The organism is Paenibacillus doosanensis (assembly GCF_025060755.1).
GTDB lineage: Bacteria > Bacillota > Bacilli > Paenibacillales > NBRC-103111 > Paenibacillus_S > Paenibacillus_S doosanensis.
Genome location: NZ_JANYUY010000007.1, coordinates 1 through 57,671 on the forward strand (window position 1 = coordinate 1; position 57,671 = coordinate 57,671).

Genomic DNA, 57,671 nt, shown 5'->3' on the forward strand with positions numbered 1-57,671 from the left:
AGGGGGGAGTTATCCCCATGTGGATATTGGTTTCAAAATTTCGCTGGTCCCACTCCCACTTATTCACAGTTGTTGATCCGCTCCTGGATGATCGCCACCGCATTCTTATGCGCTTTCGAAATTCAGGTTTATTATAAATTTCCCCGCATCAAAGAGCAGCGGTCTTTGTACCTGCTTTCCTAGAATGGTGAAATGAGAAATTCGGCTCCGTTTCCGGGTCGGCTCCGTCTTTACTGCACCAGCTGTGCGTGGCGAAACAGCGAAGGGTCCTTCGGCGTCGTTCCGACTCCCGAGCCCCACTGCAAGAACCCGTCGCGGGAATCGCCCGTGGACCCCCGATCGTCGTCATTCACCAGGAACGACATTCCGACGGTTTGCGCCGGCGGTCCGTCAAACCCGAGCGACTCCCACGGCACAGAGATGACATAGCGGATGACGCCGCCGCTTTGAACGATGCTCGCTTGCGCGCCGGGAGTCGGTCCCGCCTGCTGGCCGGCCGGCGCTGCGAAGGTGTATACCGCCGGTCCGCTGTCGAGAAGCGCCGCGCCGAATTCGACGCGCTCGCCTCCGGCCTGCCCCGGCGCCCGGTCGTAGATGCTGAACTGGATGGAATCGGTCTGCCACATGGTACCCGGCACGCGCGCTCCGAAATGTTTGTCGTCTGTGATCGTGGCGTCAATCACAAGCGCATCATTGTTGTAGTTCATATACAGCTGCCCGCTTAGATCGCTGTCACCGCTGCGCGTCCCCAGCATCGATACCCAGCTCGCTTGCGTTGCCAGGTCGATTGCAGGCAAGGTGCGGTGGTCTATGGGCTCGATGGGAGCGTAGGAAATCGTTCCGGACAAGGCATCCGAACCGCCGACGCTGTCGACGGCCACGCTATAGCTTAAGGAATCGAACAACGGGATGCCGGAGAGCGGGACGCGCATCGACGCGGTTTCACTTGCAGGGACATACACCGCAGACGATACGGTCCCTGATGCCGGCCCGACCTGATAGGTCACTTGAGTTACCGCGAGAGTGCTGCTCCGATTGTTCTTCAGCGCGATGTCGAGAAAGTAGCTGCGGGACGCCGCATCCGATGTAATCGTCGGCTGGACGCTGATCTCGAACGGCTTGACGACCGTTGTCGCCGCCCTCAAGCCGGCAATAAGACTCGGATTGTGCGTATGCTTGTTTTTGCCCCCTTTTCCCGGCTGCGCTTTCATCACGTCTACGGCTACGGTCCGCTGACCGAGGAGCGCGCTTGCAGGAACGCTGACGTCGGCGCTCGTTACTTTGCCCGGAGAGGTGCGCAGCTTAACCGGCTGCGCCCCGTGCGCCATGATGGTCAGTTCATTGGGAAGATCCGTCCTGCGATTCGACCGGTCTGCAGTTACCGTAACTTGGACCGTATCTCCTTGGATCGACTGGCTGCCAACTTTCATTGTGATCGCGGACTGCGTCGCCCCCAAGCGGTTTATGCCGCCTGTGACGTAGATCGGACTGCCGGTGAGCGTAAGAACGACCTGGCCGTCTGTCGGATTGACCGTCTTCGTTGAGCCGTACTCATTCGTGATGCTCAAAGGCTGGGTCGTGTGCAAAGCAACGGTCTCGTAGCCGGTGGACCACATCACCCGAGTCGTCGAGCCTTCTCCCGTGAACGGGTACGAGTAGGCGGTAGCGGAACCGAGGTCGTCGCGCGCGCCAAGCGTCTTTCCGGTCACCGTGCGAATGAGCACGGCGTTGGCGATAGCGCCCGGTTTCGGGGCTACACCGGCTACGCCGGCAACCGGCTGCCTGAACAGCCCAAAATGATGCTCCCTATTATTGGGGTCCGTACCGTCATCCATGGCGGAGTACCAGTTGAAAACGTCCACGCCCGCCGCCTTTGCCAGCACTTGAGCGCGCACCAGATTATCCGCTTGCTGGAGCTCGGTGGAGCCTGGGGTATACGTCGGCCAACCGTTCTCCGTAATCCACACGGGGACATTCCGGCTCCCGGCCGCCTGCTTCACCTGCTGCACCAGCGCAGGAAGCTTCGAGACCAGCAGTGTGTGCTCGGGCGGGGTGTTTGCCCCCTCCAGAGCGTAGCCGTAGACATTCGTCGCGAACGTATCGATGTAGTTGATGCCGCCGGCCGCGAAAAAGGCATTATTCCAGTTATCGTCAATCGTGGAGGTAATCGGGCCCATGACGTTCGCGTCCGGGTTTCCTTCGTGAATCGGTCCGTACACCGCCTGAAGCATCTGCACATAGCAGGCTGCAGTAGTGCCGCATGCGCCGTTGTTGAAGCCGGTGCCGTTAAACTCGTTGTAGATGTTGAAGTCGCCGACCTTGCCCATATAGTGTGCGGCGGCAGCTTTCCCGAACTGGCCGAATGCGGCCAGACCTGCCGCAGAGCTCGGCGTTTTCCCGTTGTCGTAATTGGCGTTGTTGTAGGCCAGAACACCCTGCGGAGTCATGCCGAGGCCAAGAGCCTGCTGTGACTTGGCTTCAAAGTCATACCCGGCCCAGTTGTACACGCCCGGCTGCTTTTCAATGAGCGACCAATTCACATCGCTTCGAACGTGTCCGTAGCCGATGGTCGCCAAAGCGTTCATCAGCCCGTCTTCAATAGATTTGTAGTGACCGAAATGGGTGCTGATCCCGAAGAAGGAGCCGGGATTCAACGCGTCCGCCGGCGCCTTGGTCACAATGCCGAACGTTGTGGTGTGCGTTACCGTTTGGCCGTCAATCACGCTTGAGAACGTGAGGTTGTAGAATCCCGGCCCCAGGTCCTGCACGGATAGCGGAGCATGTCCGCCGGCGCCTGTGGGGATCGATCCCGTGCGAAGACTAACGCCCTGATCATCTGCAATGTCGTATGAAATCGAGTCGCCCACCGTACCGAAATCAAGGCTTGCCGAATCGGTTGTGAAGAGCAGGCTCGGGTTCATCACCGACAATGCCGGTGTCGTTGCAAAGGTCACTTGGACTCGTGCGAAGCAGATTTCTGGCATGACCCCGTTAACGCTGTGAACGCGCAGACGGAAATCCGCGCCGTTCGTGCCGTTGGCGAACTTGATTCCGCTCAGTTCAAAGATCTGGCTTTTCCAAGTTTGACTGCCGCTCGTGGGCATCCACGGGGTAGCCTGATAGGCGTTGCTCTGGCCGTCGTACTCGATAGCCATGGTCGTCGCCGCTGCGTCAAAGTAATCGACGGCCACAATCGCATACGTCGCGCCCGCAGGCTTCGCGGAGCTTGCGACATCGACATAGATATAGGGATTCAGCGGATTTTGCGACGTCGCCCAGCACGCCGTGCCGCTTTGGGTCATCGCGGCATGCGCCGGATCTTTGTCCGCGTCGCCGGGCCAAGCCTTGCTGACCCCGTTGTACGCGGGGGGCGAACCTAGAACCGCGTCGGCCTGCGGCTGAGCAGCGGCGGCTTGGGGCGCCGTCTCTCCAAGAATGCTGACGGCCACAAGCAAAACAAGCATCAAACGGATCATCCACTTTTTCACGAACATCAATTTCACTCCTTTATCTTGGCCCAGAGGTTGATCGCAGGCGATTGTAAGCGTTTACTTTTTTCGATTTAGACGTCACCTCGACGTATACTAAAAAAGTAACGGAACAGGCGGCCTGACCGGCCGCCCGGATACGGAAACGATAGCTCGCTCAGCTTGCTGCCCTTCAAGATTCTTTCATTTCTGCCGCCCACGCAGCGTTTGCAGGCATCGGGGTCCGCTCCACCTCCCCTTCGATAAATTGTCCCCGCAGCTGGAGAATGAACCGGATGTGGGCGGGGTTAACCTCCCGGACATCCTCGAGCCCCTGGAACACGCAGAGCGCGGCGGCCGTTCCCGCCGCTTCCCCGATGGCGCTGACCGAAGCCATGATCCGGTAGGAGCTGTGGGCTTCGTGAGTGCCGCTGATGCAGCGCGAGCTGAGCAATAGATTGGCGCAGCCCTTGGGAATCAGCGAACGGTACGGGATATGGTAATAGCCCGGCTCGGGAATGCTTTCCAGCCTGGTTGCGCCTCCATCCGGACTATGAATGTCCAAGGCATAGGCGCATGCCGCCACCATATCGTCAAAGCGCCTGCTCTGCAGGCAGTCCTCTGCGGTCAATACATATTCTCCGACAATGCGCCGCCCCTCCCGGATACCCAGCTTGGGGGCAATGTAATCCAGCTTCGCATGATGGAAAGCGGGATGCTGCCGGATCGTCTCAAACAACTCCTGCGCCTGCCGAATGCCCTCCTCCTTGCCTCTGGCAACGGTTTCCGGCCGGGTCGGGTCTACATCCAGCACCGAAGTGGAGTTGAACAGCAGCGCTTTTCCGTCCGGATAAGGAAAACAAGTGATGCTTTGCCGGGGGTTGCCGGTGCGCCCCGCCGCTTTCATGTCGAGATAATAAGGCAGCAGCTCCTTGCGCAGCGAATGAATGGCCTGCCATTGCCGAATATCCGGCTCCTTCAGCAGGGAGCAGTCGATCCCGCTGACCTTGAAGGTGGCGGTGGCGGACTGCAGCTTACCGTCGCCTTCTCTGCCCAGTTGATACTCCATTCCCGCCAGCGCGGAAAGGTTGCCGTCAGCCGTGGCGTCGAGGTATACTTTGGCGGTAACCGCAGCCGTGCGGCTGCCCTCGATATGCAGACGGACAATGCGTCCGTCCTGCCGGTCCGCTTGCGTCACCTGACAGTTCGTCCATAACGTAAGGGTCGGTTCGGAGGCCAACAGCCTCTCGTACGCAGCCTTCAGCTCCTGCTCGTCGTAAGTGGGAACCAGCTTCTCATTGTAATGCGTATATGCGGCCGGAAATAACTCCCGGTGAATGCCGCTCGTAATCGGTCTGCCCTGCGAATCCCGGAAGGTGCATATCAGCGATACGCTGGAAAATACGCCTGTTCCCCCCACTTCCCCGGCTTGCTCAAGCAGCAGCACTTTCATCTGCAATCGAGCCGCAGCCAGCGCCGCGCTTATTCCTCCGACGCCCGCTCCCGCGACAATAATATCAAAATCAAAAGACTCGCTCATGACGCACCTCGTTTTCTTGACATAACCGCATTATTTCTTGGCCTGCTTCGCATACAGCTCCGTATAATCCTTGATCATCTGATCCCCGCCTTGAGCGCGCCACTTCTCCACTTCTTTGTTGAAGCCGGCTTCATCAAGGGTTCCCATAATGAATTTGACGCGGGCGTCGGCAATGATCTTGTTCAGCTCCGTTCCCTTCTCCACAGCAGTCTGGGAGATCAAAGGCTCGGCCGGGTTGGATACTGCAATGGGCTCATTGTCCTTCATCATGATGCGGAATTTATTGTCCGCTTCTCCCTTGCCCTTCCAAACCATCAGCGCGCCGTCATAAGTAGGCAGCTGCTTGAGCGGAGATACCTCGTTCGCATACGCCGTCTGGTCGGAGATGACCGGTTCTCCGTCCGCTCCTTTGGTATAATGGACGCCCTCGATCCCCCATGTCCACGTATACATCATTTGATCGTCGACGATTTTGTCGAAGAAACCGAGAAGCTGCTTCAGCTCCGCCTCCGACTTGACGGTCGCTTTCGGGAACACGAACATGCCGTTGTATCCCGTGGTTGCAAACACCCGCTCTCCCTTAGGTCCTTGAATTCTGCTGACAATATCGATCTTGGCGGCCGGATTCGCTTTCTTCAGCTCGTTTCCTCCGGTGATCACGAAGTCCAGGGTCGTAAACAGCATGCCGGCCTTGCCTTGATAAAATTGCTCCTGCTGCTTGCTGCCTTTGGTTGCCGCAAAATCCTGGTTAATCAGCTTTTCGTCGTAGAGCTTCTTATAAAATTTCATGGCGTCCATATTTTCTTTGGTCATGAACATGGGAACGGCTTTGCCGTCCTGAATATCCCATTGGTTGGGCGCCCCGAAGAACGAAGCGATCGTCTGGAAGCCGGTCAGCCCCATGGAGCCGGCGTTTCCGGAATCCTCGGCCTCTACGAGCCCGAACGTATCGTTTTTGCCGTTTTTGTCCGGATCGTTTAAGGCGAACGCTTGGATGACCTTGTAGAGATCGTCGATCGTCTTCGGCTGCTGCAAGCCCAGATTATCCAGCCAATCCTGGCGGAAGGCGATGCCCTGGCGGGCCAGCGCTCTGGCGCGGTATAGCCCGTACACCTTGCCGTCCACGGAAATATTGTTCAGCACCTGTTCATTGGCGTTGTACTTGCTCAGATTCGGAAACTCCTTGAGATAAGGCCCGATCTCCCAGAACATGCCCGACCGCTCCGCATTGATAATGGATGACGATTTGGTATCCCCGATCATCAGTACCTGAGGCAGGTCATTGGAGGCGATGGAGACGTTAACCTTGTCATTGTAAGCGGACGCCGGAACCCAAGTGGTATTGATCTTGGTATTCGTGTATTCCTCGATCTTCTTGACAATCGGATTGTCGGCCTTGGGAGGCTCGGTCGACGTATACTGGTTCATCATCGTGAATGTTAACGGCCCGCCGGCCGCCGCATTCGCGTTCTTCTCTTCCTGGTTGCCTCCATTACCGCCGCACGCCGACAAACCGGCGGCCGTCACGATAGCCGCGATACCCGTTAATGCCATTTTGCGATTGAACTGTTTCATGTCTTCTTCCCCCTAGTCATACTTAAAAATATTGTATCAAAAGATGAACGATAGGTTCATCCTTTAACCGAACCGAGCAGCACTCCCTTGGCGAAGTGCTTTTGCAAAAACGGGTACACCGACAAAATCGGGATCGTGGAAAACACGATAACCGCCATGTTAATAATCTTGGACGGCGGCGGAGGCGCCTCGTTCATATCGGACAGCCCCTTCTCCGACAAGATGACGATCTGTCTTAACAGAACCTGGATCGGCCATTTTTTCGAATCGTTGATGTACAAAATAGCGCTCAGGAACGTGTTCCAATGAGTTACCGCATAGAACAGCGCGAAGGTCGCGAGAGCGGGCAGCGATAGCGGGATGACAATCCGGAATAAAATTCCAAGGTCGTTGCAGCCGTCGATCTTGGCCGATTCCTCCAACCCGTCAGGCAGCTGCTGGAAGAAGTTTTTGATGATAATCATATTAAAAGCACTGATTGCGCCGGGAATGATAAGCGCCCAGTAGGTATTGGTAAGATGCAATGATTTGACGATCAAGAAGGTCGGCACGATCCCTGCGTTGAACACCATCGTGAAAATAACCATAAGCATGACGGGCCGGCGTCCGTACAAATCTTTGCGCGCCAGCGGATACGCCATTAGCACCGTCAGCAGCAGGTTCACAAGCGTCCCTATTACCGTCACCCCGATGGTAACGGCCAGACTGCGAAGCAGTATGGTCGTAGAGAAGATGTAGCGGTAGCCCTCAAGCGAGAATTTCGTCGGAAATACGAGGAAGCTTTTGGCCAGCACCTCCTGCTCCGTCGCGAAGGAAATCAGTATAATATATAGAAACGGGATGAGCATCACAGCCGCTACCAACAGCAGGATGGCTGCGTTCGCCCAGTCGAACAGACGGGTACCCCAGCTTCGGTTTTGTTGATGCATCGATTAGTACACCCCTTCCTCGCCGATTTTTTTGGCAAACCAATTGGAGCCGATGACCAGTACAAATCCGACGACCGACTTGAAAAGACCGACGGCAGTGCTGAAACTGAACTGTCCTTGCGTAATCCCCGCCGTATATACATAAGTGTCGAACACTTCCCCGACCTCGCGGTTAATCGGGTTCAGCATCAGGAAGATTTGCTCGAAGCCCGTATCCAGAAACGTGCCGAGCCGGAGAATAAACAGAATAATAATGGTAGAACGGATGGCCGGAAGCGTCACATGCCATAGCTGGCGCAGCCTTCCCGCACCGTCCATTTTGGCGGCTTCGTAAAGCTGAGGGTCGACTCCGGCCAAGGCGGCGAGAAATATAATGGTTCCCCATCCCGTTTCCTTCCAAATCACTTCCAATGTGATCATAGTTCTAAACCAGTCCGCGCTGGCGAGAAAATTGATCTTGTTCCCGCCCATCGCCATGAAGGCTTCGTTGACCAGTCCTCCGTCGATCGTAAAGAACGTGTAGGCGATGCCGACCACCACGACCCAAGAGACAAAATGCGGGACGTAGATGACGGTTTGTACGGCCCGTTTGAATTTCTCCCGGCGCACTTCATTAATCATCAGAGAGAGCAGGATCGGTGCGGGAAAAAAGAAGATGATATTGTATCCGGCCAGCACCAGCGTATTCCTTAGAAGCATCCAGAATGCCGGATCATGGAACAGCCGCTCGAAGTGCTTCATGCCGACCCACTTGCTTCCAAAAAAACCCAAGTAAGGCTGATAATCCTTGAAGGCCATAAGAAGTCCCCACATAGGGGCATATTTGAACAACAGGAAGTAAAGCACCCCGGGGGCCAGCATCCCGTACAGCCATTTGTTCCTCCGTATCTGGCCCCAGAAATAAAGTTTCTTCGGCTTAGCGGCAGACATATCCAGCGCAAGATTCCCTTTGATTTGATTCATCTTCGACTCCACCTTCGTGTTTCGTGTCTTTTTTGTGCGTATCTTCACGATAAGCGGCCGGCAAGCCGGCGTCTATAATCGAAGGATAATCATCAGGAAGGGAGTTTGCCGCTGCGGGGGCTATAATCATCATCACGTTCGGAATAATCATGTTCACATCAACATGAAGAAGACCCCCGACGACAGGCTGGGAAACCTATCGCGGGGGTCTTCGGACTACAACGTTTATATTTTATGATGGCCGTGCAATTCCCTGTATTGTCCGGGCGTCATATTCTCCATCTTGCGAAAAAAACGGATGAAATTTTGGGGATTGGTGTAGGTTAACCGTTCCGCGATTTCCGCGATCTTCATATCCGTCTCGACCAGCCATTGCTTCGCCGTCTGCAAACGGTAGTTTTGCAGGTACTCGCTGAAGCTGATCCCTTTTTCCTTGCTGAAAAGCGGCCCCAAATAGTTAGGATGGTAATTCAATTGCTTCGCGCATGCCTCCAGGGTAAGCTCGGTGTCGAAGCGCCGGTGGATCAAATCCGCTAGCTGATCCGATATTTTCTTGGCGTGAGACTTGCTCTGCTGCTCCAGCCTGCGCATGATCGGGGCAATGACCGTATCGCTGAACCAGAGGCGAATTTCCTCTTGGGATGTAAGATCGAGCAGTCTGTCAAAAAGCTGCTTTTCCTGATCGGGCGGCAATTCCGTCTCCGTATCCTTCTTGGTGTCGGCTGTTGTCTCGGACTGTCCGAGCTCAGTCAGCATCGTGTACAGCCTGACCAATGCCATCCGGTATTGGCGCCAGTCGGCTTGTTCTTGAAAAATAAGTCCGATGCAGCGTTCCAGCAGCTCTTCAGCCCTTGTCCGCTCCGCCAGCTTAACCGCATCGTACAGCTCTTTGGCCGCACGGTGCGGGAACACGCTGGTTACTACGTCCTCGGGCTGGACATCGTCGATAAACAGAACGGATTCCGGGCCGTAACGAACCCGGTAGCGAAGCGCCTCCAGCGCCTGCTCGGCGGAGACGGAAATATCGATGAGCCGCTTCTCCGGACGGCTGATGCCGATGCTAATTTGCAGCTTCAGATAATGCAGCACCGTTCTCCGGATCAGCTCCGCCATGGCAAACAACCGGTTTTTGTACTCCTCGTCCGTAGTTCCGGCGCCTCCGACGACCGTAATCTGGGATTGTTCCAGCAGCACGGGGTCCAGCCGTTCCTCGGCGGGAATCAGCTCGCCGGCGATATTGGCGATGGCGAAGAGCAGCAGATCACGGTCATTTTCATTATACTGGGACTTCTCCAGAGAATCGATCTGAATGGCGAGCACGGCATGCCACTCCCAATCGGCGTGATATCCGTACTCTTTCCATCTGGCCGGCAGCTGAGACTCTTTCTCCTCGCCGCGAATCAGCTTCATGACAAAAAACTGCTTCAGTTCCCGCACTTGTCCCGTAAGTTGAGCCACGAGACGGGATTCCGTCTGCAGCATCGATTGCAGCCGATTGCCGATCATGGCGAATTCATCGGTGCGGGCTTCTTCCGGCGGCTCTCCGAATCTGTCGGCCATCGTCGCAACCAAATTCCGAACCGGCCGATAGAACGTACGGGAGCCCAACAGCGCCAGCCCGCCGGTTACCAGAACCGTAAGCAGGCATACAAACAGAGTGACCCAGCCTATTGAGCGGGAATCCTGTGTAATATCCTTTATGGATACGGCAGATACATAAATCCAGCCATTATAGCTTGATCTGCGCATGATAACGCTTGTGTTATCCCCGTCAAGCTCTACGTTGAATTGCCCTTCCGTTTCGCTTCGCCTTTGCACCTCGGCGGCCAGCTGCTCCAAGCCGGATGGCTGAACAATGGGATCGCTTCGGGACAACAGACGATAATCTTGATCCATGACCATGATGCTGCCGATCCGGTTGTCGGCCGCCAGAAGTCTCGCCAGCTGCGATTCGGCGATGGTCACGATGGCCAGTCCGTCGGCTTTCAGCGAATTCAGCGGAATTTTCTTCACAAGATGAATGCTTGGCGAACTCTCGTCCTCATCCGTTACCCACAGAGAAAATGAAGGCAGCTTCTCATATCGGAGAAGCCGATCCGGATTCTTGATGTCGTCGAATGTAAAAATATTGTTGTTGTCGACGCCCCATTGACCTTTCAAATTCAGTATCGTCATATTGTTGATCGTCAGCTCGAAGGTTTGGCTGCGCACCATGTTCTGGTACATTTCATTATAAATCTGATAATGGGCTGCCGAGTAAGGAAGCGACATCGCATTCACGACAAGGGGCGAGCCAATATACTGTGTAACCGAATGATCGATCGTCTTAAGAATTTGCTCCACGCGAAGCTGGGTCTGCTGAAGCGTCGCCATGCTGCTATGGTTGACCTTGTCCTGAACGATCGAGGAGGCTTTATAATAGGAGATGATTCCGACGACGATAGCCGGAATAGAACCGATGAGCAGACTGTACATCAAGAGACGTGTGAAATATTTGCTGGAACGAATTTTCATAGGATCTCCCTCGCAAGCCGTTGTGCCTAATGTTTCTCCTAATTATAGAGACGAGACCGAAGGAAGTCCATAATCAGGGCATAATCATTAGAACGGATTGTCGGGCGAAGGCAGCGCCGAGGTTATGAAGAACGATTCGGCATCGTTCGTGATGCAGTTTGACCGGGGATCGTACAATCGCTTATCCGTTCAGGTATGCTTCCGCCCCCCACGAGAAAAGCTGCTTCCCGTCAGAACGACCAGACAGGAAGCAGCTTCTTCATCTTAGTATCTATTTCAATTGCAAGGCTCTCAGCACAATTGCCGCCGCCTCGGCGCGGGTCGTGTTCACTTTAGGCCTTACGGTACCTTCTTCGTATCCGTTAATCAATCCTTTGACTGCTGCGGCGGCAAGCGCCGCACGAGCCCACTCGGATACCTCCGCCTCGTCCGCGAAGCTGATGTCGTTGGCGCTCAGTTCGATGTGCGCGACGCGAACTACGATCGCCGCCGCTTGTTCGCGGGTAATCAAGTCGTCCGGACCGAAGGCCTCGTCCTCGTACCCGTCGACGATACCGATCGCCGCTGCCGTTGCAATCGCCTCCTGCGCCCAATGTCCCCGAGTGTCGGCGAAGCTTTTGCCGTTTTGCTGCTGCAGTCCGAAGGCTTTGACGATAACCGTCACGAATTCGGCTCTTGTGATACGGTTATCCGGTTTAAACGTGCCGTCCGGATAGCCGTTGATCGCGCCAAGCCGCACCAAATCTTTGACACTTGCTTCGCTCCAGTGCCCCTTCATATCGGAGAAATTCACTCCGCTAGTCTGAGGCGTTTCGGTCGTGCCGGTTTTTTCGATGCCCAGCACGGCGAATTTAGTAAAATGCGCGACAGAGCCGGATACTTCTGCGCCGGCCGTGTTCACACGCTGATCATCCAACGGTATCCATTCGCGTGTCTGCTCGTTCAGCCAGTACAGCCCAATCGTATATTGGTTCGCATCCACCTTCGCGTTGTCGTAAGGAAGCGTAATGACAATAGGCTTGACGAAGTCGCCGTCCCGATCCTTCGTAATCTCATAGACGTCGCTTAGCAGAACCCATGCCTGATTTGTCGGCAAGCCCGCGGTATCGCTTACTTGGTTAACGGTTATTTGCATGGAGCTGTCCGAAGCCGCCGCAGGAACTTCGATCCGAACTCCGTTCAAGGTCAGCGTTCCTCCGTCGACACCCGAGACCGTTCCGGTATTGACCGATGCGCTGCCGCCGCCTCCGCCGCCGTTCCGGCGGTTCGAAGGGGTAACCGGCGCGTAAACGACAAATTGGGTGAAATGCTTCGTCCATATGACCAGATCGCCGCCTACCGTCATAACCGCATCTCCGCCGTCCGCAATTTCCCGGTTAGCCGCCTCTTGAGTATCCTCCGTCACCGTGCCCGTAATCGGTACGACCGCGCCGTCCTTGATGAAGCCGGCCAAATTCCCTCCCTGATTCGGGATGAGCAAGCGTACGGCCTGATCGAAAATTAGCGATTCGTCCGGCGCGCCGACTTCAATAACGGCGTTCACAATAGCGTTACTGACGATAACGCCGCTGCTGCTCCGTATCTCCGGAAGCCGGATCGTGCCGTCCCAGCCGGCGGAAGCCGATACTTTCGTCCCGGCCGGGAACACCGCCGTCACATTGCCCAGCGTAGTCGCCGCCTGGACTTCGATGAGCGGAAGCATCGCTTCCTTCCGGTCTCCTTCGGTTACAGGAGTAACGGCAATCCTGGCGTTTGCAGCGCCTGCTGGGACGCTGATCGATACAGGATCGCTCGCGATTTGCACCGGCGTATCGCCGCTTGCCGTGATGGCAGCCGCTCTGACCGCGTTTACGGTATACGTCTTGCTCACGCCGTCTTTTGCCGCAACCGCAATTTCGATGACGTTGCCGCCTACATTAAGCGGGATGGCGGCGCTCGCTTGTCCGCTCGCTGCCGGAAGGCCGTTCACCGTCAATTCGGCTGCAGAGTCGTATACGTTAGCCGTGACGGCAAGACTCGATACGCCGTTGCCGACTTGAGCCGTATACGCAGTAATATCCGGCGAAAAAGCGGGACTCATCGTTCCGTTCGACAGCGTCAATCCGCTCAGTTCAGCGCTGCCGGTTTCTGCTGCCGCTCCCCGGGTCACATTTACGGTATACGTACGGACGGAGCCATCCTGCGCCGTTATAGTGAACGGAATGGCATTGGTTCCGACGGACAGACTGAACGATTGCACAGTTCCGCTGGCATACGGGCTGCCCTTGGCCGTGAGCGTCGCTTTGCTGTCCGTAGCCGTCGCTTTCATCTCGATGGACGTTATCGTGTGATCGACGGCTACCTCATACTGGGTCACTCCGGCTGCGAAGGGCGGGGACAACGCGCCCGCATTGACGGACAATGCGTCCAGCGTCGATACGTCGATCAGCTTACCGGCCAGCATGTCGCTGTGGACCAGCGCAAAATCGGCCGCAACCTGATGCGAATAGTCTTCGGCGGCGTTTAAGATGAAGGCTTCCAAATCTCCCCAGACCGGAACGATCTGCGCCGCAAATCGATCCTCGAACTTGTAGTTCAATTGTGCGGATATGCCGTTCAAACGGGCATGCGCATAAGCGTAAGCTTTTGCCGCATCCGTTACGTATTGCTCCAGATCGGCTTTATTGGAGAAAGTTTTGTCGGTGTAATCTCCTTTAAATGGCGATACTTCCCGCACCAGGTAGGAGCAGCCGGAGCCCTTCAATACGCCCAGGTAGGCGTCGGTATCCGGCGACATTTTGAGATAAGCGTCTTTGGACAAGTACGCATCCCGCAGCTGCTCCTTGACATCGAGCAAAATGTCGTCCGTGCCGGCCGCGCTCGCTCCTTCGATCAGAACGTTATAGCGTGTCGCGCCTACGCTGCCGATGCCCTGATGGATGCGCCGTGCGATGTCTTTAATCGTGAAATAAGAGTTGAACTGCTCATCGTCCAGATTCGGGAAGTTCCTTCTAAGCTCGGCCTTGTAGGCTTCCCAAGCGGCTGTAACCTCTGCGATCTCAGCCTCGGATGCCGGTTCATACTTGTCCTCGTTGCCGACGATTTTAATCTTTCCGTTCGCCGCCCGCTTGCCCAGCAGCTTTTGCAGCGCTTCGTCGTAGGAGCCGGTAGATACCTTGTCCATCACTTTTTGCGTATAAGTGGTTACATTGCTTCTCGTCAGCTTGTCCGCTTTGCGGGCGGCATCGCTGCGGATGTCGAGCAGAGTGTTTTTGTACGTTTCCAGGAAGGTCTGGGACACATCGCGAAAATCGGCGTCTTGAAGGCTGGAAATGCCTGTGCTGTCCTTATCGGATTTCACGACGTAAACACTCGTTACAAAACGCAGCAAATCGTTATAAAAGCTTCCGATACCGGCGGAATCGGGATCGTTCAGATCGAATACCATAGCGCCTTTGTTATCGTTAAAAGTTCCCACGTTTTGAATGTGGGCGTCGCCTTGCGTATAAGTTAAAATTTCCTTCCAGCCGGGGATGACCGTGCCTGGAGAAGGGATGACACCGGAATTCAGGTCCGAGCGGAATAAAGCGTTCGTGCCGCGGAAAAACGTAAACGCGTTCGCTCCCATCACGTCGCTTCCATATTTATAGGCTTTGATCGCCGGATCGTTAAAGAACGTGTTGTCCGCTATAATATTTTGCTTCACAGCGTTTTTGCGCGCCTCGTCGGAACGGACAGGCTGGCTGTAACGAAGCAGCGAGATTCCCGTAATCGGATCGGAATCCTGCCAGCCTTCGCCCTGCACAGCCGAACCGTTCAAGGTTACGCTGAGCTGCATCGTGTTCATCACGGGCGAATTCGCTATGCCGGCAACGGAGAAAAGGATCATGCTGTCTTTGCTCCGCCCCTCGGCCTTGATCGTCCAATCGCCTGCGGGCAACCCGTTCACGCTGTAATAAGTAGAGCTGATGACGCTGTCCCAAGGCACGCCCGCGGACAGCTGAATTTGGAACTGAGCGTTCAATTCCTTCGCCCCGCTCATGCGGATTGCCGACGATGCCGGTTCCGGCGCGCCGACGATCTTGTTGGCGGGCGTGTATTTGGCCAACGTAATCGTATATGGCCCCTGGTCGGCGATGACGGCAGCGGTCGGACGGTTCGTCTGATTCCATGCGCCGGGAAAAATGCTGACCGCAAGGTCGGTGTCCGCAGCGACATTGCCGGAGCCGTCTCCGGTTACTGTGAGCTTGATCTCGTCGCCGTTGGCACTGGCCGCCGCTGTCAGACCGGCAGGAAGCCCTACTACGGCGAAATCGCCGGCATCCCACGCGCCCTGCTTGACGATGCCGTTGACGGCCTTCAGCGTGATCGCATTATAGTCGGGGTCCACATCGGAGCTTGAGCTCATCCGCACGGTCTGGCTGCTTTCCGCAATCGCATAAGCCGCCGTACTGTCCGAATTGCGCGGTTTTGCGCTGTTGACCTTCTCGAAATCTCGTCCGTTGTTTCTTGTATCCCAGTTGTTGCCGCGGTTCGGATAGGCTGCAGCCGGTCTGCTTGTCGCAGGATTCAACGGATCGAAGACGTAGCGTTGAATCGTATTTTTTTTGCCGGCTTCGGGAGCCGGTGTGCCGCAATAGGCGTCGACGGCACCGTACCCGACGAAATCGACGACGCTGCTTGCCAGCGGATCAGCCATCGGGTCTGCGGCCGTCAATGCGCTGGACTGGTTCGATAGGACCAGCTTGCCGAGGTTGTTGTCCAGCTTGAAGGCGGGTTGTTCGGCGTCCGAAGACGGCAGGTTCTTGTTTGCGCCGACCGTTCCGTTGCTGCCGAGCCCGATCAAATAATAGCCGTAGGCGGGAATATCCGCCGTTTTAGTACCTAAATCGACTTTTTTCCAATTGCTCTTGCCGTTATCGGCAAATTGAACGGACCAGCCCGAGAGCGGGATGTCCTGGGCGGTCGGGTTAAATAATTCGACAAAATCCTGCGCGTACAGACTATCCGTATCGTTCGCTTTTCCCCCGTAAAACTGGCTGATAACCACGTTCTCCGCCAGATTGCCGATCTTGACTGTACAGGCGGACGATGCTGCCGCATAGCTCGTCCCTGCGACCGTCCACAGCGACTGAACCGCTACTGCCGCCGCAAGGATGGAGGCCATCCAGCGTTGATTTAATGTTCTCAAATCGTTCGTACTCCTCTCTCATCTCCAAATCTTAAGCTATTCTATCATCTGAATGTAAAATGAGAGGGGCAGAGAGATTAAGCCAATGTAAAAAATTCAATGAGAACAACGTTTATCGACGTCCTTGCAGCAGCCACAAAAGCGGCTCCCGGATCGCCATATTGCGCCGAATTTCCGTGTCCTGCGGGTCCTTCTCGAGGCAAACCCACAGATCGACGCATTCATTCCGCTTCAAGGCCAATCCCGCAAACAGCAGTGAAGACATGCCCACAGGCCAACCATCGAAGGCTTCTACATCGGGCGGGTAAGGCCAGCTTTCCTTATTAACCAGGTACGGGAACAGAAATCGAAGCCCCTGCTCAATGCTGCGGCCATCCGGAAGGCGGTAGGTCCATAAGTTGTCCTCAGGCGTCGAAAGCACATGGCATAGCGTCACCAGATTATCCAATTGAAAGATCGAATACGCGTACGGCTTGGTGCGGGCCAGCTCCCGCGGGAAGCTTCCGTCCACATCCATTTGATCGGGCAGCAGCTTTTCTTTGTACCTTTTTCTGCAAAAATCCATCATGGCGTCGTTTCCGGTAAAATGGGCGAATACGGCAGCTTGAACAAACCAGCAAACGCTGTGGTTGTTACACTCGTTCATCTCTTCGAGCCCGTTCGCATGCGTGCTCATCCAACGCAGATAATCGGCGAACCATAGCTTCAAGCCTGCCGCGACTTCCTCGCACATATGCGGAGAAGACAGCAGCGCCTGAACCGCGATCGGAACATCAATCAAATGCAGCGTATCAATGATGCCGATTCCCCTGCCTTCACAAACGCCTGGAATCGCTTGCGCGTATAGGAGATGAGGGTTCATTCGAGTCTCCTCGTCCAGAAAAAAACGCTTCAAGAATAGCACGGCCTTATCGGCGAACTCCTCCTGCCCCGTAACGGCGTAAGCGCTGGCGAGCCGGGCGACATGGGTTCTCATCTGCCGCAGCAGGATGCGGTGGCTGTGGAAATTGTCCGGATTACTTTCGCCATCTCTGCGGATGTAGGGCAATCCGTCCGGAGTTCCCGGATTCGGCCACCAATAGTCGCCATTCGAATAATAGTCGTGCATATTACCGGGACTCATCATAGCAACCGCGTCGGTAATATGGACCGGTTCAGCCTCCAAGGACATCTTCGCTTTTCGTATCATGAGATCCGGGTTAAACAAACGCTCCAGGCGATCCCGGCCGACGGATGTCATAAATGGCAATAGAAACAGCTCCTCTTTATAAAAATACCACTGTACAGCGTCGTTCGGCACCATACAGCGGTATTTATATCGGTTTATTATTTACTGATAAGGCTTCTCGCGTTGAAATCAGGGATGACTACGCGCTTGACGGTGCCGTCCTTCTCCGCGGTGTCAAGTCCTTCGTTGTAGCGCTTGTTCATATCATCGATCGCTTTATCGAGCGGAAGCACGCCGAGAATGTACTCCGCAACGACGCTTTGCCATGCTTTTCCTTCCACCTTATGAACCGGATACACCGGCCAAATCGCGTCGTCCTTCGGCGCAAAATCCTTGAAGTTTTTCAACGACGGCTCTTTCGCTTGCGAGATTACGGAAGGGATAAGGGCAACTCCTTTGCCTTGCTCGAAGTACGGAACGAGCACATCGTCGCTATAAATGAACTGCATGAATTCCCATGCTTCTTTCTTATGTTCGCTGGTCGAAGAGATATACAGCCAATTGCCGGCCGCGTTAATATAGTTAGCTCCTTTCGGTGCTTGGCCGTCATTGGTCGGCACTTGCGCTACGCCCCAGTTGATTTTGGTCGGAAACTGGGAGTCATACACGCTAGGTTCGGCGGATAGAGACATGTACATCCCGATCTTGCCGGCGGCAAATTGATTTCGGAGCGGGTCGATGTCGAGCGATTCGTAACCCGGCAGCATACTGTTATTGTCGACGATTTTCTTGATCGTTTCCACATACGGCTTCAGTGTGGAGAAATCGTATTTACCGGTTTTCCAATCATAGATGTCCTTGCCGTCCAGACGCATCATCGGCATGATGCTTCGCTCGTAAGCGGCCACCGGATTTTTCATATTGAGCGCGAAGCCGTATACACCCTCCGCTTTGCCGGCTTCGGTAATTTTTTGCGCATAGGCGACAAGCTCGTCAAGCGATTTCGGCGGTTCGGTAAGTCCCGCCTTGGCGAACAAATCCTTGTTGTAGATCAAACGGAAGGTCGAGCCGTAGTTAGGCAGACTGTAAAGCTTGCCGTCGAATGAGTTGATGCCGTCCAGCTTAAGAAGATTTTCGCCGAATCTCGTCTTCAGCTCCGGTGTGATATAGCTGTCAAGCGGCTCGATAGCCTTCATTTTAACCAAATCGTTGATCGCGAGCTTGCTCTTGGCGTTCATGATGTCCGGCGCTTCTCCGGCCAGAATGGCTGTTTGTAACGCCTGCTCGTAGTTATCGGTCATCACTTGATATTCGACTTCGACATTGCTTTTATTCGTTTCGTTGAACTGCTTGATTTTCTCCTGCATCAGATCGGTGTCGTGACGGGCGTTTGTCCAAAACTTCAGTTTCATCTTTTGTCCGGAGGCGGTGGCATTACCTTTGCCGTTGTCAGTCGGTTCTGTCGTTGCACAGCCCGCCGCAATCAGCGAAAGCGCCAGAAGTCCGGCTACAGCTGCTTGTTTTTTGCTCTTCATCGTTTGCTGCATCTCCTTATTCTAATTCGGTTTCGTTATCTATAGCTGATTATAAATTTCATAGCTTCAGAGCGGTAGAGCGGTAAATTTCCGGAGAGGGGGGATTTTTTTGCGATCCTTGCCCCTCTTGTTACCCTTTTACCGAACCGCTTGTAATTCCGCCGATAAAGGACTTGTTGGTCATGAAATAGACGACCAGAATAGGCAGTATCGACAGCATGGAGCCGGCGAGCATCAGGTGCCATTCCGCAGCGGCGTTCGTTGAGTACTTCAAGGAAATGACCCCCACCGTCAGCGGCCTCAGGCTTGGGTTCGTCATTGTAAAAATAAGCGGCAAAATGTATTGATTCCATGCATCGCGGAACGTAAACAGACCGACTACGCCGAGTCCCGGCCCAAGCAGCGGCAAAATGACCCGCCAATATATTCCGAAAAATCCGCATCCGTCGATGGTGGCTGCTTCGTCCAGATCCTTCGGAACCGCTTTAACGAAACGTTCCAATAGGAAAATATAGAACGACAAGTGAGTGCCGATAAAAATCAAAATGATGCTCCACAGCGATTTATGCATATGAACCGTCTTCATCATATCGTACAGAGGGCGATATGTAATCGCGCCGATCGTAATAAACATCGTCGCAGCAAGCACGAACATGATCGTTCCTCGTCCAGGGAAATTCCTTCTTGCCAGCGCATAAGCGCCCATAGAGCAGATGATCAGGTTCATCACCGTCGATATGACGGAAATGAATAAGCTGTTCCACGTATACAGCGCAAAATTCGCTTTTTTCCAAGCTTCGATGTAATTAGGCCACTGCCAAGCTTTGGGTATCATGTTTGTGCTGCCGAGCAGCTCGGAGTTGGTTTTGAGCGAGCCGAATAAAGTAAACAAAACCGGATAAAGAATGGAAAATACGATTACGAGCAAAAACAGCCAAACGATCACCCAACCGATCATCGAAGCGAGGCGAACGGAGGATTTGGCCCCCATGCCGCCGGCCGGATTGACTCTTGAAGAAATGCTGTTCATAGTTGGCTGACCTCCTTAATGCGACTCGCTGGATTTGCGCGAGATAAACAAATATAGTCCGGTAATGATTCCGACAATCAAGGCCGATACGAAGCCGGCCGCAGCCCCGTAGCCGTATTGCTGCACAACCGCTTCTCCTTCGGATACCGGGAAGAACAGCTTATAGATGTATAAATACATCACTTCCGTTTTTCCAACAGGTCCTCCGGCGGTCAATACCATGATGCCTTCATAGCTCTTGAGTGTATTTACGATCGCCAACATGATGATGATCTGCATCACGGGTCCGAGCATCGGAATCGTGACGTGGATGAACTGCTGAGTTTTGTTGGCGCCGTCGAGCGAAGCGGCTTCGTACAGATCGTTCGGAATGCCCTGCAGTCCGGCGAGGAAAAGCACCATGTAATTGCCGAGCGCTCCCCAGATCGCCACGATAATCGCCGTCGCCATCGAGTATTTAATGCCGAGCCATTCGATGGGGGATTGGATAATGCCGAATTGAATAAGAACGTTGTTTATAATGCCGTTGTACGAGTTGAACATCAGGTAAAATACGAGCGAAATGACCGCCGCACTAATAATCGTCGGCATGAACAGAATCGCGCGGATTGTGTTTTTACCGAAAAGCCGGCTCTGGTTCAAAATAAACGCCAGAATCAGCGCCAGCGGCAGCGTCACAATTAGCTTGCCGAACGTAAACACCCCGGTGTTCCTTACGGACTGCCAAAATTCGGCGTCCCGGGTAAACAGGCGGACGAAGTTGTCCATCCCGATAAACCTCGCGTCGGAAAAGCCGTCGTAATCGTAAAACATATATTTGAACGCCCAGCCCATCGGGTAAATCGTAAAGAGAGCAAGCAATATAACGCATGGAAGCACCATAAGATACGGACCGGAATACTCTCTCCATTTTTTTTTGAGTAACATTGACGGTTAATCTCCTTTCTCCTGTTGTGTTTGCTAAACCAAGTATACGGGCGCTCGGCCGATTCCACTAGGGAGGCAATTTTCATCAGGAGGGGGGAGATTTTACGCTGCCGTCATTCGTCGAGAGTTACCGTTCCAAGCAGATGATCCCGGTATCCGGATGGCGTCATTCCGGTTTTTTTCTTGAATATTTCACGAAAATATCGTCGGTCGTGATACCTGAGTCGTTCCGCCACTTCATAGATGGGGATATGCGGATCGGCGAGCCATTGCTTCGCTTGCGCCAGCTTTCTGTCTGTAATAAATTCCACGAAGGTGATCCCGGTTTCTTTTTTAAACAAGCTGCTCAGGTAGTTGGGGCTTACACCGACATGATCGGCTACAGCGGGCAGCGTAATCGTTTGCAGCAGGTGCTCCTCGACGTACTGCTTAACCTGCTCGGTGATGTTTTTCGTTCCATTCTGAATCCACAATTTCACCTGCTGCGCAGAGGCCATACAGAGCTCGAAGACCCGGCTGCGCAGATCCGCCAAGCTTGTGTCCTCGAACGTTCCAGGCCACGTTCTGCTGAAATCGTCGGACAGTCCGCCCTCGATATCCATTTCCAACATCTGACGGTACAATACCGCAGCCAGTTGAATGCAGGAAAGACGGGTTTCCTGCGGAGTGCATTCGCTGCTGTGCAGGCTCGTGAAAAAAACATCCACAGCTTGCGGAATAAGTTCCGTTTGTCCTCTTCGGACGACGCTCATCAACTCGTTCTCCGCGTGCATCGGGTATTCGCGCCCCCGGAGACGGTAGCGTGACAGATCTTCGTAGTGAATAACCTGATTCATGTCGAAGAACGACATATGCTCGATGGCTTCGCACGCCTGCCGGTAAGCATCCGGCAGATCCTTCAGCTCCGGACAAAGGGAGCTTTGCCCCACAGTGACGGTAATTTTGGAGTTTTGTTCAATGGATGTTCTGCAGTATTCGGCAAATTGCAGCAATTGTAGCTTTACTTCCTTCTCTGATTTGCCCGGATCGTAATTGACGAGCAAGGTGTGCCGTCCCCATTCGGAATAAAACGCGACGCCGTTCCCCCACGAGACCAGGCAATCACGGATGATATTTTCGACGATAAACCGCGTCAGCTCCACTTCCTGAACGGGCTGTTGGGAAATCTCGGCGAACCGGTCGATCGAAAAAACAAGCAGCCCGAAGTGCGCCGGCTTCACGGGTATTTCCGCGAAATTCCACTTGTCCTGCAGCCGCAAAGGCTGATGATCCCGGAATAGAACCATTTCCGTCAAATATTGCTGCCGCATGGCCGGGAGGCTCACTTGCACTTTCCGCTGAAACTGCTTGCGCTGCTCTTCCATCTCAAGCTGCTTGCGAATGGCGGAAAGCTCCTTTTCGATGATCGTCGTCAGCTCTTTAATATCGACCGGTTTCAGCACATATTCGGATGCGCCGAGTGAAATCGCCTGCTTGGCGTAATCGAATTCGTCATAGCCGCTCAACACGATAAACCGGATCTGTCGCTGCTCCGTTTGCAGCCGGCTCATGAGCTCGATGCCGTTCATATTCGGCATCTTGATGTCGGTGATCACCAGATCGGCTGGAAAGGAAGCATACTTGTCCAAAGCCTCCACCCCGTCCAAGGCGATCTCCACTCGGTCGACGCCTAGCTCCCCCCAGGGCACGTGCTTACGAATCCCCAGTACCACGCTCTCTTTATCATCCACCAGCATTACATTCATCGTTGATCACTCCTTGACGCAAAAAATTTGAATTTCCATGACTGTACCTGCTCCCAGGCTGCTTTTGGCGCGCAGACAAGCCCGGTCTCCGAAAAAATACAACAGCCGTTCCTTAATGTTAGCGATCGCATACCCTCCGCTTTGAACGGAGACAGAGTCATCGGCATGCTGAACTGATTCATTAAAATCTTTGATACGCTCAGGCGGAATGCCACAGCCGTTATCTTTGACCTGCAAAATGACCGTGCCCGACTCCATGACCCTGCAGGACACATGGATATGGAAGTCTTTATATTCGTTGGCCTTAAATGCATGCAGGACGCAATTTTCGACGAGCGGCTGCATGATGATTTTGGGCACCAGAACGTGTTGAGCGCGCGGGTCCGCTTCGATGTCATAAGTGAACTGCCTCTTGTACTGGTGATTCACCAGCTTCAAATAATGCTCCACATGCTCCATTTCACTGGCGATGGTCGTTTCCTCTTTGCCCTTGTTGAGGCTGAGTCGAAAAAAACGCGATAAAGACAATATGATCTCAGGAGCTGCAGGGTCCTCGAACTCAAGCGACTTCCAATACAGCTCATCCAGCGTATTGTATAGAAAATGCGGATTGATCTGCGCCTGAAGCGCTCGCATCTCCGCTTGGCGCTTGGCCTTCCCTTCCTCGAGAATTTGCCTCAGCAGGCCTTGAATACGCTCCAGCATCTCGTCAAACCGGTTACCGAGCTCGCCGATATCGTCCCGGTAAGCGGAAGAGAAGCGCACGTTGAGATCACCCAGCTTGACCTTATTCATCAGCATCATCAGCTTACGCAACCGATTGGTTACCCATTTGGCAATCCAATTGTTTACAAGGAACGAAACGATCAATAAAAAAACGGTCATCAAAATCGTGAAATACTTGATGAACTCGACCTTCCTGAGCAGAGTATCCTTCGGCTGGACGACGACAGCCCGCCACTGCGTAAACGGGATTTCCGAATGGTTGACTAGGACCGTTTCCTTGTTGATATCCATTTCAAAATGGGACGGCGCATCCTTCAAACGGGCGAGCGCTGAATTTTGAATAAATTCCGCCACAGCCGAAGATTCCTCGGACATCAGCAGAGGCTTGCCGAGCTCGTCCAAAATGAGTGAAAAGCCTTGCGGAACAAGGTGAATGCTCTTCAAATTATTGACGAATTTTTCCGTCGATAGCGTCATCACCAGGTAGCTATCTTGATCCAGGTAACTCATATCCGCCGCCGGCCTTGTGAGCAGGCTGATGACATCCCCTTGACCGCCGAATAACGGATCACTTTGGCTGTGCACCCACACGTTTTTCGGTGAGTTGACGATTGCGGCATAATAAGGCGTCTCGCTAAAGGGGATATTTTTCTTCTCAAAGGGCCCTTCGAAAAAATCTCCCCTCGGCGTATTCATATAGATCGCCTTAATCGAAGTCGAGTTGGTCCGCATTTGTGAAAACAACGAGAACATCGTATTGAAAACCTTCGTATAAGGTTCATTCGTTTTATTCAGGCTCCAGCTCATCGCCAGCTTCATCGCTTCGCTGGAATTGATCAGGTACATCCGGTCGCTGACATTCTTCATTTCATTGCCCATGTAGCCACTCAGTTGATTTACCGTTTGGTCGGCCGCGTTATAGGCGTAGTCCTGCAATATTCGGGAAGCTTCATTATAAGAGAATGCTCCCGTTAGCGGAACCGCCAAACAGACGACGATTGATGTAGTAAGGAATACTTTACGCTGCAAGCTGTAATTTTGAAATGTGGTTAAAATCCGCCGAATCAATCCCATTCGTGTCTCCCTTGGTTGAATTTTTCTTTGCCCCTTTCATTATAAGGTAAGTAATATACAGAATGAAGTCTGCAATAATGTAATGTTTTCACATGCCGTGCTCGCTGCTGTCGTTGTGCAGATTTTGACGAGCTTGTACCGGCACCGGCTGCAGATCGCTACGCTACGCCTGCCGGCTCCTTATCGGCTGCCGCAGAGTAGCGGAGATCGCCTCCGCCGCCGGCTATGCCGATCTGAAATTTTTCCATCGGCTGTTCAAGAAAAAAAGCGGGGGCACCCCCGGCAATTCCGGTCGCAATCGCAATCTGGCTAACCGAAAGTGTCATCGCAAGAAAACGGCCCCAGTCCCATGGAATACAGGACCGAAGCCGTCTAATGCTTTTACTTATTTATTTCTACCGTTTCCTTAACGCGGGCTGCCGTTCCACACAGCCTATCGCCGCGGGGATTACACGTTTATCAAAGCTGGTTCTTGACCATCATCTGATGAATTAACTCCCGATTGCGGCTGTTGAAAATATCATTATGCGAAGATACGGTTCCGCTCTGATGCGCTTCAGGCTGCAAATACAGCTTAGCCTGGTTTACCGCATTCGCCGCATCTTGAAATGCCCCTGCAATCAAGTGCAGCTTCTTATCGTATTTCAGAATATCACCCGCCGCATAAATGCCCGGCACGGAGGAGCCGCTGGGGTCCTGACCGTCAATATAATGCCCGTCGATCAGCTTAAGATCTACTTTGCTGTTCTCCAATAAGGAGCGGTCTCGTTCGTAACCATGATTGATAATCACTTCGTCAATCGCCAGTTCGTCTACCTCGCCCGTTAGATGATTGGTCAGCTCGACTTTTTCAATCTTCTCGTGATTGGGATGGGCCATCAGCTTCGTTATCGTAGTGTGGAAGAAACATTTCACAGAGCTGTTCAGCAGCTGCTTCACTTGGGCTTCATGTCCGGACAAAACGTCTTTTCGATACGTCAAATACACTTGACGGGCGATGGGCTCAAGCTCGTTCGCCCAATCCACCGCCGAATTTCCTCCGCCGGAGATGATCACCGTTTTATCCTTGAACCGCATAAGCGATTTGACGACATAATGGAGGTTCGACACCTCGAACTTCTCGGCGCCTTCCAGGTCAATTCTTTGAGGCTCCAGAATGCCTCCGCCGATCGCTACGATGACCGTTTTGGTATAATGCTCTTCTCCCGATGCGGCCCGCAGCTTGAATAAGCCGGAATCATCGCGCTCAATCGATTCCACTTTCTGATTCAATACGACGGTCGGATGAAACGTTAATCCTTGTTCCACCATCTGTTCGATTAATTTTTCGCCAAGGATGGGGGTAAGGCCGCCAACGTCCCAAATCATTTTTTCCGGATATACATGAACTTTGCCGCCCAGTACCGGCTGATACTCGATCAGCTTGGTTTTCATTTCCCGTAAACCGCTGTAAAACGCTGCAAACAAACCGGCCGGTCCTCCGCCGATGATCGTAACGTCGTATAATTCCTCGTGCTTCATGATCTGGATCTCTCCTTTGCTGCGCACCATGGTTTCGTATCCTTATTGAGATAATACATTGTTAACAATCGTCTTGACCCCGAGTTCGATTCCCAGCGGTCCTCCTGCTGCAATCGAGCTGTCCAAAGGATACATATGCTTGTTCTTGACGGCATGAAGCGAATTCCATACAGAATCGCTCTCCAAGTTTTTCAAATATCCCTTTAATTTCTGGGAAGATCCTCCCAGATCGGCGACAAACATGTAATCGGGATTCATGGTCGCCAGTCCTTCCAGAGAAATCTGTTCTCCTTTTTTGGACATATCGACATATTGGCTCGGAGGATTCAAGCCAAGCCCGCTGTCCTTATTGAACACGAATTGAGTGGTAAAGGCCCAATATTGCTTATCTCCCAGCATCGTTACGCCAAACGTTTTGTCGTTGTATGCTGTGAGCCGCTCTCTCGATTGCGCAACGAAAGCTTCAATCCGCGCGATTTCATCTTCTGCCTTCTGTTCTTTGCCGAAAATTTTTCCGTATTCCCGCAGCGCGCCCTGCCAGTTGTTTTCGTTGCTGTCGACGGTAATGACCGGGGCGATTTGATCCAGCTTGCCGCCGTAGCTCTCATACCGGTTTGAGACCGCGATAATCAAATCCGGGTCAACCGCCAGCAATTTCTCTATATTGGGGCTGGCTATCGAACCGAGATCCTCAATCGCATTGTTTTTGTACGGGGCCAAAGATTCCCACTCGCTGAGCACATTGATGTCCGTAGCGGCTACAGGGGATTCGCCAAGTAAAAACAGATGCTCGAAATTACGGAAAAACAAGAGGGCGACCTTCTCGGGTTTCTTCTCTAGCACGACCTCGCGGCCAAGCGCATCCACATAAGTTCTCGGCCATTTAGCCGCTTCCTGCCCGCTGGTTCCGGACTTGTCAGTCTCCGATGCAGGCGCTGCCGTATTCGGTGATCCGGCTGTGCCGGAATTGGACGTCCCGGCACAGCCGGCTAATATACTTACCAAAAATACAATGGAGACCAACAGTCCCATAAATCGTTTCATGCTAACTCCTCCGATGACAACTTTGTTTTGCCTTGTTAATGGCCAGTTTAGCAAAACCGATTTTAGATGTGAATGGAGCCATCCTGAAATCCATATGGATTATTCCTGAAATGACTCCTGAACTCACCGGGGGAGACGCCGAACTGCTTTTTAAACAAACGGCTGAAATATAAGGCGTCGGCATAACCGACGCTGTTGGCCACCTCGCCGATCGGCGCGTCGGTAGCCAGCAGGCCATCCTTGGCTTGGTTCAGACGATAGGCCATCAAGTAATTGCCCGGTCCCATACCCGCGTACTTCTTAAACACATAAAACAGCCTGTTTTCATTGATATCGTTTTGTTCCGCTAATGCTCGCACGGTCAGCGCGTCCATATAATGCTCATGGATATAATTCGAGATTTGCTCAAATAGCGCTTGTTCACCGTCGCTGCTTTGGTTGCGGACGCAAACGAATATCTCCTCCAGTACGCAGCGGAATATCGTCTCCGTCTGAAATGCCGTAACGCCTCCCGGCTGGCGGGACAATCGCCACAGAAGCTTAAGCAGCTCCGTCAGGCGGGGGCTTTGGCCCGGTGCAAGCTGGAAATGCGATTTGAGCAGAGAAAAGCCTGTCGGCTCGGGAGCGCAGATGCGATAGTGTACAAGCAGGTACTCCCAGCGGGTATTGCCGATCACCTTTCTATCCAATTTCATATTCGCTCCGCCATGAACCACAACTCCCGGCGCTAATATATAAGGCGTACCGCCAAACACAAATTCCGCCTTCCCTCTTAATGGAAATACAAAACCGGGAAAAGCTTCGGTATAGCCGTCGCCGCGCCTTCCCGGATCATGCCCGTACAGGCTGACTTGCTCTACCCGAAACGAGGTATGAGCAAAATGCTCGGCGAGCTTGTTAATGTCGATTTTCATTGTACACCGCTCCCACTTGCTCCTTAATGAGTAATCGCGTCGATAAATCACACACTTTAATCATACTCTTATCGATATTGATAATCAATATCAATTGATTCAAACAAAAAACCGGCCCCAACGTAAAGGACCGATTTTAAAGGATGTATGATTTTATAGCGGGTTAAAGAACTAAGATGTACTCGAAGCCCGTCAAGCTGTGCTTAGACTATCTTTTTAGCCGCCTCTATGAAGATATTCCGCTATCCGCCCTTGCCGAGTTTACCGGATACAAACCCGAATCGAGCAAGCCATTTGCGCAATACGCGCATGAGCTTCTTATACTTACGCTTTGATAGGCGCTGCCGTATTCATGTCGGCGCCTGCAGAGGCAGATGCTGGTTCAGACACTTCGGAAGAAGACTGCTCCTTCGCTTTCTTCTTTTCTCTCAACAAAAAGACAAGAGGAATGCAAATAAATGCCGGAATCGCCGAAATGTAGAACGTATCCGCAATGCCGCGAACCAGAGCTTCCTTCTGCATAATGCCGGCCAAATAGCCGATCGCCGTACTGCTGCTCGTCGCGGAATCGACGCCGCCCTGCGCCAGAACCCCGGATAAAGCCGAGATGAAGGAGGCCGCAGTATCCGAATAGCTGGGCACATTTTCCGTTATGCGATAATAATGAAGATATTGCCGCGAATTCATGAGGGTGGTCAAGATAGCGATCCCCATCGAGCTCATCACTTGGCGGGTTACGTTAGAGAGCGGCGACGCATCATTGATCAGTTCTTTGGGCACACTGCTCATCCCAACCGTCGAGATTGGCATCATGCATAGCCCGATACCGAAGCCGCGAATCGTCAGGATGACATTGATCCACAGATGCGACGTATCCGCCGTGAGCATGCCAAGCTCATACGTCGTTACGCCGAGGATAAGCAGCCCGACAACGCCCAGCGGGAGAACGCCGATTTTCTCCTGAAGCTTCCCGCTGATCGGCATCATCAGTGCCATGACTACCGACTGCGGAAGCAGTAAAATACCGGAATCCAGTGCTGTCATGGATTGCACGTTCTGCAAATAGATCGGCATCATGAACGTGCCGCCCATCATGGCCATCGTGATTAGCCCCGCAGTTAACGTACTTGCGCTAAACCGAAGGTTTTTGAACACCTTCAAATTAAGAAGCGGCGCCTCCGCGGTTAATTCCGCCCACAGCAGCAGCGCAAAGCTTACCGCCGAGATGAAAAACAGCGTGACGATATACAGCGAAGTCCAGCCTTCCGTCTGCCCTTTACTCAGGGCGAGCAGCAGCGATCCGAAAAAAATAACGGACATAACGGCCCCGAGTGTATCAAACTTCAGGTTGGTCTGTTTCACGCCGTCTTTTAAAAAGAAATAACTGGCTGCGGCTGCAACGATGCCAACCGGCACATTCAGAAAGAACAGCGTTCTCCAGCTGTAATACTGGATTAAGAAGCCGCCGAGCGTAGGACCTAGTGCCGGCGCCACCATCGCCGCTACCCCCCAAATCCCCATCGCCAGACCGATTTGCTGGCGCGGTACAATCGTATAGATAACAGCCATTCCGATAGGCATTATGAAGCCGCCCGTTAACCCTTGAAAAATGCGAAACGCAATCAGGCTTGAATCATTCCACGCGAGGCCGCACAATAAGGAGCCTACCGTAAAGCCGATTACGGAAAGAAGGAGCACCTGCTTGCTGCCGAATCGGGCGGACAAAAAGCCGCTTGCGGGAATAACGACCGCGGACGCCAGCATGAAGCCGGTGACAACCCATTGAATCGTTGTTGTCGGCACTCCGAATACGGTAGACAGCTTGGGAAGCGCAACGTTCACCAAGCTGCTGCTTAATACCGATACGAAGGTAGCCAAAATGATAGCAATCAGAGGCAGCCAAAAATTGGACTCCTCCTTATGTTCGAGCGGAGGAACCGCTGCTGTAGATTGAGACTGGTCAGCCATGTGAAACGCCCCCTATTCTATCGTCACCTTACTGCCGTCCAATAACTGCTCCGATGGATTAAGGACGATTTGTACACTGCCTTTCAAATTCGGATTGTCCATCACATAGACCCAGTCCGCGCTTTTGTCCGTTGTCGCGACTTCAATCAGTTTCGCCGTACCGTCCTGGATTGTGAAAACAAAGGTTTTATTATCTTTTTGAATCAGTGCGCTTTTCGGTACTTCCAGCCCGTTCTGGGCATAATCTTTCAGGTATACCTCTGCAAGCATCCCCGCCAGCAGTAAGCCGTCCGGATTGCCGATCGTCACTTTGACCGGGAACGTCGTGCTGTTCTCGTTGGAAACCGGACTTACGAAAGAAATTTTTCCCGCGAACGTTTTGTCCGGCAAATGGAGAACTCTCACTTCAACATCAGAGCCAGCCTTCATCTTGCCGATTTGCGCCTCCGGCACGCTAAGCTCTACTTGAACCGGGTCCATCTTCACGATGGTTAACAGCATCGTTCCAGCCTGCGCCATCTCGCCCGGCTGGATGTTCCGTTGTGACACGATGCCGTCGATCGGTGAGATGACGGATGCATCGGCAAGAACATGGTTAGACAACTCCAAACTCGCTGCAAGCCGTTCCACATCGGCCTGCAGCGCTTCGATCGTATTGGCGGTGGCTCCGCTCTTGGCCAGATCCAGCTTGGACCGTGCCGCAGCTACCTGGGCTTCCGCCGCCTTCTGCTGGGCCGAACTCTGATCGTAGGCCGCCTTGGCTTTCTCATATTCGTATGTGCCTTTATCCATATCCTCTTTGGTTACGGTAGACGTACTATCATACTTATTTCTCAGACGGTTGTATGTCTTCTGCGCCAGGTCCACGCCGGATTTGGCCTGCTCTACGGCAGCGTTCACCTGGTTTAAGGAGGCTTCGGCGCTTTGAACCGCGCTCTCGAGGCCTGCAATCTCCTGACTGCGGGCGCCGGCCTGAGTGTCAGCGAGCTTCGCCTTGGAAGCGACCAGCCCCGCTTCGGCCTGCTTCGCCTGCGAGATCAGATCGTCGGTTTCCAATTGGATCAGCAGATCCCCCTTCTTCACGACAGCCCCTTCGTCCACTTTTACCTCAGCGACTTTGCCGCTCGTTTTAGCTACGATCTTATTCTCCTGATCCGGAATAATTTTACCGCTCAGACCGTAATCGACGCTTTGTCCCAGCTTGACTGCTTGAACCGAAATAACTTGCGCTGCGCCTGCCGTGTTGTCGGCTACTCCGCATCCGGGCAAAGCAAAAACAACGGCTAATGAAAGGATCGCCCGGAGCCATGCCGTCTGTTTTTTTCTCATGGTTATGTCCCCTCCCCTTAGCCTTTCAAACGAATTTTGATCGTAGTATTCATGCCCGGAATGATCGCGAGTCCTGCTTGGTCATCGATGGAAATTTTGATCGGTATGCGCTGCGTTACCTTGGTGAAATTGCCGCTTGAACCGGAAGCCGGAGCTAACGAAACGGCTGAGGCCGTCGCTTCGCCGATCTCCATTAATTTGCCGTGCAGCGTGTTCCCCGGGAAGGTGTCGACCGTAAAATCGACCGTTTGGCCAAGCTTGAGGCGATTGAGATCTCCTTCTTCAATGTTAGCGGAAACGTATAGCTTCGTTTTGTCGACAATCATGGCCACTGTCGTGCCGGGTGAAACCACCTCACCCGTTTTGGCCATCGTCTTGATCACCGTTCCGTCAATAGGCGAACGAAGCGCGGCCTGATCCAACCCCCGGCAGCAACAATCACCGCAACCGCTAGGATAGTATACAAAGCTTGCTTCCTCTTCATGATTTCTCCTCATCCTTCTTCTCTAATAAGTTCCGAATGATTCCGGTGTTTCACAATTATTTCGCATACGAAATATAAATGCGCAAACGCACTCTGAAGAAACGTCAGGTTCACCTCGCTGTTCAAACCAAGTTGATTGCAAATTTAATTTACATACTGTTGTATAATGAACATCACTTAAAATAGATTACAGGAGGAAGAACCGAATTGACAAGCAACACATAACGGCATTATGTAAAATAATAGACACACTCTTTTGATTCGTAGCCTACTTTCAAAAAATACTACATTTTTTTGTAAAATTGTATTTTTACACAAATATCATACGGGGAATTAACGTCATCCCAGCAATAAAGAGCGAGGTTCCGGGTAGATCCCGACGAACGTTCGCTCTTTTTTTTAAGGGATTATTCAAGAATCGCGGTCTCCCGGGCACGAATATTGCGCCTAAGCGCATTGGCGACCTCCCGGGAAATTTGATTGCGCTCGTACAGCAATTGGACTTCGTTGCGTTCCGCCTGAATGGCGATCCACTGCAAATCTCGTTTCGTTTGCTCATTTCCGCGAGAAGCCTGATAGGGTGCCGATAATTGCTCCCGGATAAATCGGTAATGGTGGATCACATCCGCCGCTTCGCTCTCGGGAGAGGCGGAACCGATGCTTTCAAAGGTTTCAATGACGGCGTCGCACGTTCGAAGTTTGATGTTTCGCAGTTCCTCCCAATCAGATGCCGATATAAGGAATTTTTTTTCCGGATATATAGCCGACGATGCTCTTAATCAGCCGCCGCAGAACGATGAGCCAAGGCTGAACCCGCCCAGATTCGATCTGTTCGATTTCGCTCAGGTTCCATAAGGACAAACTAGCATGCCGTTCACTTATAACACCGCTATCGAGCAGCTGGCGTATGACATCGCGCTCGATTTCTATAGCTTTGATTCTCAACCCTGTCTTACGGCACTTGCGCTTATCGAATTGTGCATGCCGAATCCAACGATGATATTGAGTGATGACCAGCGCGGCCTCCCCTTCATTTTCTTCCGTTGTCGCATGACGGACCGCTAGTATGGCGGAACGCATCATTCTAAGCTGGCCTTCATGCTCCTGCTTGGCCATATCCTCCTCGCCGTCCTCCGTTTTATTTCTGGCCAACAGCGGCAGAAAGATGCTTGCCGACAGCAGAGACAGCACGATGACGCAGGCAGCCAGAAATATGGTCAGGCTTCGTTCGGGGAAAGGATCGCCGCTCGCGATGGTTAACGGAATCGTCATAGCGCCAGCAAGCGTCACTGCTCCGCGAACGCCCGACAGCGAGGTCATCGTTAATAATTTGAGAGAAACTTTCGTTTGATTCGGATTTTTCATGCGTGAATAAGCGAAGACCCATACGAAACGAAGCAATATGAGCAGAATATAGATCGCCACAGCGTATCCGATGACTACGAAATTATTAAAGTCCGCGCTTTCGAAAACAACGCTAAATACGTCGGGGAGCTGTACGCCGAGCACGATAAACACGAGACCGTTCAACAAATAAGCGATAATCGACCAAGTATGATCGGCCGACTCATCAGGACGGGATTTGATTTTGTGGGAATGATCCCGTTCGATCGCATGCACGACACCGCCGGCAACGGCCGCAAGAATACCGGATAAGCCGAGCTCTTCGGCTATTAAAAAGAGTGTGAACGGAGTCAGAATATGAATCAGCGTATGCAAGGTCTCGTTCTCGAGACCCGAACGGCGGAGCAGCGAACGTATTCCGGTTATAACGACAGCTGTGACGGCCCCGGCGAGAAGACCGCCGATGAAAATGACCAAGAAGCTCATTGTGGCGTTCGCTAATGAAAAAATGCCCGTGACGGCAGCAGCAATGGCGAATTTGAATGCGACAAGGCCCGAGGCATCGTTCATCAAGCCTTCGCCTTCCAACAAATGCAGTAAGCTTTTGGGCAAACGGATTCGTCCGGCCAACGCACCGACAGCCACTGCATCCGTCGGAGATAAAATCGCAGCAAGCCCGAACGCTACCGGAAGCGGCATTGATGGAATCATCCAATGAATGCAATAGCCAACGACAAATACGGTGGCAAATACGAGACCGACCGCAAGTAAAAAAATTGGCGTGCGAAGGCGCCACAACTCGCCTCTGGGTGTATGCTTTCCGTCGTTATATAGAAGGGGCGCGATAAATAACACGAAGAAAAGTTCAGGCTCCAAATAAAAGTTGAAATGCGGAGAAACCAACGTTATTGCGCTTCCCAGGGCAATTTGAATCAGCGGAACCGGAATGGACGGAAACAGATGATTTATCACATTCGATATCCCGATCAAGGCAAGGAAAATGAGTATTGTAACAAATAATTCCAATTGCAGAATCTCCTCCACGTTGCTTAGATGATTTGACGGACGGCGCACTTAATGGAATGGTTGTTCGCGCGCCTTCTTCATTGTTTCCATCCATCGCGGCATTCAAACCGGTCTGGCTTAAAGCGGCCATTCTCTTCAAAGAGCAATCCTTCGGATTATACCGACTGATCGTGACTTAATCCACACATTGTTGTATAATTAACAGCATATAAATTTGATTATAGGGAAGACAGCCACATTTACAAGCGACACATCACGAAAAAATGTAAATTAGAATACAGAATAAGTCGTTTCTGTAGTTTATCTTTCAGAAATACTACGGTCGGGAAATCATTTGAAGTTTTTAATCCTATGAAGAAAGGACAGAACGGATGGAGAAGACGCCTCCTCGTACAGACCCTCGTGTACTTCGTACACGCCAACTGCTTAGAGATGCCTTTATTGAATTACTCCATGAAATGGATATCGAGAAAATATCGGTCAATCGCCTCACCGAACGAGCTACTATCAACCGCGTTACCTTTTATCTGCATTATAGGGATATTCCCGATATGCTTGAAAAGATGGCGGATGAAATGATTTCGGAAATTAGAGGGGTTTTGCAAAAAACACCGGCAAGCTCTAATTCTCCGGAAGAAGAGCTGTCGGTGCTGGTTCATCTGCTTGAGCATATTGCAGAGCATGCCCAATTTTATAAAGCCGTTCTTGCATTGAAACGCATTCCGATCTTTACAGACCGTCTGTTAAAGCTGCTGGCGGAGTTAGTTAGCGCAAGAATAGTAGAACTCATAAAAGAAGGCTCCCGTTCGACGGATGGTATTCAACAAGATATTGCCATCTGGTACGGATCTTCCGCCTTAATTGGCACGATCGTTTCATGGCTGCGCAATGACATGCCGTATACACCGCTCTATCTTGCCAAACAGTTTTATTTATTGCGGACGTTACCGAGATAAGAGGCAGGAAGACAAAGCCGGCGTCTGGGCAGAGCAAAACTCGCCCATGCGGAATGCTCAGCTTTCATGATGCGGTCTTTTCCATATTCTGCACTATCGTTTGCTCCAATGGATTAAGGCAATATCATGAATCATGCCGTTTTTTCGCTGCGTCGGAAAGGTCGCATAGGTATGCGCAATATTCAACTCATGCAAAATCTCGGATAACACTTCCGCTCGTTCCCGTTCCGTAACATGCTCATCCTTTTTCACTCGAAGCGGTCCTGCAAATGGCCTGCCGACAGACTGTATTAAAAATACATGACGTCTTGCGGTTTCGTTTATTTTCAGCAAGCTTGCTTTCATATCGCGAATACGGTAAAAAGCGTTGGCCCCAAATACGATATCCGTCTTAAGCTCAGGAGCATCCTCCCATTTCGTAATGATCGCTTTAGGAATAGGCCCGTCTTCGCTCGGCCAGCTGCCGCATAGCTCTGTATACATCGCCTGCGATGGTTCAATAAGTGTAATCTCATCGACATAAGGGGCAAGCAATTGGGTAAAGCCTCCCGTTCCAGGACCGATCTCAAGCAGATGATCCGAAGGCGAGATCAAGCTGTAGACGGTATTCATTAGAGCCTGGGCGTAAGGGGCTAACGGATTTCGGCTATCATATGCCGATGCATAAGTAGACCAGTACTTTTCTTCCTCTGCATCAACGGCTACGCGAGAGTCTTCCTCTGCCGCTTGCTCCCAGGCTTGAATCCAATACTCGGAAGGCATCAACGAGAATATTTTACCTTGGTTTGGCATGGGCTGTTCTCTCCTTTATGTTCATGGGTTCACACTGAGTCGCTGCACGATGAGCAGCAGCCATATACATCAAATTTATACTGCAGCGGTCTAAAATGATCCGGAAGTTGTTCCGTCAGCTTCGACGGATCGAAATGCATGGAGATGATTTTCTCGCAATGCACGCATATCAGATGATAATGTTCTTACTGGGCATGGATGCAGCTCATCTTGAACTTGACGCAGTCGTCGTAAACGAATTGTTCAATCAACCCCAGCTCCCTAAATAATCGGATATTTCTATAGACGGTATCGTAACTGATACCCGGATAGATTTTGGACAAATCGTTGTGGACATCCATTGCCGAGACAAAACCGGGTGCTTCCAGAAAAACGAGCAATGTCTGTTTACGCTGCTTGGTAATACGAGCCCCATACGCCGACAATCGTTGTATCATCGCATGTAGTCTGTCCAGGTCGGCAGCTTGCAAAGATCTCCGCGCTTTCCCCTTAGCAGGTTTCGGCATAAATACACCTCCTTGCCGTTCACAAGGCAAGTATCAAATCAAATACATCTTATAGTAATCATTACGATTTGTAAATAGTAATGATTACTTTTAGTCGTTATTTGACAGCTTGGCTCGCAATAGCTATACTTTATATTAGTAATAATTACAATTAAGGGGTGAGATTAATGACTGACACCGATATTCGCGTACCCGTCACCGTATTGACCGGATTCCTCGGCGCAGGTAAAACCACTCTGCTCAATCATGTGCTTACCGCTGAACATGGCCAAAAAATCGCCGTCATCGTCAATGAATTTGGCGAGGTCGGCATCGACAACCAGCTTGTCGTCGGAGCAGACGAAGAGATTTTTGAAATGAACAACGGTTGCATTTGCTGCACGGTACGCGGGGATTTGATTCGCATTTTGGGTGAGCTTATGGTTGCCAAACGCGGCAGCGGCGATCGCAAAGCGGAATTCGACCGCGTTCTGATCGAAACAACGGGACTTGCCGATCCCGCACCCGTCGCCCAGACCTTTTTTGTCGATGAAGAAATGGCCGATTTTTACCGTCTGGATGCCATCGTCACGGTCGTTGACGCTCGCCATGCCGGCCAGCATCTGGATGAAGGCCACGAAGCTCAGGAGCAAGTCGCTTTCGCCGACGTTATGCTGCTCAACAAGGTGGATCTCGTTTCGGAAGAGGAACTGAAGAGGCTGGAAAGCCGTCTTAGAGTTATGAATCCGACAGCCAAAATATACCAGACCGAGCGCTCGAACATTGACATCGATAAAGTGCTCGGCATCGGCGCCTTTGATTTACATAAAAAGCTTGAACTTGAGCCGGGCTTCCTCGAAGAAGAAGACCATGAACATGACGATGATGTAACGTCTATCGTATTGAAGGAAGAGCAACCGCTTGATCTTGGTAAGCTGGAAAAGTTTTTGAGCGTATGGCTCTCGGAGCATGGCGTCGATACGTTCCGGTATAAAGGAGTGTTAAACATTAAAGGAGTAAAACAGCGGGTCGTTTTCCAAGGCATACATATGCTGTTCGACTCCACCGTGGATCGGGAATGGAAGCAGGGAGAAGCAAAGCGCAGCGAATTCGTAGTCATCGGGCGCAGCCTGGATGAAGCCTGGTTTAAAGAGCAGTTTGCCGCCTGCGCCGCCCAATGAAAGCCTGTGTAAACTGAACAAATCCCCCAAAAGTGACGTGATGCTCCGAAGCTTATTCCGTCCGCATCCAGCCTAAGCTGGATCGGCGTCTAACCATTCCTCTGGGATCGTTCTATGGGTAGACTTTCCTTTCGGGGGAGCCCACGGATATCCACAGGATATGGCTGCGCTTCATTTCCTAAACAATTAAAAATCGGCTTCTCGCCAAGTTCAAATCCGAGCCTGCGAGAAACCGATTTTTTTTCGTTGCTGCCAAGCACCGACGGTTCCACTGGTTTAAGAGGAACTCCGGCCTCTATGAGGCCGGTTACAACGATGCGCCGAGCGCCTGTTTCAACAGTGTCTGCGCGGGCCTTCCAACATTAAGACGTTTTCCGTCGCTGTAGCCCTCCTCACGGTCGGCCAGTTGCGCTGCGAGCCGCTCGCGCCAGTTCTCCAGGCTGGTCCGGTACCGCTCATCGTCCGCAAGATTAATCAGCTCCTGCGGATCTTGGCTTAAGTCGAACAGCTGCTCCCGCCCGCTCTGGGAAAACCAAATATATTTAAGTACTCCGTCTGTCATGTAATGGTTCGACATGTCTTTACATTCGTGCTCGCCGTGAATCGCATTACGCCAATCGACGCGCTCCCCCCTTGCCAGCGGCAGCAGGCTTTGACCGTCGACCGTCTCGGGAATCGCCGCACCGGCTGCATCTAACAATGTCGGCATAATATCACGGATCTCAACGACCTGATCGTTCGTTGTATTCCGGTTCAGCTTCAAGCTCCCGCCCGGATCGGCCAGAATGAAAGGCACCTTCGCGCTTCCTTCGTAAGGCAATGCTTTGCGGAAAAAGTGATGGTCTCCAAGCATTTCTCCATGATCCGACGTGAACAAAATCACTGTGTTTCGCAGCACATCGTGTTCCAGCATCGCCTGCAGGAACCGGCCGATCTGATGGTCGATATGGGTAATCAGCGCATAATAAGCGGCTTGCGCCCGCTTCAGCCTATGGCGCGGCACGATGCCTTTATTCGTAATCGGGTTCAAACCGCACCGATCCGGGTCATCCGCTTGCGCCCACGTCCCGACTGCCGGCGAGGGGAAATCCGCATCAGCGTACATATCCAGAAATGCCTGCGGCGGATCGAACGGCGGATGAGGCCGGACGAAGGACATGCTCAGGAAAAACGGCTTGCGCGGATCGCGCCGCCGCAAGAAATCGATCGATTGGGTCACGACCCAATTCGTCGGATGCAGCGCCTCAGGCAAATGCCATGGACGGGCTACCGTCGAGGCGTTGCAGTCCAGCCCCAGATCGAGAAGGTCGCAATCCGCTCCCGCCCGTTCCCTCAGCCACGGCAAATAATCGTCGCAGCTGTCGTAAAACTCGGCTGCGGTATTGGCCGTGCGAATCCGGTTATGGTGCAAATAACCGTCATGCATGACTACGTTGTGGAACCCGCACAGGCTGCGGGCAGGGTATACATGCATCTTGCCGACGCACTGCGTATGGTAGCCGGATGCCGCGAGCACCGAGGGGAGCGTATGCTCATAATCCCATGGCACTTGATCCTGGTAGCCAATCCGGCCATGGCTGCGCTGGCTCATCCCCGTGAGCATAGCCGCGCGGGCCGGGATGCAGCTGGGTGTCGCGGAATACGCGCTGCGGAATAGAACGCCAACGCGGGCGAGCTGATCGAGATTCGGCGTATCTACGACAGGATGGTTCAAGATGCTGAGACAGTCGCCCCGCATCTGGTCTACGGAAATGAGCAATAGATTCGGTTTCATCATACAAGCTCCTTTGGAAAAAATAAGATAGCGGCTAACGGACGAAAGTGAATGCCGCCTTGTCACCTATCCACTCCAGGCTCCATGTCTCCTTTAACTTCGCCTGGCTGAGGCTAAGCAGCAGCTCCCCCTTCTCTCCGGAGGTTACTTCCAGCTTCAGCCCCTCAGCTGCCTCGACCGCTCCCGACTCGCCGCTCGCGCCGCTTATGCTGAGCGCTCCGCCGTCAGCCTCGTAGCCAAAGGCGTGGATGAACAAAACCTCCCGCTCCGCTGCGGCTGAACCCGGTACCCGATGAATCAGCGTCTGCCGAGATCCGCTCGGCGGATTATCCGGCGTGCGCGCCGTCATCATCTCCGAAGGCTCGGAGCACCAGCTTGCCTGCAGCAGCCGGCCTTCCTTCATTCTCCAGACCAGCGATTCGGCGCTCTCATGCCGCTTGATCTGCTTCTCATGCAGCCATTCCTGCGACAGAGCGCTTAGCGGGGCATCGCAAGACTGCCATGGCCTGTTATCCTCCAAGCCGCCGCTCATATGATACAGCAGGTCGATCTCCCGCTCCGCCGGGACGGTTGCTTTGACAATATCCAGCAGCAGGCGATCGGTTAAAGCGTTAACTCTTCGCACACTCACGCCGTAGTACGCCTGCTCATCCCACGGGCACATCTCCGGAGGCAAAATCATCGAGCCCTGCATCCGGTAACCGCCGCCGTGCCAGTCCATTGCAGCTTCAATCCAGGCCCCCCACGGCTCCCGGCGGTATTGCAGCAGCCGCCCGTCGCCCGGCGGCTGATCCTTGCCGTTCAAGCAGATCGTATTATGCGAATACGTATGCTTGAACCAGCCGTAATGCGCCGGCACGCCATAGGCGGTCGTACCCGGGTCGATGAACAGCGGCACGCTGCCGGCGCTGAAGGACAAGCCCAGACGATCCATATGGTCGTGCTCTCCGCCGAAAGTGCTGTGCTTCGCCAGCAGATGCCAGCCGCTGCGGTTCACCAGCTTGGTCAAGCCGCTGATAGCCGAGGTATAGTCGGAGAGCATCAGCTTCGTCAGAGCGCCGGTAACCGGCCCTCCGTCAAGCTCCTCCCCGAACCATAACGCTTCCATCGAATCGCGTTCGACGGGATCGAAAGCTGCCAATTGCATTTGACCTGCGGGCCGGTCTATTCCCCTGCCGTAAGCGAGGCGCAGCAGCTCGCCGTATCTGGGGTCCTTGTACCACGCGTAAGCCATTTCATAATAAGGCGCGAGCGAAGCAACGGACATCCCGTAGCTCGCATCATTCAGATTCGGCAGCGTGCCATCCGGCAAAATGTAGCTTAACGGCAAATCGAACATGCGCTTAAGCACGGGAAAATCAAGCAGATCCCACTGCGTGCCTTCGACGAGAATACAGTATTGCAGCAGCGAATGGCAGCCGTAGAAATGATATTGGAAGCTGCCTTCATACCACAGGCCGTCGTCTAACACTCCCCGTTCCAGCTGATCGAGCAGTCCATAGGCTCCCTCAAGTCCCGAACGATGGATCGTCTCATCATCCAGGAGAAATCCGAGCATACTGATCGCCGAAGTGATCAGCATCGCATGATTATGCAGCTGACGCTCCTTGCGGCTGGTAAGAAACGCAGCGCAGGGCCGCAGCAAGCCGCTTTGGATCGAGCGCTTTTCCTCGCTGGTCAGACGGCTTTCCATCAACCGATAGGCGCAGCACAGATCGATAATCCAGTGCGCTTCGTCGAGCGTTTGGGCGAACAGCTTTCCCGGTCCGTTGTAGGGGATATTCCCGTGAACCTCGTAGCCTGAATAGTGTTTGGCATAAGCGAGCAGAACCTCGCGAAGCCGTGTCACTGCCATAGGGTCCTGTGCGACCAGAGCGTACACCGCCAAGTCCTTCATTCCGCTGCCCAGCTGCGAGTGAGCGAGCGTCACCCAGGCCCCGTCGTACGGCTCCCCGCTCCATTTCTTCGCGCACACCGGACACTCGTGCAGCCCCGGGCGGCGCCAATCGAAGCGAAGCCGCGTGCCGTCGTCGCTGCAATAGTAATAATGCGCCCAATCTCCCCGCTCCTGCTCGGATATGGGATATTCGACAGCCAGGGCGGCCCGGGCGCGGCCCGCCAGCTGCTCCCATGCCTGCCGATAGGCGGGATCAGAGGCATTGCGCAGCAGCTTCTTCAACCGGAGGGCATTCATAGTCGGTTCCTTCTTTCCGGAAATAGGTAATAGGTTATTTTGCTCTTCCTGATCAGCCTTGCTCAGCCTTTGACTGAACCCGAGGTCACCTGCATAAACGACTTGTTCGCAAGCACATACACGATCAATAACGGTAAAATCGACAAGCAAGCCCCCGCCATCATATAGTGGGTCTGCGCCGCCGCCGAGATGCCGTAACGAAGACCCGCCAAGCCGACGGTCAGCACCTGCAGCTTCGGCTGGCTCATCGTGAACACGAGCGGCAGGATGTATTCGTTCCAGGCCCCCCGAAAAGTAAATAGCGCCGCTACGCCAAGACCCGGCTTTAACAACGGGAATATAATGCGGGTATATATCCACAGCTTGGAGCAGCCGTCGATCATCGCTGCTTCATCGAGCTCTCTGGGGATCGCCTTCACGAAGCTGAGCAGAATAAAGAAGATGGAGGCATGGCCGCTAATCAAAATAATAATAACACCCCAAAGCGATGTGTGCATATGCAGCTTCACCATCAGCTCGAACTGCGGCCGAAGCACGACCGCGCCAATGGAAACGAACATCGTCGCCGCCTGCAGCGCGACATAAAACCTTTTTCCTGCATAATGCAGCCGGTCAACCGCATAAGCCGCCATCGAGGCGACAAGCAAGGTGCCTACCGTCGCAAAGCTGCTGATAAACAAGCTGTTCCACGTATAGGTGGAGAAATGCGCCTGCTGCCATACCTCGGCGTAGTTGTTAAAATGCCACGCCTGCGGCAAAATCGTCGCTCCTCCCGTAAGCTCCGCGTTCGATTTGAAAGAGCCTAACAAAGCTATGACGACGGGAAATAGCGTCAACAAAGCGACAAGCAGCAGAAAGATCCACAGCGCCGATTTTTTCACAGCGGACAAAATCGACCACGCGGGATCGGCAGACTGAAGCTTTACGGCATCCGTTGTCATCGGTACACCTCCTGTAAGTTTTGCGGACGGCGGCTTATTCGTACACCTTATTCATCCGTTTTGACGCGTAGAAATAGAGCAGAGTTACCACACCGACGATAAGGGCCGTCACGAAACCGACGGCGCTGCCGTAGCCGATCTGCTGTTCAACCGAGCTGCCGGACGTCGCGATCGGGAAAAATTGCTTGTACACGTATAGAAACATCACTTCCGTTTTGCCGATCGGCCCCCCCTCCGTCAATACCATAATGCTCTCGTAGCCCTTCAGCGAGTTGATGATCGCCAGCATAACAACCATTTGGAGCACCGGTCCGAGCATCGGAATCGTAATGTACCAAAACTTGTGCACGGCGTTCGCCCCGTCGAGAGAGGCGCTTTCGTAGACGTCGTTCGGAATATTTTGCAGCCCGGCGATGAACAGGAGCATATAGTTCCCCACTGCGCCCCATACGGCAATAATGATGACGCTGAGCATAGCATGTTCCGGCCCCAGCCAGTCGATGGCTTTATCAATGATATGAAAGCGTAGCAGGAACTGGTTCAGAATTCCGTTGAAGGAATTAAAGATGATGAAAAACACGATCGAAATGACGGAAGTGCTCACAATCGTCGGCATAAAATAAATCGCCCGGAGCAGATGCTTCCCGCGCAGCCCCCGATTGAGAATAACCGCCAGAATGAGCGATAACGGAAGCGTCAGAATGAGCTTGCCTCCCGCGTAAATAAAGGTGTTAACGACGGAATCCCAATAGGTCTGATCGTGGAACAGCTGAGTGAAATTGCTCAGGCCGACAAACCGCTCTTGGCCATAGCCCTTGTAATCGTAGAACATATACCGCATCGCCCAAAAAATCGGGTAGACGCCGAATACGAGTGTCAGCAGCAGACTGGGCAGCGTAAATCCGATACCCGGAAGCTGCTCGCGCCATCTTCTCATTTGAAACATGGAATCGCACCTCCTCTTAAGCTATATCTTTTTTTAAAAAGGCGGAGCCTTCAGCATCCGGCTGACAGGCTCCGTTATACAGTTCTATTTCGCAAACGTTCCTTGCATTTTAGCAGGATCAAAGCTTGCATCCGGCTTCGCCGTCACTTCGCCGTTCGCAATCGCTTTGTCTAAGGATTCGTTATAGCGCTTGTTCAAATCCGCTATCACCTTGTCCAAATCGCCGCCTTCGAGAATATATTTCCAGAACGCATCCTCGTATTTGACGCCTTGTACGGTCACGGTCGGCACAATCGGCCATACGCCGTCATATTTATTCGGCAGGAAGCCTTCAATGCCGTTAATATCCGGCTGTTTCACTTTGGAGATAATGGAAGGAACCATCGAGATGCCGTAGCCCTTCTCATGATACGGCTGCAATATATCGTCGCCGTACATAGAATTAATGAATGTCCAGGCGGCGTCCTTTTTCTTGGAGTCTTTGTTAATGGCAAGCCACTGGCCGCCCAAGAAGCCGGAAGCTCCCTTGATCGAGCCGTCGATCGTCGGTGCAGGCGCCGCAGCCCAGTTGATTTTTGCAGGGAACTGGCTCTTGTACACGCCCGGCTCCGAGGAGAAGGATAAGTACATCCCGATCTTACCTTCGGCAAATTGGGCGCGCAGCGGATCGATATCAAGCGCTTCCATGCCGGGCAGCGTACTGCCGTCGTCGCGCATTTGCTTGAACGCCTTCGTAATTTCTTTAAACCCGCTGAAATCGTACCGGGCGGTTTTGAAATCGTAGCCGAAGCCGCCGTAGCCGCTTAATTCGGCGATAACCCGCGCGGAGCGGCCCCATGCGCTCGACGGCGTCTTGAATGGCAGCGCGAAGCCGTAAGCGCCTGTCGCTTTCCCCGCAGCCGTCAGCTTCTTGGCGTCCTCGACCAGCTCCGCCAGCGTCGTCGGCGGCTTGGCAATGCCGGCCTTGTCGAATAAATCCTTGTTGTAGACAAGGCGCATCGTGCTTCCGTAATTCGGCAGGCTGTACATTTTGCCGTCGAACTGGTTCAGGTCGGGCATCGCCGGAAATTTCTTTTTCTGTTCCTCTGTCAAATACTCGTCGATCGGGGCCATGTATCCTTTTTTATAATACGTCTGGATCGTATTTTCCTTCACCCGGAACACATCAGGCGCCTGGGCGGCGGAGAAAGCTAAGTCCAAGGCTTGGGCATAATCATCGGCCTTGACGACCAGCTCCACCTCGATATTGTCCTTGTTCGTCTGGTTGAATTTGTCAATCACTTCTTTGATATAATCCGCATCATGCCGGTCCAGCGTCCAGTACGTGATCTTCGTTTTCTCTCCGGGCTTCGCGCCGGTATTACCGGCAGCGGCTCCTTTGCCTGCATCGTCCGAACCGCCTCCGCATGCGCTTAAGCTCATGGCCAGCAGTACGCTCACCGCCGTTACGGCTGTCTTTTTCATCATGGTTTGCCTCCCCTGTATTCTGGTTCTTGTAAGAGCTCTTGCTGTTTATTGTAGTGGATTCGTCCTCTTCGCAACATGAGGCAAAACAAAGAAAAAGGGCAGAAATTCATCATTTCTGCCCAATATACGCATCCTTGAATTCCGAGGGCGTCTGGCCCGTATGCTTCTTGAACACCTCGCTGAAATAGCGTCTGTGCTCATACCCGAGCGAAAGAGCGATCTCTTGAACCTGATAATTTTCGATCAAGAGCCGCTTCGCCCGTTCGATCCGCTCGGCCGTGACGAATTGGTTCAACGTCGTGCCGGTCACTTTTTTGAACAGGCTCGCGAAATGCCCGCCGCTGATGTTCATCTGCCTCGCGCAATGCTCGACCGTCAGATCCAGGTGCAGATTCGACTTGATATATTCGACCGCGCGGTGAACGAGCTGCGTGGAATCGCTGGCCCGCTCCTTCTCGATCCAGGCGCAGCCGGCTTGGCACAAGTCCCTCAACAGCTGCTGAAACGGCTTGATACCGTCGAGCGCTTGACTGCTGCGGTCGCGTATTTGCAGGTCATACGGCTGCAGAACAGCGAGCGGCACCAGCTCGTAGAACGCGCGCAGCATAACCAGAGCCAGCTCATAGTACATGCTTCGGACATATTGCGGGTCCGGCAGCGGATGGAGCTGCGTGACGTCGTCGAACAAGCGCTCCAGCGCGAGCAGCGATTTGTCCCGGTTCCCCGCCCTTAGGGAAATGAGCAGCTCCTGCTCCTTCTCTTGGGTGTATCGCGGATAAGCCTCCCGCTCCCTCGGCGCATCGGCAAGACTGAAAACATCGTTGCCCCCCGTGTAGAAATGATAAGCCAACGCCGATAACGCCGACTTGTAGGAATGCGGCAGCCTGTATATATCCTCGACGACCGTACCGACGCCGATTGAGATGGTGAACTTGGTGCAGCTTGCTATATTCGCGCAGCAAGCCTCCGCAATCCGCCGCGCTTCTTCCTCCCGCTCGCAGTTAATGATGCACGCATAGTAGCTGGGACCGTCCCGGACGACAATACCGCGGGTCTCTCCGTGAAGCGTCTCCTCGATGATATTGTGCAGCGCGAACCGGACCAGCTCGATCTCGTGAATCGGTTGAGAGGCGTACTTGTCCATGAAGTGGTCGATTTCCATAATGAGCACCGCAAGCCCCTCCGGCTCCAGGTCGACATGCATCTCCTGCCAGTAATCCCGCGCCTCCTCGGGACGCAATTCATGCTGCAGAAGCCGGCCGAAATATTCCTGACGCAATAACGGCAAGCTTTCCTGAACCTTCTTCTCCATCGCCTGAATCCGCTCTTGCTGATTATATTCGCTCTCCAGCGCCTCCTTGGCTTCAAGCACGACCTTCGTAATCTCCTGCATCGAAAAAGGCTTTTTCACAAAATCAAACGCCCCCAGCCGGATCGCCTGCTTCGCATATTCAAAATCGGTATAGGCGCTGAGAATAATAATTTTGCATTGCGGAAGCAGGTCGATTATGCGCCGGGTCATCTCCAGTCCGTCCATGCGGGGCATGCGGATATCCGTAAGAATAATGTCGGGACGCGTCTCCTGAATAAGCGCAAGCCCCTCTTCCCCGTTTTTCGCTGTGCCTGCGACCTTGATGCCGTAAGTATCCCATGGGATTTTGGTGGCGATCATTTCAACCGTGCTTTTGATATCGTCGATAATACAGATGTTAAACCGCATATCCGTTGTCGGCATAGCTTCTTTCCCCCTCGTGCAGCGTGATGATGAACTGAACCTTGGTCCCCTTCCCCGGCTCGCTATAGTAATGGATCGACGCGTTCTCCCCATAGAACAGCCGCAGCCGATCGCCGATATTTCTCAGCGCATAGCCTTTCCGGGGAACAAGCGGCCCCTCTATCGATTGCCGCACACGGTTCACATCCATGCCTATGCCGTTATCCTCGACGGATATATACAGCACTTCTTTCGTCCGCCTCAATTCAATCCGGATGCGGCAGCCCTCCTCGCGGTCTTGGAAGCCATGCAAAATCGCATTTTCCACGAGTGGCTGCAGGATCAGCTTCGGAATGCGGAGCTGCAGAATAGACTCGTCCTCCACATCAATATGGAAATCGAACCTATCCTCATAGCAGTTTTGCTGAAGCGTCAAATAGTGGCGGACATGCAGCAGCTCCTCTTCGATCAGCAAGATGTCTCTCCCTTGGCTTAAGCCCAGCTGGAACATGGTAGATAGCGATAAAATCATTTCGTTGACAGCCTCCGTATGACCAAGCACCGACTTGCAGTAAATCGTATTCAGCGTGTTGTACAGAAAATGCGGCTCCATTTGGGCCGACAAAGCTTTAATCTCCGTCTTCCGCTTCTCCTCTTCTCCGAGCTTGACCGTCTGAATCAGCTTCTTAATTTCATCGAGCATCAGGTTGAACCGCATCCCGACCTGGGATATTTCGTCCTGGTACACACTGTGGAACCGGACGTCCAGATCATTGTGCTCCACCTGCTTCATCAGCATATGCAGCCGCAATAACGGCCGGAGCAGCAAGCCGGTCAGCATGTTGGACAGCAAAAGCGCGAGCAGCACGAACCCCACGATAAAAAGAAGCGTCAGCCACTTGATCGCATCAACTTCCTTAAGCACCACCTGCTTGGACTGCGTGTCGTACAAAATCCACCCTTCTCCCACATTGAGCCGGGTGAAATTAATCAGGTAATCTTTTCCGTCAATAACGTAGCTGAAATTACCGCTTTTTTCTTCCCCGTCAAAATGCTGCAAAAATGCCGGTGCCATGCGCCACGATTCCTGTGCGACGCCGCTATCCTTCGCGTTGCCTATTACAGGCTCGCCCTCCTTGTTAATCAACGAATACCCGGTGGGGCTGCTGACCTGATCGACGATCAGATTTTGCAAGTCTTTCTCCTTAATGTTGACGACGATGAATACATCCTCCACGTACTTCTCTCCGGAGCCGTCGATGACGAAGGAAACGACCCTGTCTTTTCCATAAAAAAAGGAATCCTCGTGACCTTCCATCCATACGCCCCGCTGCTTCGATTTGATTTTCTTGTACATGTCGGATTGATAGAAGGAGCTGTCGTTTAACCGCGTGTAGGTAGTAGGATAAAAATCTCCGATCGGCGTAGCGATCAAGACCGATTGAATAAAATCGTCGTTAAACTTCAATTGCGCCAGGATCGGCTGAAGCGCGGATAAACGGGCGTAGTAATAACCCGCATCCCCCCGTGAAACGTCGCGCAGCACCTCGATGTAAGGATCGCTCATCTTGAGCGACATGATCGACAGGACAATCTTCTTCAACTTCTCATCGAGCACCTGCGATGATTTGTTGATCGTATCCTGACTTAGCCGAAGGGCATTGCGCTCCACAATACTTGAAGAGATGGCGTAGGAGCTCCACCCCGACGCGGCAATCGCCACCGTCATGAGGAGGACGAAGGACACCCATATGCGTTTTTTGAAAGAGAGGCGATACAGCAGCTGCTTCATCATGTTACACCCCTAAACCGTTAAAATGGATTGTAAACGTATTCAACATAGGGGAATAAAATCCTCTTTAGAGGCGATAAGCTGGGGAGGACATGCATAATGCCGTCGATAGACGGTGCAGGGGCCAAATCTGAGGCGTGCGAAAAGAACCCTGCCGGCGCACAATTCGCAAGGTTGCATTGTCCGTAGATCTCGGGTCGATATTTACCGAAATAATATCGCATACTTACGACGATTTCAATCATTATTTTTCGCGATTTCGAAACAAATCGGGTGCTGTTTTAATAAACAGTACTAATTACTTTTTATCGGGCAGGTAATTTGTAATCATTACTATTATGGATTAATATAATAGGGCAGTGTCAAGCGGAAGAAGTAGCCGATTGTCTTTCGGAACCGCAGTTGAAAGATAAGCTGAAGCTGAACATGGTAATCACGGTTATCGATGCGGAATATGTGATGGATTACAATAGCATTTTTGCCGCAGACCGTGAGCTTGTCCGGACGCTTAGAAGACAAATTGAAGTGGCCGATTTACTGCTCGTCAATAAATGTGATCTTGTATCCAAAAACCATTTGCAGAAGGTCGGCAACAGTATGCGCAAGTACAATCCGGTTGCTCCTATCCATTTTACGATACAAAATAATATCGATCTTCAAGGTCTGCTTCACGGAATCGAGCCAAACGCCTACCATTCGGCACTTCCCAAGGTCAGGTTCAAGACGCTGCAGCATGCGCATGCCCCTTCACACCGCCATGAAGAACATCATCATCATCATCATGGGGGTCATGAGCATTCGTACTCACGCCTGGCAGAAGGCGAGATATTCGGGCGATCCTTATCTGGTTGTTATCGGCATTGATATAGATACGCAGAAAATGAAGGACAGCTGGTTGAGCTTGTGGGACACTGAGTAAACTGTAGCGAATTCGTAGCTATAAGGCACAGCTCTTGGGCAGCACCACCATCAACCAACGGAGAAGCAATCGGTTCCTGCCGTTTGCTTCTCTTGCTTGTTAACGGGCCGTGGAAGAGTGCAGCTTCGGTACGGAACGACTGGTTATAAATGAAAAAAAGGCCTTGCTGGATTGCATTTATCCAGAAAAGGCCTTGATCGTCTTTAAGTTGGGCTGCAAGACCTAATGCCCACTATTGATCCTTCGCTACCTCGCAGGAATACTCGTTGGCCGCCAAACGAATCGTCCGGTTCCGAAAGGAAAGCTGCTTCTCTTCCGCCGAATCGTTCCAGAACACGAAGAGCCTCTTCCCGTCGTGAACGTACTCCGTCTTGATCACGCCCTCCGGAAGCTCAAGGTCGGTATCCAGCGAGAAGACGCCGTGATAGAAAAACTCGGCATAGCGTTCGCGCTGCGCGATCAATTCCTTAATATGGGCCGCATAGGCCGGAACGGCGGCGACGGTAGATCGGCAGCGGTAAATCGCGATATCGAACCGGTAGCCGTAGACGAACGCAAAATTCAACTGCTGCTTGAAGTCGCTTCTCTCGTCGTGAATGAAGCGATTGGACATGATCGTTTCCGGGAACGTCTGCCGGTAAAGCTCGGGGAACGCATCGTCGTCCTTGGAGGTCGCGTACCCGCAGCTGTGATGGAAGTCCATAATCGGGGCATAGCAGTCGATTACAAATTCTGAGCCGAACGCTTTATCCCCTGTGCATAATTCGCGCAATTGCTGAAGATTGCACCGCCGCCATACGGTTTCGCTGTCCCCGCGGTTCCCGTGATGATGCGAGTCATCGAAGCAGAGATGGGGAAAATGCCCCGCAATCTGATCGTAAAAGATGGAGTCCGAGTTATAGCTCAGCTTCTGTTTGCCGACGCGAAGCAACTGCTCGCTCCATTCGTCTGTGGCCTGGCAAGCGGAGACGAAGCTTTTGTAGCCGAAATTGCGCAGCAGCATGCCGTCGTTGCTGAATTTGTAATGCTCCCTGTACTCTACGCCGTCAATGTCTTTGCGGCAAATCCGGCAGCCGACTTCCTTGTAATAGTCCGACTTCACATCGATCAGCACGCCGTTGGTATATAAGGCGATCCGGCCGCCCCGCCTTTGTACCTCAGCAATCGCCGCCTTCAGTCCTTCCTCCCCGCCAAGCGCAGGATCGGGCTCATAGACGGGATAACCGTTATCGAAGCCGCCCTTCCACCAGCCGAACAGCAGAATCATGTTCACGCCGACCGTCCGGCCTTCCTCGTAAATTCGCGGAAGATCCTCGTATTTGTAATAGATTTTGCCGAATTGATGCTTCATGATGATGCGCTGCCAGCCGTTAAGCTCCTGCACCCACTCCGGCCGATTCGGCTCGCTAAACCAGCCGGCCGCCCATTGCCGATAGATCGCCGAGCCTTGCCGCCAGTCTCCGCGAACGAACGCCACGACGGATACGGGGGAGGATACCTCTTCTCCCTTCCGTGCCAACGGGAACTGCGAGATGGCGAGGAGGAGACGCGGATCGCTGTTCCTCGGACCTATCCCGGCCGCCAGCACACAGGAGCGGAACTGATCGTCATGCCGGCCCACATAGAGAAAATGCGAGCCGCTCTGCACGCCGAACCAAGCCATGCTGGCGAAGCTCGGATACGTCATGTCGAGCCACACCTCGTTGTCGTCACTGTACTTGTATTCGCTGTGCGCCCGATCAATCGTGGTCCACGGATCGGCCAGCCGGTGCCCGTGCCCTTGGCTGCGGTACAGGACATCGCGGCTTCGCTGTTCGTCCGCCACTACGGCCAAATCGACGAACGGCAGCTTGACCTCGTTGACCCGCGCTTCGCTATTATTGTTAATCGTGTACGAGAACTGCAGGCTGCCATCGACCGCGCGGACCCGGACGACGAACGATACCGGATACGCGTTGCCGTCCTCCGCCACGAGCCGGTCGTAACGAATATCCAAGCCATTCGTTACGGCGCTGACAGCCCCTGACTGTTTGCTTGAAGCTACCGTCATATCCCGAAACTCGCCGTCATCCAGCTGCAGCCGCCAGAAGTCGGCTCCGGGCGACTCGCGCAGGGGAAGTCCCTCCGTCGTCCAGCTGCCGAACCGTCCTTCCGGATCGACGGCAAACTGCAATTCTCCAGCTTTTATTGCCAATGTCATCACGCACACACTTCCTTCTGTAGTTATCTCAAATAAAGACCGCCGTTCACATCCAAGGTAATGCCGGTAATATAACGGGCTTCGTCGCTGGCGAGAAATACCGTCGCCGCCGCAATATCTTCAACCGTTCCCAATCCCAGCGGGACGGAGGCAGACAATTGGGCAACTTTCTCATCCCCATGAGTTTGCTGCAGCAGCTCGGTTTCGATAATGCCAGGGGCGATTGCGTTCACTGTAATTCCATACGGGGCAGCCGTTCGGGCAAGCGTCTTGGTGAATCCCATCTGCCCGCTCTTGGTCGCGGCGTAATGAACGTGTCCGTACAATGCCCCTTGGTGACCGACGACGGAGGAGTTCGAAATAATTCTTCCGCTTCTTTGCGGCATCATCATTTCCATTGCATACTTCGAGCATAAGAACGTGCTCGTCAAGTTGTTGGCGATCATTTCGTTCCAGCTCTGCAAAGACGTCTCGACGATCGTTTCCGCTCTTGACGTGCCGGCATTGTTGACAAGAATATCGAGACGGCCGCACTTCTCCGTTATAGTCCGGAACAACCGCTCCACATCGTCTTCCCGGCTCGCGTCGGCTTGAACGGCGATACTTGTCCGTCCCATCTCCTTGATGCTCTCGACAAGCTGCATCGCATTTTCCGTAATATGTAAAGAATTGATGACGACATCCGCTCCGGCTTTGGCCAGCCCGAGAGCGATACCGCGTCCGATTCCCCGTGACGAGCCTGTTACCAAGGCTACTTTTCCCGCTAATGTAAACATCCGTATGTCCTCCCGCTCTTAGTTTGCTTAAAAATAAGGCTCGGAAGCCGGCGGCCGAATCTGGGTCAGCGTTCCGTTGTAATGCCGCAAATCGTGAGGAGCGTAAGGATGCTGCAGCGCTGCTTCCTCATCCAGCTCGATGCCTAAGCCCGGCTTATCCGGAATCGTCATGTACCCGTCCTCAAAATGCAGCTGTTCATCTGTGATGTCCTTCCGCCAAGGCACATCGCTCGCCATAATTTCCAAATAAAAAAAGTTCGGCGTGCATGCCGCGAGCTGCAGCGTGGCGGCGTTGGCCACCGGCCCGCTCGGGTTGTGCGGGGCGAATGGAATATAGTTCGCCTCGGCCATGGCGGCAATTTTTCGACTTTCCATAATGCCGCCGGCATGGCTGATATCCGGCTGAACGAAGTCCAGCGCTTTGTTCTCGAACACCTCGCGGAACGCATAGCGCGTGAACAATCGTTCCCCGCCGGCGACGGCGACCGGAGATTTCCGCCGCACCTCCGACATCGCGCTCACATTGTCCGGCGGGATCGGTTCCTCGAACCACACCGGGTTAAACGGCTGAAGCTCCTGCGCGATCTTGATCGCCGTCGGCACGTTGAACCGGCCATGCCCTTCGATAAACAGGTCGACATCGCGGCCGACCGCATCCCGCACCGCGCCGATGCAGGCGATGGCGCTGTCCAGCTCCGCGTTCGTGATGGTCATATACGTCTTGCCGAACGGGTCCCATTTGAGCCCCTTGAAGCCGCGTCCAACCGTTTCCCGCGCTTTAGCGGCGAAATCTTCCATTGACGATGCGCCGGCGAACCAAGCGTTGGCGTACACCTTGACCTTCTCATGAACCTTGCCTCCGAGCAGCCGGTGGACGGGGACGCCGAGCGACTTGCCGTTGATATCCCACAGCGCCATCTCCACCGCGCTAAGCGCCGACATCAGCACCGCGCCGCCTCGCCAATAGGCATCCCGGTAAATGTTATGATAGTGCGCCTCGATATCCAGCGGGTTTTTGCCGATCAAATAACGCTTAATGTCTTCGATAGCCCCGGCAACCGCATGCTCCTTGTATTCCAGCGTCGCCTCTCCGATCCCGGTAACGCCTTCGTCCGTGTACAGTTTGACGAACACGAAATTCGTACGGTAGCAGTCGACAATGAATGTTTTTACGTCTACTATTTTCATCTCCACACCCCAAAATATATATGCCGTTGATTGCAGCTCATTATTTCTTCTCCGGATGTTCCTTTTTATAAATTTCTGTCGCCTGATCAATCCACTTCTGACCGCCGGCATCCAAATATTTTTTCTTGAACGACTCGTATTCTTTGTCAAGATCGCCTTTGGATATGATCAAGGAAGCGAATCCCTCGTTAATGATGTCATCCAACACCTTCTTCTTCTCGCGCTCAATATCCGGCACCTCGTACAAATAGGCATCTTCGATCACGTTATCGTTCGCAAGCTTCAAGCCGGCTTTTGTTTTATCGTTCAGCAGTTGAACGGAGAAGCCGCCAATTCGATTCATCACGCCGTTGTAAGCAAACCCGCCTTCATTCCGCAGGCTCGCTGCATCGTCATAAGGCTTGATCCACTCAAACTTGCCGTTGTCCATCTTGTAGTGCTTGCCCTCGATTCCCGCCCACGTCAGCTTGTCGCCTTCGTCGCTGATCAAGAAATCCAATACCTTCATGACTTCTTCCGGATGCTTGGAAGCTTTGCTAATGTGCATCCACGGACCGGAATCTTCCAGATACAGGCGCAAAGTGCCGCCTTGATTGTTCGGGCCTTTGATCACGGTATACTCAAATTCCGGCGCCGGATTTTCAACATAGCGGGTCAGCCAGTTTTGCGTGGTTCCGTTCGGGGTATAATCAAACGCCCCCATCTTGCCGTTCCATAGCTTCTCAAATTCTTTCAGATTGGAAATTGTAGCAAAATCAGGCTCCATCAAGCCTTCTTTATACAGCTTGTTCAGGAATTTAATACCGTCCATGAATCCAGGCTGCAGCACCCAAGGAGTCACTTTGCCGTCGATCAGCTTTCCTCTTCCGACCGGAACGCCGTATGCCGCGAAAATATGGTAGAACGTCTGGTATCCGGAACCATTCCCTAAGTAGGCTCCAAGGCCGATCGTATCCTTCTGACCGTTGCCGTCCGGATCATTATTCACGAATGCTTTTAACGTCGCATAGTATTCGTCGATCGTCTTCGGCACAGGCAGCTTCAATTTGTCCAGCCAGTCTTTGCGAATCGCCAAAGCGCTTCCGAATCCCCAACCGCGCGGAATCGCGTATATTTTGCCGTCTACTTTGGAAACGCCTTTTAAGATGGAGCCTTTGTTGTCCATAATATTTTTTCCATACGTATTTAATAAGTCGTCCATCGGAATAATCACTTGATTTTTGACCAGTTCGCTGATCTTTGCCTTATCCGAGTTCAGGAATGCATCGGGCATATCATTGGAGGCGATCATCGTATTTAATTTGGTCCCCATGTCGGGAGAATCGACGGCCAGAAACTGGACGTTTACGCCTGTCCGTTTGCGAATTTCCTGAACAACGGTGTTGTCTTCCGGAAAGTTAGTGCTTTTGTCAATCAAAATGCGCACCGTTACCGGTTCTTTCGGTTTGCCGCTATCGCCGGCAGCCTTACTGCCATCGACCTCATTGCTTGTGGCTCCCCCTTTGGAGCAAGCAGTCACACTGGTCAATATCGCGGTGGTCAGCATCAACACGACCGATTTCTTAAACTTCTCCATGCACATACTCCCCTTATGAATCTGATTATTTTGAGAGCCATTTTTTCGCTCGCAAAAACTAACCTTTGATCGAGCCGATCATAACGCCCTTGACGTAATACTTTTGCAAAAACGGATAAACAACCAGCATCGGGATAACGGATGCGACAACGGTAGCCATTTTCACCGATTCCTCTGTGACCAATCCTATCGTCGAAGCAAAGTTCTCTGTACCTTGAACCTGCTGCAGCGAGCTGCTCATCAGCATCGTTCGCAAAAACACCTGAAGCACTTGTTTCGAATCGGAATTGATGTAAAGAATGGCGTCAAAATAGGAGTTCCAATGGGCCACGCCATAAAATAAAGCGATCGCAGCAATGACAGGAGCCGATACAGGCAAAATGATCGAAAATAAAATGCGCATCGGAGCCGCTCCGTCTATATTTGCCGACTCTTCAAGCTCGGGTGGCAAACTTTGAAAGTAGTTTTTCATGATGATTAGGTTCCAAGCGCTGATCGCACCCGGAATAATGAGCGACCAGAGCGAATTGATCATCCCGAGCTCTTTGACAATCAAGTAATTCGGGATCATGCCTCCGCTAAACAGCATGGTGAAGAAAATGAGCAGCGTGATCGCGTTTCTCCCGACAAACCGTTGAACGGATAAGGGATAAGCCAGCATGGCCGTAAACACAATATTGATCGCGGTCCCGATGACCAAACGAAAGATGGAGTTTCCATAAGCCTGGAAAATCCCTTTGCTATGCAGAAGCATCTCATAGGAGGACAACGAAAACCCTTTCATCCATAAAAACAGTCCGCCCCCCATAGCCAGCTTCGGATCGCTTAACGAATACATCAGCACATGCCAAAATGGATACAAGGTCACGATAGACAACAATAGCATGACGATATTCAATCCGAATTGCCATATACGTTCCCCCAACGACTCTCTCACCAGGCAATCCTCCTTCCAACGAATCCGGTTACATCAAACCGCTTTCCGGATCGATTTTTTTCGCAATATAATTGGTGAATAAAACAAGCACCAGGCCAATAAGTGACTTGAACAAGCCTGAAGCCGTAGCCAAATCGTATTTGGCATCCTGAAAAGCGAGCTTGTAAATATATGTATCCAAAATTTCGCTTACCTCGTAAACCTGCGGATTATACAGCGCAAATACTTGATCCAGACCGGCGTTAAGTATGCTTCCCACACGGAAAATAAGCAGGATGACGATCGTCGTCCGTAGACCGGGCAGTGTAATATGCCAAATTTGCTGCCACTTCTTCGCGCCGTCCACTTTAGCGGCTTCGTACAACTGCTGGTCGATGGTGGCGATGGTAGCGAGATAAAGCACGGTGCCGAAGCCCGCCTCCTTCCAAATATTCGAGACGACAAGCAAGCTGCGGAAATATTCCTTGCTGCTCAGCAAATTGACGATCGAACCGTTATATCCGAATAATTGAGCGATTTCTCTAATCACGCCGGTAGACGGGGACAAGATCGCAAACAAAATGCCCGAGATAATGATCCAAGATACGAAGTGAGGCAAATAAATCGACGTCTGAACAAATTTCTTGTACATCTCATGCCTGAGCTCGTTGAGCATAATGGATAAAATAATCGGGATCGGAAAAGCAAACACAAGCTGGTACAAGGAAATAATGATCGTGTTTTTCAATGCCCGGTCAAACCCATACATGCCGAACAGCGTTTTGAAATTGTCGAAGCCGACCCATTCGCTGGCGAAAAAACCTTGATAAACATTGTAGTTTTTGAACGCGAGCAGGATACCGTACATCGGAATGTAATGGAATACAAGGAAAAACAAAATTCCCGGCAGCGCCATGAAATATAAAAGCTTGTCCTTGCGGATTTGGGTCAGTTTCCTTCTCCGCTGTTCGGACTTCGCAGTCATGTTGAGATTCGTCACCGTTCGTTCATATGGCACGCCCATCTCCCTTTCGTTGTAAGCGTTTTTATTTTGTCGAAGACACCTGCTTATTCAGAAGATGTCGCCTTACTTATCCTTTTCCGGCCGTCTTGATTCTTGCGATCAAATCGTCCTTCGCCTTGATGACGTGATCGCTCGTAATGGCTGCCGCAGCCTCTGCATCCCGATTTTTTAAAGCATGAAGCAGCAGCCGATGATCGTTCACGACATCCTTCACCCGGCTTGACCCATATTTATGGCGCAGGCTGTCGATTAAACCCCAGTGCCGGTCAATGACGCGCATCGCCTCATCGTTCTGGGCAAGACCATTAATAATTTTGTGAAAGCTCTCGTTCAGCTTCAAGGACAGCGAAACATCGCCTTCCTCCACCGCCTGCTCATATTGCTCTTCAATCTCGACGAGTTTCATATAATCATGATCGCTCATATATGGAACTCCGTTGCGAACAAGCATGGTTTCAATTGCCATTCTGACATCGTACATGTCGGAGACGAATTTCTCATCGACCTCCCGTACGCTGGCTCCTTTTTGCGGCAGCAGGTTGACGAGCCCTTCCCCTTGAAGCTGCTGAAGCGCTTCCCGAATCGGCATCTGGCTGACGCCGTACCGAGTGGACAAATCGATAATCCGGAGACGAACACCAGGTTTAAATACACCCGATAAAATATCTTCGCGCAGTTTATCGCGAACCCGCGAATAAGTCGTTTCATTAAACGACGATTCTGATGATGTTTGCATCATTTTATCCCCCTTCGATTGATTCGATATTGTATCAAATATCTCATGATTGATATTGTATCAAATAATTTTCGTGCTGTAAATCATTGATTTGATATTGT

General features: G+C 52.6%; 41 protein-coding genes and 1 pseudogene. 3 read left to right on the forward strand and 39 right to left on the reverse strand.

The window, feature by feature from the left end:
- Nucleotides 1-230: 230 nt before the first annotated feature.
- From N0M98_RS07760 to N0M98_RS07870, 23 genes and pseudogenes are all read right to left on the reverse strand, one after another.
- Complete coding sequence (locus N0M98_RS07760; RefSeq protein ID WP_259617471.1) at nt 231-3,494, reverse strand: hypothetical protein; 3,264 nt, start codon at nt 3,492-3,494, stop codon at nt 231-233.
- A 166-nt stretch (nt 3,495-3,660) separates the two neighbouring features.
- A complete protein-coding gene (locus tag N0M98_RS07765; RefSeq protein ID WP_259617472.1) occupies nt 3,661-5,007 on the reverse strand; it encodes an FAD-dependent oxidoreductase in 1,347 nt (448 codons plus the stop codon).
- A gap of 30 nt (nt 5,008-5,037) precedes the next feature.
- Nucleotides 5,038-6,582 carry an extracellular solute-binding protein gene (locus N0M98_RS07770; RefSeq protein ID WP_259617473.1) on the reverse strand — a complete coding sequence of 515 codons (1,545 nt, stop codon included), beginning with the start codon at nt 6,580-6,582 and terminating at the stop codon, nt 5,038-5,040.
- A 56-nt stretch (nt 6,583-6,638) separates the two neighbouring features.
- Nucleotides 6,639-7,511 carry a carbohydrate ABC transporter permease gene (locus tag N0M98_RS07775; RefSeq protein WP_259617474.1) on the reverse strand — a complete coding sequence of 291 codons (873 nt, stop codon included), beginning with the start codon at nt 7,509-7,511 and terminating at the stop codon, nt 6,639-6,641.
- A gap of 3 nt (nt 7,512-7,514) precedes the next feature.
- Nucleotides 7,515-8,441 (reverse strand): ABC transporter permease, encoded by a 927-nt coding sequence (locus N0M98_RS07780; protein ID WP_259617553.1) that lies wholly within the window; start codon nt 8,439-8,441, stop codon nt 7,515-7,517.
- Nucleotides 8,442-8,699: 258 nt separating this feature from the next.
- Nucleotides 8,700-10,988: a helix-turn-helix domain-containing protein gene (locus N0M98_RS07785; protein WP_249864808.1), complete on the reverse strand. Its 2,289-nt coding sequence runs from the start codon at nt 10,986-10,988 to the stop codon at nt 8,700-8,702.
- A gap of 271 nt (nt 10,989-11,259) precedes the next feature.
- A complete protein-coding gene (locus tag N0M98_RS07790; RefSeq protein ID WP_259617475.1) occupies nt 11,260-16,158 on the reverse strand; it encodes a DUF2252 family protein in 4,899 nt (1,632 codons plus the stop codon).
- Between the two features lie 112 nt (nt 16,159-16,270).
- The gene (locus tag N0M98_RS07795) at nt 16,271-17,398 is read right to left on the reverse strand and encodes an alginate lyase family protein (protein WP_259617554.1); all 1,128 of its coding nucleotides are present in this window, start codon (nt 17,396-17,398) and stop codon (nt 16,271-16,273) included.
- A gap of 86 nt (nt 17,399-17,484) precedes the next feature.
- Nucleotides 17,485-18,861: an ABC transporter substrate-binding protein gene (locus N0M98_RS07800; RefSeq protein ID WP_259617476.1), complete on the reverse strand. Its 1,377-nt coding sequence runs from the start codon at nt 18,859-18,861 to the stop codon at nt 17,485-17,487.
- A 130-nt stretch (nt 18,862-18,991) separates the two neighbouring features.
- A complete protein-coding gene (locus N0M98_RS07805) occupies nt 18,992-19,891 on the reverse strand; it encodes a carbohydrate ABC transporter permease (RefSeq protein WP_259617477.1) in 900 nt (299 codons plus the stop codon).
- A 15-nt stretch (nt 19,892-19,906) separates the two neighbouring features.
- Nucleotides 19,907-20,818 carry a carbohydrate ABC transporter permease gene (locus tag N0M98_RS07810; protein WP_249864812.1) on the reverse strand — a complete coding sequence of 304 codons (912 nt, stop codon included), beginning with the start codon at nt 20,816-20,818 and terminating at the stop codon, nt 19,907-19,909.
- Between the two features lie 113 nt (nt 20,819-20,931).
- A complete protein-coding gene (locus N0M98_RS07815) occupies nt 20,932-22,563 on the reverse strand; it encodes a response regulator (protein ID WP_249864813.1) in 1,632 nt (543 codons plus the stop codon).
- Nucleotides 22,564-22,569: 6 nt separating this feature from the next.
- The gene (locus N0M98_RS07820) at nt 22,570-24,363 is read right to left on the reverse strand and encodes a cache domain-containing sensor histidine kinase (protein ID WP_249864814.1); all 1,794 of its coding nucleotides are present in this window, start codon (nt 24,361-24,363) and stop codon (nt 22,570-22,572) included.
- 158 nt (nt 24,364-24,521) lie between these two features.
- A complete protein-coding gene (locus N0M98_RS07825) occupies nt 24,522-24,689 on the reverse strand; it encodes a hypothetical protein (protein ID WP_259617478.1) in 168 nt (55 codons plus the stop codon).
- 133 nt (nt 24,690-24,822) lie between these two features.
- On the reverse strand, nt 24,823-25,884 hold the full coding sequence (locus N0M98_RS07830; RefSeq protein ID WP_259617479.1) for an NAD(P)/FAD-dependent oxidoreductase: 1,062 nt from the start codon (nt 25,882-25,884) through the stop codon (nt 24,823-24,825).
- Between the two features lie 42 nt (nt 25,885-25,926).
- Nucleotides 25,927-26,928, reverse strand: a complete 1,002-nt coding sequence (locus N0M98_RS07835) for an ABC transporter substrate-binding protein (protein WP_259617480.1) — start codon at nt 26,926-26,928, stop codon at nt 25,927-25,929.
- Between the two features lie 62 nt (nt 26,929-26,990).
- Nucleotides 26,991-27,842 carry a helix-turn-helix transcriptional regulator gene (locus N0M98_RS07840; protein WP_249864817.1) on the reverse strand — a complete coding sequence of 284 codons (852 nt, stop codon included), beginning with the start codon at nt 27,840-27,842 and terminating at the stop codon, nt 26,991-26,993.
- 324 nt (nt 27,843-28,166) lie between these two features.
- Nucleotides 28,167-29,810, reverse strand: coding sequence for a DHA2 family efflux MFS transporter permease subunit (locus tag N0M98_RS07845; protein ID WP_249864818.1), 1,644 nt, complete (start codon nt 29,808-29,810; stop codon nt 28,167-28,169).
- A 12-nt stretch (nt 29,811-29,822) separates the two neighbouring features.
- A complete protein-coding gene (locus N0M98_RS07850) occupies nt 29,823-31,139 on the reverse strand; it encodes an efflux RND transporter periplasmic adaptor subunit (protein WP_249864819.1) in 1,317 nt (438 codons plus the stop codon).
- A 17-nt stretch (nt 31,140-31,156) separates the two neighbouring features.
- Nucleotides 31,157-31,561, reverse strand: a pseudogene (locus N0M98_RS07855) (HlyD family secretion protein); the annotation flags it as partial.
- Between the two features lie 469 nt (nt 31,562-32,030).
- Nucleotides 32,031-32,246 (reverse strand): hypothetical protein, encoded by a 216-nt coding sequence (locus N0M98_RS07860; protein ID WP_259617481.1) that lies wholly within the window; start codon nt 32,244-32,246, stop codon nt 32,031-32,033.
- A gap of 100 nt (nt 32,247-32,346) precedes the next feature.
- Nucleotides 32,347-33,939, reverse strand: coding sequence for a Na+/H+ antiporter (locus tag N0M98_RS07865; protein ID WP_259617555.1), 1,593 nt, complete (start codon nt 33,937-33,939; stop codon nt 32,347-32,349).
- On the reverse strand, nt 33,833-34,132 hold the full coding sequence (locus N0M98_RS07870; protein ID WP_259617561.1) for a hypothetical protein: 300 nt from the start codon (nt 34,130-34,132) through the stop codon (nt 33,833-33,835). Before N0M98_RS07870 ends, N0M98_RS07865 begins: the two co-directional genes overlap by 107 nt.
- A 232-nt stretch (nt 34,133-34,364) precedes the next feature.
- Between N0M98_RS07870 and N0M98_RS07875 the strand changes: the two genes are divergently transcribed.
- Nucleotides 34,365-34,949: a TetR/AcrR family transcriptional regulator gene (locus tag N0M98_RS07875; RefSeq protein WP_259617482.1), complete on the forward strand. Its 585-nt coding sequence runs from the start codon at nt 34,365-34,367 to the stop codon at nt 34,947-34,949.
- 93 nt (nt 34,950-35,042) lie between these two features.
- Here the strand turns inward: N0M98_RS07875 and N0M98_RS07880 are convergent, their stop codons facing one another.
- Together N0M98_RS07880 and N0M98_RS07885 are read right to left on the reverse strand one after the other, a co-directional pair.
- Nucleotides 35,043-35,741 (reverse strand): methyltransferase domain-containing protein, encoded by a 699-nt coding sequence (locus tag N0M98_RS07880; RefSeq protein ID WP_259617483.1) that lies wholly within the window; start codon nt 35,739-35,741, stop codon nt 35,043-35,045.
- A gap of 185 nt (nt 35,742-35,926) precedes the next feature.
- Nucleotides 35,927-36,247: a Fur family transcriptional regulator gene (locus tag N0M98_RS07885; RefSeq protein WP_259617484.1), complete on the reverse strand. Its 321-nt coding sequence runs from the start codon at nt 36,245-36,247 to the stop codon at nt 35,927-35,929.
- A gap of 167 nt (nt 36,248-36,414) precedes the next feature.
- On the opposite strand from N0M98_RS07885, the gene N0M98_RS07890 reads away from it, so the two are divergent.
- Nucleotides 36,415-37,407: a CobW family GTP-binding protein gene (locus N0M98_RS07890; RefSeq protein WP_259617485.1), complete on the forward strand. Its 993-nt coding sequence runs from the start codon at nt 36,415-36,417 to the stop codon at nt 37,405-37,407.
- 307 nt (nt 37,408-37,714) lie between these two features.
- Here N0M98_RS07890 and N0M98_RS07895 read toward each other — a convergent pair whose 3' ends face one another.
- From N0M98_RS07895 to N0M98_RS07925, 7 genes are all read right to left on the reverse strand, one after another.
- Entirely contained in the window at nt 37,715-39,184 is a 1,470-nt protein-coding gene (locus N0M98_RS07895; RefSeq protein WP_259617486.1) for an arylsulfatase, read from the reverse strand.
- 31 nt (nt 39,185-39,215) lie between these two features.
- Nucleotides 39,216-41,375, reverse strand: a complete 2,160-nt coding sequence (locus tag N0M98_RS07900) for a heparinase II/III domain-containing protein (protein ID WP_259617487.1) — start codon at nt 41,373-41,375, stop codon at nt 39,216-39,218.
- A gap of 62 nt (nt 41,376-41,437) precedes the next feature.
- On the reverse strand, nt 41,438-42,316 hold the full coding sequence (locus N0M98_RS07905) for a carbohydrate ABC transporter permease (protein ID WP_259617488.1): 879 nt from the start codon (nt 42,314-42,316) through the stop codon (nt 41,438-41,440).
- A gap of 34 nt (nt 42,317-42,350) precedes the next feature.
- On the reverse strand, nt 42,351-43,253 hold the full coding sequence (locus N0M98_RS07910) for a carbohydrate ABC transporter permease (RefSeq protein ID WP_259617556.1): 903 nt from the start codon (nt 43,251-43,253) through the stop codon (nt 42,351-42,353).
- Between the two features lie 93 nt (nt 43,254-43,346).
- Nucleotides 43,347-44,729 carry an ABC transporter substrate-binding protein gene (locus tag N0M98_RS07915; RefSeq protein ID WP_259617489.1) on the reverse strand — a complete coding sequence of 461 codons (1,383 nt, stop codon included), beginning with the start codon at nt 44,727-44,729 and terminating at the stop codon, nt 43,347-43,349.
- A 109-nt stretch (nt 44,730-44,838) separates the two neighbouring features.
- Entirely contained in the window at nt 44,839-46,464 is a 1,626-nt protein-coding gene (locus N0M98_RS07920) for a response regulator (protein ID WP_259617490.1), read from the reverse strand.
- A complete protein-coding gene (locus tag N0M98_RS07925) occupies nt 46,439-48,238 on the reverse strand; it encodes a cache domain-containing sensor histidine kinase (RefSeq protein WP_249864829.1) in 1,800 nt (599 codons plus the stop codon). The genes N0M98_RS07920 and N0M98_RS07925 overlap by 26 nt, the downstream gene beginning before the upstream one ends.
- Before the next feature lie 348 nt (nt 48,239-48,586).
- On the opposite strand from N0M98_RS07925, the gene N0M98_RS07930 reads away from it, so the two are divergent.
- The gene (locus N0M98_RS07930) at nt 48,587-49,099 is read left to right on the forward strand and encodes a GTP-binding protein (RefSeq protein WP_259617557.1); all 513 of its coding nucleotides are present in this window, start codon (nt 48,587-48,589) and stop codon (nt 49,097-49,099) included.
- Nucleotides 49,100-49,386: 287 nt separating this feature from the next.
- Here the strand turns inward: N0M98_RS07930 and N0M98_RS07935 are convergent, their stop codons facing one another.
- From N0M98_RS07935 to N0M98_RS07965, 7 genes are all read right to left on the reverse strand, one after another.
- Nucleotides 49,387-51,354, reverse strand: coding sequence for a DUF6259 domain-containing protein (locus tag N0M98_RS07935; protein ID WP_249864831.1), 1,968 nt, complete (start codon nt 51,352-51,354; stop codon nt 49,387-49,389).
- A 23-nt stretch (nt 51,355-51,377) separates the two neighbouring features.
- The gene (locus N0M98_RS07940) at nt 51,378-52,130 is read right to left on the reverse strand and encodes an SDR family NAD(P)-dependent oxidoreductase (protein WP_259617491.1); all 753 of its coding nucleotides are present in this window, start codon (nt 52,128-52,130) and stop codon (nt 51,378-51,380) included.
- Nucleotides 52,131-52,157: 27 nt separating this feature from the next.
- Nucleotides 52,158-53,318 carry a galactonate dehydratase gene (gene dgoD, locus N0M98_RS07945; RefSeq protein ID WP_249864833.1) on the reverse strand — a complete coding sequence of 387 codons (1,161 nt, stop codon included), beginning with the start codon at nt 53,316-53,318 and terminating at the stop codon, nt 52,158-52,160.
- Between the two features lie 40 nt (nt 53,319-53,358).
- Nucleotides 53,359-54,894, reverse strand: coding sequence for an extracellular solute-binding protein (locus N0M98_RS07950; RefSeq protein ID WP_259617492.1), 1,536 nt, complete (start codon nt 54,892-54,894; stop codon nt 53,359-53,361).
- Nucleotides 54,895-54,952: 58 nt separating this feature from the next.
- On the reverse strand, nt 54,953-55,831 hold the full coding sequence (locus N0M98_RS07955) for a carbohydrate ABC transporter permease (protein WP_249864835.1): 879 nt from the start codon (nt 55,829-55,831) through the stop codon (nt 54,953-54,955).
- Nucleotides 55,832-55,859: 28 nt separating this feature from the next.
- Nucleotides 55,860-56,828 (reverse strand): ABC transporter permease, encoded by a 969-nt coding sequence (locus tag N0M98_RS07960; RefSeq protein WP_259617493.1) that lies wholly within the window; start codon nt 56,826-56,828, stop codon nt 55,860-55,862.
- 73 nt (nt 56,829-56,901) lie between these two features.
- Complete coding sequence (locus tag N0M98_RS07965) at nt 56,902-57,573, reverse strand: GntR family transcriptional regulator (protein WP_249864837.1); 672 nt, start codon at nt 57,571-57,573, stop codon at nt 56,902-56,904.
- Nucleotides 57,574-57,671: the final 98 nt, after the last annotated feature.

Coding starts and splice junctions, on each gene's coding strand:
- N0M98_RS07835 (WP_259617480.1), bottom strand. CDS start 26,928: ATGAAACGATTTATGGGACTGTTGGTCTCCATTGTATTTTTGGTAAGT.
- N0M98_RS07785 (WP_249864808.1), bottom strand. CDS start 10,988: ATGAAAATTCGTTCCAGCAAATATTTCACACGTCTCTTGATGTACAGT.
- N0M98_RS07765 (WP_259617472.1), bottom strand. CDS start 5,007: ATGAGCGAGTCTTTTGATTTTGATATTATTGTCGCGGGAGCGGGCGTC.
- N0M98_RS07880 (WP_259617483.1), bottom strand. CDS start 35,741: ATGCCAAACCAAGGTAAAATATTCTCGTTGATGCCTTCCGAGTATTGG.
- N0M98_RS07775 (WP_259617474.1), bottom strand. CDS start 7,511: ATGCATCAACAAAACCGAAGCTGGGGTACCCGTCTGTTCGACTGGGCG.
- N0M98_RS07825 (WP_259617478.1), bottom strand. CDS start 24,689: ATGACACTTTCGGTTAGCCAGATTGCGATTGCGACCGGAATTGCCGGG.
- N0M98_RS07940 (WP_259617491.1), bottom strand. CDS start 52,130: ATGTTTACATTAGCGGGAAAAGTAGCCTTGGTAACAGGCTCGTCACGG.
- N0M98_RS07810 (WP_249864812.1), bottom strand. CDS start 20,818: ATGTTACTCAAAAAAAAATGGAGAGAGTATTCCGGTCCGTATCTTATG.
- N0M98_RS07780 (WP_259617553.1), bottom strand. CDS start 8,441: ATGTCTGCCGCTAAGCCGAAGAAACTTTATTTCTGGGGCCAGATACGG.
- N0M98_RS07770 (WP_259617473.1), bottom strand. CDS start 6,582: ATGAAACAGTTCAATCGCAAAATGGCATTAACGGGTATCGCGGCTATC.
- N0M98_RS07890 (WP_259617485.1), top strand. CDS start 36,415: ATGACTGACACCGATATTCGCGTACCCGTCACCGTATTGACCGGATTC.
- N0M98_RS07815 (WP_249864813.1), bottom strand. CDS start 22,563: ATGAATGTAATGCTGGTGGATGATAAAGAGAGCGTGGTACTGGGGATT.
- N0M98_RS07795 (WP_259617554.1), bottom strand. CDS start 17,398: ATGACATCCGTCGGCCGGGATCGCCTGGAGCGTTTGTTTAACCCGGAT.
- N0M98_RS07905 (WP_259617488.1), bottom strand. CDS start 42,316: ATGACAACGGATGCCGTAAAGCTTCAGTCTGCCGATCCCGCGTGGTCG.
- N0M98_RS07965 (WP_249864837.1), bottom strand. CDS start 57,573: ATGATGCAAACATCATCAGAATCGTCGTTTAATGAAACGACTTATTCG.
- N0M98_RS07820 (WP_249864814.1), bottom strand. CDS start 24,363: ATGGGATTGATTCGGCGGATTTTAACCACATTTCAAAATTACAGCTTG.
- N0M98_RS07915 (WP_259617489.1), bottom strand. CDS start 44,729: ATGATGAAAAAGACAGCCGTAACGGCGGTGAGCGTACTGCTGGCCATG.
- dgoD (WP_249864833.1), bottom strand. CDS start 53,318: ATGAAAATAGTAGACGTAAAAACATTCATTGTCGACTGCTACCGTACG.
- N0M98_RS07805 (WP_259617477.1), bottom strand. CDS start 19,891: ATGAACAGCATTTCTTCAAGAGTCAATCCGGCCGGCGGCATGGGGGCC.
- N0M98_RS07935 (WP_249864831.1), bottom strand. CDS start 51,354: ATGACATTGGCAATAAAAGCTGGAGAATTGCAGTTTGCCGTCGATCCG.
- N0M98_RS07845 (WP_249864818.1), bottom strand. CDS start 29,810: ATGGCTGACCAGTCTCAATCTACAGCAGCGGTTCCTCCGCTCGAACAT.
- N0M98_RS07895 (WP_259617486.1), bottom strand. CDS start 39,184: ATGATGAAACCGAATCTATTGCTCATTTCCGTAGACCAGATGCGGGGC.
- N0M98_RS07850 (WP_249864819.1), bottom strand. CDS start 31,139: ATGAGAAAAAAACAGACGGCATGGCTCCGGGCGATCCTTTCATTAGCC.
- N0M98_RS07925 (WP_249864829.1), bottom strand. CDS start 48,238: ATGATGAAGCAGCTGCTGTATCGCCTCTCTTTCAAAAAACGCATATGG.
- N0M98_RS07910 (WP_259617556.1), bottom strand. CDS start 43,253: ATGAGAAGATGGCGCGAGCAGCTTCCGGGTATCGGATTTACGCTGCCC.
- N0M98_RS07875 (WP_259617482.1), top strand. CDS start 34,365: ATGGAGAAGACGCCTCCTCGTACAGACCCTCGTGTACTTCGTACACGC.
- N0M98_RS07840 (WP_249864817.1), bottom strand. CDS start 27,842: ATGAAAATCGACATTAACAAGCTCGCCGAGCATTTTGCTCATACCTCG.
- N0M98_RS07830 (WP_259617479.1), bottom strand. CDS start 25,884: ATGAAGCACGAGGAATTATACGACGTTACGATCATCGGCGGAGGACCG.
- N0M98_RS07900 (WP_259617487.1), bottom strand. CDS start 41,375: ATGAATGCCCTCCGGTTGAAGAAGCTGCTGCGCAATGCCTCTGATCCC.
- N0M98_RS07800 (WP_259617476.1), bottom strand. CDS start 18,861: ATGAAGAGCAAAAAACAAGCAGCTGTAGCCGGACTTCTGGCGCTTTCG.
- N0M98_RS07950 (WP_259617492.1), bottom strand. CDS start 54,894: ATGGAGAAGTTTAAGAAATCGGTCGTGTTGATGCTGACCACCGCGATA.
- N0M98_RS07920 (WP_259617490.1), bottom strand. CDS start 46,464: ATGCCGACAACGGATATGCGGTTTAACATCTGTATTATCGACGATATC.
- N0M98_RS07760 (WP_259617471.1), bottom strand. CDS start 3,494: ATGTTCGTGAAAAAGTGGATGATCCGTTTGATGCTTGTTTTGCTTGTG.
- N0M98_RS07885 (WP_259617484.1), bottom strand. CDS start 36,247: ATGCCGAAACCTGCTAAGGGGAAAGCGCGGAGATCTTTGCAAGCTGCC.